Origin of the sequence: Rhodococcus sp. NPDC059234, assembly GCF_042754225.1 — a bacterium.
Classification (GTDB): domain Bacteria; phylum Actinomycetota; class Actinomycetes; order Mycobacteriales; family Mycobacteriaceae; genus Rhodococcus_G.
The window spans coordinates 1-57083 of the sequence record NZ_JBHZAH010000011.1 but is presented as its reverse complement, the minus strand read 5'-3'; the positions used below and the strand labels follow the sequence as shown (position 1 = coordinate 57083).

Here is a 57083-nt window from a genome sequence, read left to right as displayed (position 1 = left end):
TCCGGGCGGCGCGGTCGAGGATGCGTTTCATGCGCTCGTCGGGAGCGAACGGCCGGCCCTTGACGATGCCGAGCGCCGCGAGGTCACCGTAGGCGACGTGGAACTCGGGTAGCGCCGGCTCTGCGTCGATGACTTCGTGCAGAGCCTGCCAGAATCCGATGTTGTCCTCCCACCGCAGGGGCGAGGTGTCCTGGCGACCCGGGGTGAGGTCGAGCCAGGTCGGCGCGGTCCATTCCCGCTCTGGGTCGAGCGGTCGCACCTTGACGGTTGTCAGTCGTTCCGTTGCGGCCTTCACGTCACCGCCGACCGGAAGGGATCGGATTCCCCCGAGCACCCGGTAGGTCGTCGATCTGCCGACGTAGTACCCATCCGGGATGTCGCCGTCGTATCCGGGCGGCAGGAGCAGGTGGCGACCGCCCGCACCGGCATCGGGGCCCGGAATTCCCATGTCCAGCACCCAACGTTGGTTGAGATCCATCGCGATGCAGATCAGTGGTCCCGGAGGGACCTCGATCACCAGCGGGCCCTCACGCAGGTCGAGCAGGAGGGGCGCGTAGGGCGTGTCCGAGTTCAGTGTGAATCCGACATGCTTCGGGCCCGTCTCCAGCGTGCCGAACACGCTGTTCTCGACGACCCCGACGGCGTTGTTGCCCTTGAAGATCGCCGCTCCCGACACCGTCGGGAAGAAGAGTCGGTAGGTCGAGACCGCTCGGTTCAGATCGATTTCGTCGTACACCCGAGTGATCGTCTCGGGCGTCGGAAAGCCTCCCCGGAACACGTACTCCGAATCGTTGTCAGTCGTCGATGCTTCAGGCTGCCGGTCCATAACGGCACGATAGGTCGGCGGCCGAACGGAACACCTCACCCGCAATGGATGAACGCCCGTCCGGCACGCGCACGTAGCCATGTACATGCGCACAACTGGTCGGATCGGCGAAACGCCGGTCAGGCGGGATAGTTCCGCCTCTCTCCTCTTCGCGAGCTCACACGTGTGCATGGCCTGCAGATCGAACCGACCCCCAAAAAAGGAAGCCTGAACGCGATCTCCCAACTAGTACAAGGCGCGCTACAACGAATTCACCGGAGACCTGCGCTGGGTCCAGGTCGACATCGGTGACGACGACCAGGTTCACCTGAAGCGCGATCCCAACACGAGGCGGCCCCCGGAAACTCGACTTCCCGGGGCCGCTTCGTGTTTCTAGACCGCTCGACTGTCGGCGCAGGCTGGCAACCGTTCCCCGGCGACTGAGTTCCGGGATGTGGCCTAGGTCATTCTCCCGGGGCCGGCGCCCCAGGGGCAGGACGTGGTAGCTAAGTACCGCCATACGCCGCTGCGGCGGCACGCGCCGATGCTCGACGAGGGCGTCGACGTGGCGACTTGGCGTACCGAGGTTTCGGCTCCCCGGTGAGGCGGTAGCCGCCGGGTCCGGCTCGATCCCGAGAAGTACAAGGGCCGCAACGTCGTCGAGCGGTCGTTCTGCACTCTCGAGCGGTGGCGTACACCGGCCACTCGCTGCGACAAATTGGCCCTCACGCACCGACCTGGGGTGCTCCTGTCAGCGGTGTGCACCTGGGGCAAACACCTCGCGGGCCAGGAGACATGCCCTAGGCCGAGGGTGATCTCACGCATGCGGACCATCCTGATCCATCCACTACCTCGTCACTGGGTCAATGCGTCCAAGACCAGGCCCGCCACGGCCGCCTGGGTCGCGGCCTGGGGATGGACCCCGTCCTCGAGCAACGATTCGGGCCCTGTGACGGCCGGGCTCGTGTCGATCACCAGGTCCCGGTCCCCCGCGATCCGGCGGATCGCACCGCCCGTGCGTCGGACGTCGTCGTTGGACCAGTGGAGTCCCGCGCCGCCGAAGAACGGGAAGGCGGCGACGGCCGCCTCGTCCACCGGCGTTGGGGTCAGCCAGATCCATTGCGCCGCATCATCGGACGCTCGCTCGCGGAGAAGCCTCAGGTTCCGCTCGGCCTCGGCCTCGCTGACCAGCCGCGGTCCGTCGACACCGCACCGCTGGATGTCGTTGCCGCCCAACAGGATGAACACCCGATCGGCCGGCTGCCTGCGGATCCCGGCCAGTCCGGCCAGCGTCCCCGTGGTGGACGCCCCCGACACCGCGAGGTTGATCAGCTCCAACCCGAGGTCGGGCCGGTGCCGAGCGATCAGCGTGCGTAGCACCTCGAACCAGGACAATCGGTCGGCAGTGGTGCTCTCGCCGATCGCCACGATGCGTTCCCCCGCGGCGAACGGCAGGCGACGCAATCGATCCGCCACCCCCGCGTCCGCGAAAAGCCGGTCGGCGGCCTCGTCCCGCTGGCGATCCAGATCGGCCAGCGCGGCCTCGTATCCCGCCAGGTCGGTGCCGAACACCGCCGCCTCGGTGGCCCGGTCCGGCCGCGCCCATGGCAGCGCCCGGTCCGGCCGCTGGAACCGCACCAGCTTGGGCAACATCGGATTGCTCATCGTGAACTCCCTTGATTCGCTGTGGTTTCGCCACGCCGGTCCCGCCGGCGCGGCAGCAAGAAGGCCGCCGACACGATCCAGGCGAAGGCCGGGAAGCGGGCGATCGGCAGCAGGATCGACAGGCCGGGCAACGCCACCGACAGCGTCGCGACCATCGCCACCGCCGCGATCACCAGGCCCGCCCAGGCGTGCCAGCGGGGCAGCAACCGCGCCAGCAGCCCGGGCACGGCGATGCCGGCCACGAGCAGACCGAGCGGCACGACGAACCCGGCCCCGCCGGTGACGAAGGCCAGGTCGTGCAGCAGCCGGATCAAGTCGTCGTGCGCCAGGATCTCCGGCCGGGTCAACGCCCAGCTGAAGCCGGCCGACATCGCCAGCGATACCGCGGCGAGGATGCCGCCCGCGAAACCGATCCGCGGCCCGGGCGCCTGCACGCCGAGCCTGCCCAGCCGAACCGACACGACCGCGGCGAAGACGACCAACGGCAGCGAGGCGGCGAACTGCAGCAGGCTCGCGACCAGCACCTGGTCCGAGCGACCCCGGAAGTAGCCGACGATCTCCTCCCCCGAGGCGAACGGCGAGGGGTAGACGTCCCCGCCGCTCAGGACGATCGGCAGCACCAGCGAGGCCATGAACAGCGCGATGGCGGCGATCGCCACCGGCGGTAACGGCGGCCCCTCCTGCGGACGCCTCCCCGGCGCTCGACCGGGGGCGCCGTCGAGCGTCTGCACGCCGCCCGACGGTCCGCGCGTCGGCCGGCCGACGGCACTCCTCGTTTCGGTCACGTCCTCGTTCACAGCGTCATCCCTCCGGTGATATCGATGGTGTTCCCGGTGATCCATCCCGCCCGGTCCGAGACGAGAAACGCAACGGTCTCGGCGATGTCGGCGGGTTGACCGATGCGGCGCAGCGGCACGCGTTCGGCGACGGCGGCCAGCTGCGCGGCGGGCATTCGGTGCCGCAGCGTGTCGGTCTCCACGATGGACGGCGCCACGCAGTTGACCCGAATACCGTTGCCTGCGTACTCCTTTGCCAGATGCTCGGTCAGCATCACCACGCCCGCCTTGGCCGCCGCGTAGGCGGCGTTGGCCTGCGAGGCCCGGCGCCCGGCACTCGAGGCGACGGTGACGATCCGCCCGTCGCCGCGCTCGACCATCCCCGGTAGGACGGCACGCAGGGTGAGGAACGTCGAGGTCAGGTCGAGGTCGATGACTTCCCGCCAGCGCTGCGCGCTCATCGCCGCGGACGGCTGCGGGGCGCCCGCGCCGCCGGCCAGCGGGACCGTGATGTCGATCGGCCCGAGGTCCGCGGCCACCCGTTCGGTCAGCTCCGACAGGTGGTCGGGGTCGCGCACGTCGCCCAGGTGAGCGGTGGCCGTACCGCCCGACCCGCGGATCTGCTGGACCAGTGCGGTCAGCCGATCCTCGGTGCGTCCGTGCACGGCCACCGCCGCTCCGCGGTCGGCGAGGGCGCGGCTGACCGCTGCCCCGATCGATCCGGACGCGCCGGTCACCAACGCCACCCGACCGGTGAGGTCGGCTCTGTCGAGCTTATTGATTCCAGTCATGCAATCATTCATAGCACAGAATCATTTCGAGTCAATGGTATGGTTCGGCCATGGCCACCGACCCCGCGGCGCAGCCGTTCCGACCGCCCGCGCAGCGGGTGAGCTTCCTGTTGTCCCAGCTCGGCATGTACGCCACCGCCCGGTTCGCGGAGCGACTGTCCGCGCTGGAGCTGCAGCCCAGCGACGTCGGCCTGCTGCGGCTGATCGCGACCGATCCAGGAATGAGCCAACAGGCACTGGCGTCCAAGCTCGGAGTGGTGCCGAGCCGGGTGGTGGCGCTGGTGGACGGACTGCAGGCCAAGGGGCTGGTGGAGCGTCAACGCAGCGCCCGGGATCGTCGCAACTACGAACTGCATCTGTCGGTGGGCGGCCGCGCGGTGATGGCACAGATGCGCGAGATCGGGGAGGCGCACGAGGCCGACCTGGTCGAAGCCCTGTCGGCAGACGAGCGGCGCACCCTGGGCGAGTTACTGGCGAAGGTGGCCACCAGTCACGGCATCGAGCCGGACGTACACCCCGGCTATCGCGGCCAGCCCTGACGGACGCACATCGGCCCGAGACGCCTGTGCCGCGCGACGTCGAGCGTCGCGCGGCACAGGGTCCGCGCCTCGGTCAGGCCGAGACCTCGACCGTTCCCCGCCAGGTCGCGGGGTCGTCCAGGACCCGCACGGCGTAGTCGGCCAGGGCGGCCCGGCTGATCGACCGAGGCTTGTCCAGGTGCCCGTTCACGGCCGCCCGGACCTCGCCCGCCGGAGCGGCATCGGTCAGCATCGGCGGCCGGATGATGGTCCATCGCACGTCCTGCGCCGTGACGAACTCCTCCATCCGGGCCATGTCGGCGTATCCGTGCCGGTATCGCGGCTGGATCACCAGCCGAGTCACCACGCGCTGGGCCCACGAGGTGCCTGGCGCAATCTCCAGGCCTGCCGAGGACAGGCAGACGAGCCGCCGCTCCGGCCCGCCGGCGAGCGCCGCCAACAGGTTCGCCGTTCCCTGCGAGTAGACGGTGGTCGAATGCTTGCGATCCGTGCTGCCCAGGCAGGACAGGACGGCCCGGCAGTCGCCGACCTCCGAGCGCCACTGCCCGCCCTGCAGCACGTCACCCCCGATCACCCGCAGCCCCGGTCGGGCCGCCACCGCCTCCGGTCGGCGGGCGACCGCAACCACCCCATGGCCGGCGTCGAGTGCCCGCTCCAACGCCAACCGCCCCGTGCCGCCGGTCACCCCGGCCATCAACAGGTCCATAGCAACTCCGATCGCAGCAGTAAATGATTCATATAACTGAATCATATTCACGCAGGCCGCGCACCCCCACGCCGAGCGAGACCACCCACCGCAGAGAAGGCGCGGGTCTCACGCCACCGACAACTCGGGGTGCACACCGCCCGCGGCGACGGTGCGGTCGGCGACGGGGAATGCCTTGAAGCCCTTGGCAATCAGGTAGACGGCAAAGCTGACCTCCCACGCGAACACCGGCAGCGCGGAGATCGCATGGACGGCAGGGCCATAGAGCCCGAACAGCACGGCAATGGCCGAGGCGGTGACGAGCGGGCCACCGACGAGCCCGAGCACTGCGATGGGCCGGGGCGCGAGCTCCGACCGGTACGCCAGGTAGGCCAGCAGCAGGCTGTTCACGCCGAGCACCACGCTCGGGCCGAGCAGGAACGTCCAGTCATGGATGGCCGGCGCCTCGCCAGAGTCGGCGAGTTTGCCGGCGAGACGGCAGAATTCGCTACGCTGCGGATCCGGCCGCTCCACTGCCTGCCCGGTCAGCCGCCGACCCAGCGCAGCCAGGAACCGGCGCCGCTCGGCCGGTAGCACCGACATATCCACGGACAGGCGGCCGTATTTGCCGCCGGCGTACTCAGAGTCGGGCTGAGACTTCCGCGGCGGTGGCGTGAATTCGGGCTCCCCATTCGGGGATCCGCATGTCGTCGAAACGGCTCTCGGGGATGGAGATGCCCAGCCCTGCGATCGGACGCCCGCCGGAGTCGAGCACGGCGGCACCGACCGAGCGGACGCCCGGTCGGTTCTGACCCCGGCTCACGGAGTAGCCGAGCTCTCGAACCGTCGGCAGATAGCTGCGAATGACCTCCGGGTCGGTGATCGACGCGGGCGTAGTGGCCGGGATCTCGTGGCTCAGCACCTCCTCGATCTCGGCTTCGGAGCGATGCGCCAGCATGGCCAGGCCGCCAGCGCTCAAGGTGATGAAGCTCGAGACTCCCACGGGGATGAAGGTCCGCACCGGCTGCTGGGAGTCGACATGGGCGATGTACGTCGTCTCGAAGGTCGTCTTGGGGACTTGCAACACGACGGTCTCGTCGATCTCGTCGCGGAGCTTCGTCATGAACTCGACCGCGACCTCGGCGATTGCACCCTCACGGGAACCGTTCTGGCTCAGCAGGAGAGCTTTCGGCGTGACGACCCATCGGGTGAGGTCACGCTCGCCGACCGAGCGGATCCACCCTGCCTCTGCCAGGGCGAGCAGGTGCCGCTGGGTCGTCGACTTCGGCAGGCCGACGCGGCGGGACAGGTCGCTGACCCCGATGGGACCGAAGTTGGCGACATGCTCGAAAATCTGCAGAGCACGAGCGATCCCCTGCAAGCGACTCTCCTCGATAGCGGTGGGCGACGGCGAGCCGACCGGCCCGATGGATGATGCTAACGCTCAGTCTCCCCCTGGGCCCGCCGGGTCGCGATGGCGTCCAGGAGGCGCCGGGTGGCAGCCTCATGCTCGATGGTGTCGTGCAGGAGAGCCTGCAGGGGCGCCACGAGTTCCAGATGCTCGGCGAGCGTGGCGACGGGCTGCCTGAGCAGTTTCTTCGTGTAGCGCACTGCGGGTGGAGAGTTGTCTGCGATGTGGTCGGCCAGCGTTAACGCCGCGTCCCGGAGCTCGGCCAGCGGATGCGCCTCTAGCGCTATGCCCAGCTGGACTGCCTCCGCCGCGGTGACCGTTCTCCCGGTGAAGGCCAGTTCAGCTGCTCTCTGCTGCCCCACTGCCCGGGGGAGCAGCCATGCGCCACCGTCACCGGGTGCGAGTCCGACGGTGACGAAGGTGGAGCCGACTCGTGCCGCGTCGGCGATGATCCGGATGTCGCAGGCGAGGGCGAGGTCGAGGCCTGCGCCCATCGCGTGGCCGTTGACGGCCGCGATGGTCGGAACGCCTGCACCGAACACGGCTGCGATCAGCCGGTGCATTCCACGGCGGTAGCCCTCCGCCGTCGAGACGCCGCCTCCCGCGAGGGAGCCACTCCTGTCCCGCATCTGCTTGAGATTGCCGCCTGCGCTGAATGCCGGCCCGCTCCCGGTCAGAACGATCACGCGGGCGTGAACGGTGTCGGCAAGTGATTCGAATGCGTCCGTCAGCAGCGAGAGCAGCGGTTCGTCCGAGATGACATTGCGCACCTCGGGGCGGTTCATCGTGAGCACTACCACGCCGTTGTCGCGGTGCTCGACCAGCAGCGCGTCCTGAGGGTGGTTCATGACAAGAGCTCCTCGCCGTTGACGGTCATGATGCGGTTGAGTCTCCGGGCGCCGAGGAGCGGCTCTGTGGCGGCGACCCAGTCGGCGATGCCGGGGTCGGCGTCGGGAAACGATCGATGCCCCAGGTCGCTGCCGAAGACCAACAGTTCCTCGGGATAACCCGCCGCAATCACCGAGGTCGCGGTGTGTCCGGTGACGCTGGCCTCGACCTGATCGGCGAGGACCCCCACCTCGATGTAGGCGCCCAGTTCCGCCAGAACCGCGAAGTGCTCCCGCCTCCAACCAAGATGGCCGAGGAGGGGGTGGTTGACGAGGAACCGCTGCACGCCCCGGCGACGGGCCTCGGTGAAGACCTCAACAGCCTCATCGATTGCGATGTGTCCAGACGCGAGGACGCGGTCGTCACGGGCGACGAGATCGAGGACGTCGTACCACTCCTCGAGGAGCACACCATCACGACAGACCGGCACTGGGTTGAAGGTGAGGTGCTGGAGGACGCTGGTCTCCGGCCGGCCGGAGCCGCGGAGGTGCGCCTCAGCCGAGATGGTGGGCATCCAGATCACCCGGGCCCCAAGCTGGCTTGCGACCGCGACGGCATCCGGGTTTGCGCCGCCTACCGGTGAGTTGAGCACGATGGAGCCGATTGCGCCGCCTCCCACGAGGATGGCGCGTTCGGCGGTCGATCCCTCGTGCGCTTTGAGCACGAAACGCTCAACTCCAGCGCCCTCGACCACCTGCCTGATCTCGTGGTCGTCGTGGTGGCGCGGCATCAAGCTCGGGCCGGAATGCACATGGAAGTCGATGAAACCGCTCACAGCGCAGTCCGTTCGAGTTCCGCCAGATCCGGGAGCTGGCGCCTCCGGACCTTTCCCACACCCTCGTCTCGCGGAAGCTGCTCGACCCGGATCAGGTAGGCCGGCCGCATGAAGGCGGGGAGGGAACCGCTCACAGCCCGCAGCACGTCCAGGTCGACCTGCGCGCCCTCGGTGTACAGGACGACCTGGTCGTCCTGCAGGTCACCCGGGTGTTTCCACAGCGCGAAGTCGGCCAGGCCCGGAACGTCGGAGAGCTCCCTCTCGACCATGTCGATGGGCACGAACTCACCCTTTACGCGGATGGACTCAGCACGCCGCTCACGGAAGACAAGACCGCCGCTCGGGTCGAGTGAGCCAAGATCTCCCGTGGAGAACCAGCCGTCCACGTCCACAACGGACGTGAGTTGGTCGCCGACCTGATAGCCGTCGAAGAGGACATGCGGGCGCCTGCCACGCACCTGGATCTCGCCGTCTTCGGCAAGGCGCCACTCCACGTCGCGCCTGGCGTCGCCGGCATACCTCACCAGGGGCGACCCATCGTCCGGCACCTCGCCGCGACGCCAGACCCGAGAATGTGTGAGCCCGGCGGCCTCCGTGGATCCGTAACCCGACAGGCCGACGGGTACCTGGAAGCGCTCCATGAACTCCGCATCAGCACCGAAGGACACGCGCAGACGGTGGCCCTGTGCGTCCTCGCGGGTGGTCCTCTTCTTCAGGATCTCGACGGGAGGGATGTGAAGGATCGCCGCAGTGACGCCCTCGTCTCTGACTTGGGTCCAGAAGGCACTCGCGGAGAACCGCGGAGCGCCCAGGGCGTTCGCTCCGGCTACGAGGCCGCCCACGATCCCGTATCCGAGCGGGTTGATGTGGAACATGGGCAGCGGAGCGAAGACCGTGTCGTCAGGCCCGATCGTCATCATGTCAGCGATGAAGCGGCCGAGACTGAGGTGGTACTCGTGGCTCAGCGCACAGAATTTCGGCAGCCCCGTGGTGCCCGATGTGTGGATGAAGCCCGCAAGGTCGGAGGAAGCACGTCCCATCCCGGGCATGGTGCCGACAGGGTCGGGGACGGTCAGGACAGCCTCCCCGGCGACTACGGTTCCGTGAGCGAGCTGTGAGGCATCGATGTAGCGGTCGGTGCCGAACCAGGGCCGGAGCACGGGATTGACGTCGGCCACCACGACGCCGTCCACCCCGAGGTTCGTCAGCATCTGCTCCAGCATGTCGTCGGCGTACGTCGGATTGACTAGTGCCGCTTCGACGCCCGCCAACTGGAGGCCGACCCATGCCGTCAGGTACGCCAGTGAGTTGCGGCCGATCAACGCGACCCGTGTGCCACGACCGAGGCCATGTGCCGAGAGGATCTCGACGAATCCCGCAGCTCGGTCGGCGACCTCCTCGAACGGTCGATGATCCCCTGCGACGCCGAAGCGCTGCCGCGGAGAGCGCGCGCGCCGATACTCGATCAGTTGGGCCAGGTTCTCGATCACAGTCCGACCTCCTCCGGCGAGCGCAGCACACATCGCGCCACGTAGTTGCGCAGCACCTCGAGAGATCCACCGCCGATCCGCAGCACCTTGACGTCATGCAGGAGCTGACCGAACTCCTCGTCGAAGTAGAGGCCGTGTCCCCCGGTCAGTGCGAAGACGTCGTTGGTGGTGCGTTCGGCCGCCTCGATGGCGAGCTTCTTGGCCAGAGAGGTCTCGAAGGCCGGATCATGGCCCGCGTCGGCCTGCGCGGCTGCCCGGTCGCGCACCAGCGAGGCGGCGTACAGATCGGAGAAGCGGTCGGCCAGGATCCACTGGATGCCCTGGAAGTCCGTGACGCGATGGGCGCCGACCTGCCGTCCCTTGGCGTACGTCACGGCGAGACTCAGAGCACGGCGGGCAGTGCCGATGGCCTCCGAGGCGTTGCCCAGGCGGCTGATGTTGAAGGTGCTGAAGAAGGTGCTCATGCCGTCGCCGACCTCGCCCAGCACGGCGCCCGCCGGCACACGGACGTCGTCGAACACCATGTCGGCCGTCGGCAACATGCGTCCACCGATCGGGGCCGTCTCGTGCGAGCTGAATCCCGGCAGGCTCGTGTCCACCAGGAAGGCCGTCAGCCCCTCCTCGGCGATCGCGTACATCAAGGTCACGTCCGACTGATGCCCGAGGTTCACGTGGGTTTTGCGTCCCTGAAGGATCCAGTCCGTGCCGTCACGGCGCGCACTGGCCCGCATTTCTTTGAGTGAAGACCCTACGCCGGGCTCGGAGATGGACTCCGAGAAGACGATCTCACCGCGTGAGATCGGGCCGAGGTACCGATCTCTCTGAGCTGCCGTGCCCCAGTCGAGAAGCCACCGCTGCCCCTGAGTGGCGATCTGCGGGCTGACGAGCCCCGAGAAGGCGACCTCCTCTGCAATGGCACAGTATTCCGCGACTCCGCCGCCTAACCCGCCGTCCGAGGCGGGTGCGAAGGGCGCGAGCCAGCCTCTCGCACCCATCTCCCGATAGATTTCCAAGGGGAAGCAGCCACTTCGCGTGGCATCACGCAAGTCCTCGCGAACCGTGGATGCGTAGTCCCGCATGTTCGTCGTGAGGCGAGCCATCTGGTCGTTGTCCGAAAAGGTCAGCCCATCAATCACAAGGGTTCCATCTTTCTCCGTTGCGTGCCGTGTAGCGGCACGTCGTTCCAATAATTGCACCCAGGGTCGCCGCCGTCAACGTCGCTCGGGGTGGCGTGTATCTAAGAGAGGCGGGCGCAGCGCAGCCAAACGCTCAGCTCTCTCCACGGGATTGCAGGCGAGGTCGAATGCCGATGCGGGTTGGCAACGGCTGAGTGCATCAACCGCCCGAGCCCGCAGACCGAACCGGCATCGCCCCCAACCAGGTGCTACGCGAACTTCGTTGCCCTATGCGCCATTACGACCGGAACCCCCTGCCACAGACACGAACAGATCCGCAACCAACAGGTCCGCCGATTGCCCGCCCCAACCCGAAAGGCTCCGTGGGGCGGCAACCCTGCTTCGGTAGCGTCTTACTTCTTCGGGGCGGCAGGCTGATTGAGCACCTGCATGAACTGCGGGGCATTCGCCAACGCCGAACCGAGGCCACCGATCGCGGTACCCGCCAGGCTCGAGGTGGCACCGAGCAGCAACGCACCACCGATACACCCGGCGAGCGGACCCGCACCGAACAGCATCGCGGCCGGCGCCGACACCACGCCCGCCACCGTCGCACCGAGGATGCACCCACCGACCAGGCCGGCGGCAGCACCGAGGAAACCGCCGACCGAGGCGGTCAGACCGATCGCCGGCTGCACCCCACTGACCGCGGCGGGCAGGTCGATGTCGCGCGGCGTCAGCTTCGGCGCCGGGGTGGCAACGGCGGGATCGGTGTTGGCCGTCAGGGTCGCGGTGTTCCCGGCGACCTGCGCGGCGACCGGGTAGGCGCGCCCGTCGAAGGCCAGGCTCAGCGGCACGGCCTCGACGGCGACGCCCTGGCCGTCGCGGACGACCAGGTGGTTGCCCTCGACGTTCAGCGAACCGGCGGCGGTCTGGACGACGACCTCGTTGCCGCTGCGGGTGACGGTCCAGCCGACGGCGTGCTGCTCGGCCTGGCTGGTCTGCGGTGCATCGGTGGCCGCGGGTGCGGCGTACGCGGTGCCTGCGGCGATGCCGGTGGCGGCGATCGCCAGGACGGCGGTGGCGGTGAACTTACGGATCTTCATGATTCGTTGTGCTCCATACTTTCAGGTTGGGTGGCGAACCCCCTGCGTCGGCGAACGCCGGACAAGGGGGTCATGGGATGTGGGCAGATCGTCCGGCGTTCCGACAGCCCGGCCGGGACGCGTCCTCTGCTGGTCCGATTGTTGTTGGAGTCCTTCAATCGGCTTTGATCAGCGACCAGTGTTCGTTGACGACTTCCCGGCAAGCACGAGCGCATCGACGGTCCGCACGTCGCCGAGCCCAGCGGTTCGGGCTCGCGCACAGCTGCTTTCGCTGCGGCCCGCGGAGGCCCACAGCACGCAGTGTCCGTTCCGCATCAGGGCCGCGCCGATCGCGGAGCCCATCTCCCCGGGGTGAAGCAGTCCGACGCTGCGCGGAGACGAGGTCGGCGCGCCCACGGTCATCGGAGGCCTGAGTGTTGTGGCAGCGTGGACACCGCTTGGGTGGTCGGCGTGCTGTCGTGATCGAGCCCGGCGCCGTGCTCACCATCGGGCCGCAGCCTGATCGAAAGGACAGCTCCCACGGCCACCAGGGCTGCGACAGCAAGGTAGACCGAGACCCACACTGCGTTATGAGTGCTGTTCAGGATCGCCACCATGATGAAGGGCGCGAGTCCGCCACCAAGAATGGCGCCGAGCTGGTACCCGAGCGAGGCTCCGGTATACCGCACAGCCGGCGGGAACATCTCCGAGAAGAGTGCCGGGAGAGGTCCCAGGGTCATGCCGATGGATGCCAGCAAGACCAGCAATGCCACCATGATCGCCCACGTGTGTTTGGTGGCGAGCAAGGGAAAGAAGGCGAAGCCCCACCCACCGAGCGCCACGCTGCCGAGAACATAGATCGGTTTGCGGCCGACGTGATCGGACAGCCACGCACTCAGCACCATCGCGATCGCGAACCCGGCCATCGAGACCAGCAACGAGTTCAAGAGCGTCGTCCGCGCAATGCCGAGTTCCCGCGTCCCGTAGTCGATCATCCCGGTGACCGCAATGTAGAAGGCCGCCTGGCCCGCGAGACAGGTCAGGCCCGCGAGCAGCACCGTCCCAGGCTGGCGCCGGATCACCTGTAGCCCCGAGGGCTTTGCGGGGTCACGGTCACCAGAGCGCTCTTCGGTCTCGGCAGCGCGGAATTCGGCGCTGTCTTCGACATTGCGGTGGATGTACAGCGCGATCGGCAGCGTGAGCACGCTGAGCAGGAACGGGATCCGCCAGCCCCACGAGGAAAACGCATCGGCACTCAGCTCGCGGGTGAGCAGCAGATAGATCACCGTCCCCGCGACGAGGCCAGCAGGAACCCCTAGCTGCGGAAAACTGCCATAGAGGCCACGGCGGCCGGGCGGCGCGGACTCCGTCGCCAGCAGCATGGCGCCCCCCCATTGGCCACCGACCGCGATTCCTTGGATCACGCGCAACACCAGCAGTGCGATCGGCGCCCAGATGCCGATCGCGTGGTAAGTCGGTAGGAGTCCGATCGCGACGGTGGCGACAGCCATCATCAGAACCGCCACCACCAGCGCGCGTTTGCGGCCGATCCGGTCGCCGAAGTGGCCGAATATAGCTCCACCGAACGGCCGCGCAACGAAGCCGACCGCGAAGGTGCCAAAGGACGCGAGGACGCCGGCGACCGGGCTCGCCGTCGGGAAGAAGACAGTACCGAAGATCAGCGCCGCAGCCGTGCCGTAGATCAGGAAGTCGTACCACTCGATCGCCGAGGCCAAGAGCGCCGCCGTCGCGACTCGAAGAGGGTGGCGCTCCCGCGCGCCATGCGTGGATACCTGCGTCATGGGTCTCCCGTTCCAGAAGAAGAGATGCGTGATGCGCCCCGTGGGCACGCGTGCCGCTGTGCGGCACATCGTTCCGATTATTGATGGGTGATGCGTGTCACGTCAAGTGGCCTACTTGCATCCCTCAGGCCTCGGCGAGGCACAACGATGACGGCGCGGATCGCTGAGCGTCTCGATCGACTCGCTGCCCGACGACCGCGCCAGATCTTGACGGCCTGCAGGGCCGGGGGCCGCAGGACGTTCCCGATCTAGGCCTTCACTGCTGCTGCCGAGGCCTCCACCGGACCCTGCACAGCCACCACAGCCGGCCATCCCGACCTCGGGATCGGTCTCGACCAGGCAGTCAGGCTCGCCCCGACGCTCCTTAGGTGAAACTCTGGGCCAAGCCGGTCGAACGTCCGGACCGTGCGACCTTTAGGGCGTGCGCCACCCGCTTGACCACCGTCACCGGACCCGGCCGGATCACCTCCGCGAGACCAGGCACTCCGCGCCAGCCGAAACACCAGGGTCGGCGAGCTTGCTCCATCGACCGCGCCAACAGAAACTCGTCGAGTTCCTTGCGCTCCAAGGTCGTCAGTCCCCGCCACCCGAGGTATGCGGAAGGCGCTCGGCGACTTCGGCGACGAACTCGACGAACGAGTCCTCAACCTCGGCGGCAGGCTCTACTTCGCCAAGGACTTACGCACCACACCCGAGCGCATCGTCCAGATGTACCCGCGGCTCGACGAAATGCGAGCAACAAGGTGCCTCCGACCAGCCCCGCCGGCCCCGCCTGGCATCCGACTAGCCGGATTCGCGATCGGATCCGGGAGGGCATCAGGTCGCCCTGATGCTCACCCATCCCCACTCCGGTGCGGAGTCTCCGCCAGGTCAGGGTGGTTTACTGCGGCGCCCCGCTGATTGAATCGAGGGTGGACGACGAGCCCGGATCTGGGGTGCGCCCATCACACCCGACTCGCCGTGTCTCAGTTCAGTTGCGCGGCGCGTTCGGCCATCATCACGCAGCCCAGGTAAGTGTTGCCCGCCGGCAGCACCGGCATCGCGGACGCATCCACGACCCGCAGGCCCTGCACCCCTCGCACGCGGCAGCGGGCGTCGAGGACGGCGTTCGGTTCGCCGTCCGGGCCCATCGCACACGTGCCGCCCAGGTGCGCGTAGCTGATCACGCCGCCGTCGACCAGGCCGGCCGCGACGCCGTCGGCGGCCAGATCGGCCATCGGCTGGACGCGCGTGGCGCCGAGTTCGGCGAACGGACCGGTCGACTCCAGCGCGGCGATGCGACCGAGGATCCAGTCGAGGCGCTCGAGGTCGTGCGCGGACAGCGCCGGCATCACCACGTCCGGTTCGGCGTCCGGATCGGCAGAGGCGATCCGGACCGTCCCCCGGCCGGTGACGTCGAGCAGGTAGGGGACGACCGAGAAGTACGCGCCGTCGGCGGTCGGCTCGGCGATCGGCAGGTTCAGCACGTGGAAGTCGATCGTGTCCGACTGCGGGGTACGGCCCACCCACACCGGCTGGACCGGGCCGCCGCGCAGCGGACCGCCGCCCGCGTGGTGGTAGAGAAGCGGAAAGCCGAGGTGGTCCTGCAGGTTCGCCCCGACCCCGGGAAGGTCAGCGACGACGGGGATGCCGAGGCCGTCGAGCAGATCGCTCGGGCCGATGCCCGACCGCTGCAGCAGTGCGGGTGACCCGGTGGCGCCGCAGCTGACGACGACCTCGCCGCCGGACAGTGCCCGGCCGTCGGCGGTGACGACACCTGTCGCGCGCCCGTCCTCGACGACGACCCGGTCCACGGTGACACCGGTCTCGACGGTCAGGTTCGGCCGCGAACGGACTTCCGCGGTCAGGTAGGCGCGGCTCACGGTCAGCCGCTCGCCGCCGCCCTCGGACACCGTCAGCGGGAAGATCCCGACCCCGGGGAGCTGCCGTGGGTCGTTGACGTCGTCGACCCACGGCACGTCGATCTCCCGCAGCCCGGCGAGGAAGGCTCGGTGGGATTCGGTCTGTTGGTCGGGGGTGGAGCGGCGCACGACGAGCGGGCCCTCGGAGCCGTGCAACTCCGATGCGCCGCAGTCGAGGTCGTTCTCCATGGCCCGGAACGTCGCGAGGATGTCCGGCCAGCTCCACCCGTCGAGCCCCCGCGCGGCCCACCCGTCGTAGTCGGCCGGCTGGCCGCGCATCGTGGCGAGGTAGTTCACCGCGGAGGTGCCGCCCAGGACGCGCCCGCGCATCATCTGGACGGTGCAGTCTCCCGCACCCCGCATCGAGAACGCCTGCGCGAACGGGGTTCCGGCCCACACGTCCCCCGCCGAGGCGGGCCGCAGGACGGTGTCGTCGTACGCCGCGTCGTCCGGGCCCTGCTCGAGCAGCAGGACCCGCCGCCCCGCGTCCTCCGACAGTCGCGCGGCCAGTACCGCACCGCTGGTACCGCCGCCCACGACGATCACGTCCGCGTCCATCGCCACCCCTGTCCCGACCTGCTCGCTTGGTGCTTCACACTTCCCGAATTCGATTACATTACGAGCCCGACTGTAATGTCGATCACAGGGGGCACCTTCCGGCCGCGGGGTCCGCGTGACCGGGATGGTGACCGCGCTTGCCGCCGACTGACGTCGAGTTGGGGCGAATGCTCTCAACTGCCGCCCGCATCTCCGCCAAGAACTCGACCACAGTTCCCATCCCCCAGGCTGCACGTGTCGATGGCGGCCAACACATTCGCGGTCACCGGCCCGAAAGCCGCATGCGGTAAGCACCCACGCCTCCCCCTCCCCCCACAGCGTCACCGAGTGCAGGACGACTCGGGCAGCGCTAGCCGGTCATGGCGCCGACGGCCCCCGTGAAATAGGGCACCAGCCAGATCATCCACACGACCAGGCTGAACTGGTGGAACTTCGCCTTCTCAGAAGGGCGATCGCGGAGCAGGACAACGACAGCCCACACCAGGTGAACAGCCATGAGCACGATCGCCAAGGCTCCGGTGACGATCATGATCTCGTCGAAGGTGGATGTTCCGGTACCTGATGATTCGTCGGAGATTTGGCTCATCAGGAAGGTGCCGGTGGCGTCACAGACCAGGCCGAGCGTGAAAGCGCCCGCATGCCACCACTTCAGGGTCCTCTGGATGCGTTCCGACCACACACCGATGGAATAGAAGACCAAGGCAAACGTGATGACGATGATCGCGGTGGCCAGCATGTCCCGAGACTAGCGGTGGCTCGGCCTTGGCAGCGCCATCACACTCACGGTCGCGGCAATCAAACTCGCTCACCCCCGTAAACCGTCGCCGGAGGTGGCGTCAGTCGTCGCCCTCGGCGGCTAGGCGCCCCCTGACGCTGGGGCTCACTCACAGCCATCCTCGAGCTGCGCCCGTGCACCCTCGACGATCGCGGCGGGATCTTCACCGGTCGCCTGAGCGACCCGGTTGGCCAGATGCCAGATCATCCCCAACATCTCTTCCACCATCCCGTAGACATCGCCGGGATTGTCGATCGTCTCGACGAACTCCTCGAGCTCGAGCAGCCGTCCGTCACGACTCACCATGTGCCCGAACGGACCAGCCATCGAAGCCCCCATCTCGAAGTTGTCGTCATTTCCCGCGGCACAGGCTATCGCGGTGGGATGGCCGATCATCACTCGCTCGATGCGGTGGCGGCTTCGACAGCGACGGCCCCTCACACACCACCTCGGCGGAGCGGTGGCTCACCGATGCCGGGTGGCGAACGAATCCGAAGCTGCTCTGGCTCGACCACGCCTGAACGGGCGCTACCTTGCACTTCGGACTTCGGGAGTGCTGGGCCGACTCGACGAGCGGGCGCGGATCGCTTGCCGGTTGGCACTGCAGATGTAAGTCCCCACCGATAGGATTTTCCGCATGTCGATCGGGGTGGGAGCAGTTCATCGGGTTCGTAGGTTGCTGTCGAGCGCATGTGCGGCGGCCGCCGTCGCCGGACTGATCGCGACCGCGCCGGCCGCGCACGCGGAGACCGCTGGGTCCTCGCACGCGGAGACCGATGTCGCTTCGTGCGCGCAGGGCTGGCAAGCCGATATTCTCGCGTCGGGTCTGGGCGGTCTGGAGAACCTCGAACCCGACGGGGTCGGCGGCTTCTACCTGTCCGGCATTGTCAAAGGCGTCCTGTACCACGTCGATTCCAGCGGCGAGGTCACCACGCTGCTGTCGGGTCTGGACAATCCGGCTGGGTTGCGGCTGCTCGGTGACGACCTGTACTTCCTGACCGGCGACGGCACCTCGTTCACCGGCACCGGTACCCTGCGGCGCTACGACGTGACCACCGGCGCGGTGACCACGCTGCTGACCGGGCTGGTTCAACCCAACGGGTTGCTGCTGCTTCCCGACGGGGACCTGCTCATCTCCCACCTGTCGATTCCCATCCCGGTGGGCATGAGCCGGTACCGGCCGTCCACCGGTGAATTCACCCCGCACTGGTCGAATACGCCCTACCCCAACGGTATTGCGCTGACAGCGGACCGGACAGCCATCTACACCGAGAACGACTTCACCTCGCAGGTACTGAGGATTCCGCTGGATGCGCCGACGGCCGCCACTGTGGTCGCCGGCGTTCACGACGGCCTCTTCCCAGGCCTCGACGACATCGTGGCGAGCCAGGCCGGGCAGCTCTACCTCGCGGGCGACACCTCCGGCAGCGTCTACAGCATGGATCCGGCGACGGGCACCACCTGCACCATCGCTACCGGCTGGCAGACCCCGAGCCCGATGCCGCCCAACGGCCCGACCTCGGTCCGGATCGCCCCTGACGGACAGGGCTGGGCGCTGTATGTCACCAGCATCGACGGCAACCTACGCCGCCTGCGTCCCCCGCCCGGCGTCGACCTCACACCCGTACTCGCCGACACCGACGTCCGCACCCCCGACTGAGCCCGAATCGCGGGGCCGCGCAGCAGACACACGGTCACAGACGCACCGGCCGGCCGAGTTGGCCCTGTCAGTTCACAGTCCCCACAGGCGCCGGCAGCACCACCGCACAAACCACCCTCCCACCCCGCCCCGGATCCAGCGCCTCCCGCACCACCTCGATCGCCACGGGGTCGTACGGCAGCTGCAGGTGATCGGCGTAGTCGGTCGCGCACCGATCTTGCAGGACCTCGTTTCGCACATTCGGACCGTCCGACAGCAGTCCGGTGAGGTACGGCGTCGCGACCTCGTCGTATCGGGACACGATGTCGGTGAAACGCACATCCGGTACCCGCGCCGGGTCGGGATTCAACTCGGCGAGGAACGGCGACGCGGCAGCCAGCTGGCGGCACTGGGCACACACCCGCGAAAGCCCGTCCGCCGCACCCGCAATCGTCAACAGGCCGGCCATGCCGTCGAGATCGGATCCGTGGAACGGAGTTCCGAGGCTCACGAGGTTGCGAACCGACTGCGACCCACCGAGTTCGGTGAGGTACCAGAAGGCGACAGCCCCGCCGACCGAGTGCGCGACGATGTCGACCTTGGCGGCACCGGTCGCGGCCCGCACTCGTGTGACGAACGCGTCGACCTCGCGGGCACTGTCCTGCACGCTGGCGAATCCGCCGTAGCCGCCGAACGTGGTCTTGCCGATGGTGGTGCTGAAGACGCAGTACCCGTCGTTGGCCAGCAGCGGCGACAGCGTCTGCCAGGCCAGCGTGTCGGTGGAGGCGAAGCCGTTCAGCAGAACAACAGGATTCGGATGTTCACGACTCGGCCTGCACGACATGTCGTTCGCGCCCGGCGGCGCCTGCCCCGGGTGGGCGAGCTGTGCTGCCACACCGTCGGGATAGCCATGCGGAACGGGATACATCGGCTCAGCCTGCGCTGCCCCACCTCCCGCAGCGAGGGCGAGGGCCAACAGAGCACTGACTACCGTCGTCCTACGCATCGTCGTACGCCTCCAGATATCGAGTCAACGCCACCACACCTTCGGCCAGAACGGCCCGTCACCGTCCGGCGACCGAGGATACGCCAATCCGATTGGGCGATCTCCGAATTCGATCGCCGTCAGGGTCACGACCTCGTCAACTCCGGCGCGGAGCAGCACCCACTCGATCAAGGTCTCGTGAACCATCGACGCGAGTCGTGCGCGATGTACGTCCAGATCGGGGGTGCGGCAGTAATGGCCGAGGAATCGGCGGACTACCAGCTCAGGACGTACGGAAACCCACTCCATCTATCGGGGAGCGCTCTCGGTAGCTGTGCAGGGCAGGCCCGGCACGTCGACGAGCCCACCATCGGCGGCGGCCTTGCCACCGAGGCCCTCCAGCTGAGCCACGAGAACCGCGCTCGCGAAAGCGGTCATTGTGGACTGAGAAATCACTACCGGGACAACGGGATTCTCGATGTCACGATGCGATCGAATCAGCCACCACCTGGACTGGCGAAATATATGGTTTCCACGACGTCGTTCGGCGTCGAAACAGCACCAGCGGAGAGGATCATCTTGAAGCGTTCGATCATCGTTGGGTTGGCCAGCGCAACCATCGCCCTCGGCACCGCGACGTCGGCATCGGCCGCGCCCGTCGCCCTCGGAAATCCGGCCGATGCCGCCGATTCCGGCAGCAGCAATTTCTTCCAGGCGGCCCCTGGCCACAACTCCGGATCCACCGACCTCGCGAACAGCGTGGCCCTGGCCCCGTTCGACCTGCTGTGCAGGCTGCTCTCCGGCGAGCCGCTAGAAGCCTGTATTCCAGACAATTTGTGACCCCATGGATGGGTTGTGAAGCCGAGGACCTAGGGCGCGTTCTCGCCGTGGCTGCACAGAACCTGCTCCGCGCTGAGTCACCACGATGGTGTCGGTGAACACGCCTCCGCCCCTGCCCCGCCGCCCTGGGGCAGGGGCGTGACGGAGGGATCGACCGGACCGGTTCAACGCACTCGACATTGTTTGACCCATCCGATCTGAGCCGATTCCCCTACGCGAAGTCCCGTCGGGACTGCCGCATTCAGCGCGACAAGACGAGCGGCCCGCACCCGGGAACTCATCCAGATTTGTGTGGTCAGGAGCCCTCGTCAAGGGTGATCACTGACTGGTCGACCTATCCAATCCGAATGCAGCCCACGAAGAATCGATCCACGCTGCTCCCAGAACCGGACACCACCACACCACCGCCGACACGAAACGGCGACCATCATTGCCATGGGACCGGCCACGGAGGTCGTCCGGTAGTGATGTGCTTGTGAAGCCGAGCGCCGTCGTCGCGTGCACAGGCGCGATCGTCGCACTTTGTGGAGTCGGCGGGTTGGCGATGCCGCTCGAGCTCGACGCCGAAGACATCGGCGGACATCACAGAGTGCACCACGAAGCTGGAATTCCGACGAGCAATCGCATACCCGGCATTGGCACTTGGAGCGCTCACTGTCGTTGGCGCGCTGGTACTTCGCCGGCAACCAGCTGACGACTGCGACAACTAACCAACCGCCTCCCCGTCAATGTCAGGCTGTCCGGATGCGTGCACGCGCCGCCCCTCACCCCTCTCCAGCAGGCCACCTCGACGCAGCCGACTCGAACCCGCCCAGCCGCCACTGGAACTGCTCCAAAGCTGTGTGATTTGGAGCCCTACTGGATCGGCTCGGACGCGGGCGGACAACGTTCCGAGCGGTTTCCTAGGATCATGTGCGTGCCCGAGCAAGTTTCCTCCAGAACTCGCGCGCGAGACATCGATCGCGCCCAGACGTGCGGGCTGCTCGACGCCGGATACGGCGAGGGACAGCTCGACCCGGCCGAGTACGAGGCGCGCACCACCGCGGCGATGAAGGCCAAGACGGTCGGTGAACTCGACGAGCTGGTCTCGGACCTGCAGATTCCCGAGCATCTCGTCGAGGCCGCACGCGCTTCCGCCCCGGCACCACGAAATCGGATTCCCGGACGCGTGGTGGCTGCCGCTGTCGTCGCAGTCGTGGCGATCGGTGGAACTGCGGTCCTCGCGACTCGCGGCGACGTCGCGGCGCCCGAGACCGCCGGCGTCGTCGCGGCCCAGCAGGCGGCGGCGCCCGCGCCGGTCCCGGCGGGCGAGCCGCAGCCGATCGTGATCGAGCCGCTCGATCCCCTCACCACCGACGGAGTCCGCGATTTCGTGCGGCAGCTCGGGGTGAGGTTCAAGGGCGATCTGCGGGTGGACCAGGTGACCTACTACCGGACCTACGTGTTCATGACCCGGATGCTGGAGGACCAGCCGCACCGCGAACAGGATTGGAGCTTCCGGGGCGGCTTCTCGCCGGTGCGAGCGCCGGAGTCACGCTCCCTCGACACCGCCACGGTCGACCTCGCCGCCCTCGACGTGGACCGGCTCGGCGACGTGATCGCGACGGGCGCGAATCGTGTCGGGATACCAACGGGATGGGTGGAGCACATCTTCGTGCGCGCGGATTCGTCGACCGGCGAGGGTCTGGTCAGCGTCTTGTTCGAGGACCCCGAGAAGCGAAGGGGATCCGTGGACACGCGACTGGACGGCTCGATCGTCGACATCTCGCGCGCCGAGGGTCTGTGACCATGCCGAACGAGAGGCGACCCCGGACCTCGGCACTGCGGCTGCGCGCCCGCGACGTCGACCGCACCGCGGTGCGTGACGCCCTCGACTCGGCGTATGCCGACGGTCAGCTGAGCGATGTCGAGCACCGGACGCGGGCCGAGGCCGCCCGGTCGGCGCGGAAGCTCGCCGACCTCGATCGACTCCTGCGGGACCTGCAGGTACCTCCGGATCTGCGGGACGCCGTGCCCACACCGCCACCCTCGCGGGACACCCGCTGGGCCGTCGCGCTCTCGGCCGCCGTCGTTCTGGTGTGCGCAATCGTGGTGGTCACGACGAGCCGGGATCACGCCGATCCGGCCGCGCCTGCGACGGGCACCGAGGTGATCACCGCGGCAGGGCTCGTGCAGATGCTCGACGACATCGACCGGCAACTGGGCGATTCGCAGGTCGACAGCCTGACGATCTACCCCGAATACGCATCGATCTCGCGCCCGGTGCCCGGTTCGCCCGGTAGCGAGCGGTCGTATCGGTACGAGGACGGACAGCTCACGGACAACGGAACGTCGACAGGCCGCACCGAGGGTGTGCCCGTCGACCTGGCGGAGTTGCGTCCGAACGTCTCCCAACTGATCGGGCTGTTCTACGGCGCCGATCGCACTCTCGGTGTGAGCGATCCGACGAGCGTCTACATGACCGCGTCACGCGACGACGACAACGGGCCGGTCGTGAGCATCTACCTGAGGAACGAGACCACGGGCGCGCACGGCTTCCTGACGGTCGGCTTCGACGGCGCCGTCCGCAGCGTCTACCGAAGCGACCAGTAGTTTCTCGACCTGCCACCTTCCGAAACCGTGTGTCGCAATCGATTTTGGGTGCAACCAGTCGGGAATCACATCATGCGGGGATGCCCCCCGGTTTGGTGGTCATCTTGACCTGTGGGGACTGCTCGTCACGGGTAGAAGGGTGTTTCCCATGGGAAGGCTGCGGTGCGTGCCTTGGGGTCAAAGGTGAACTCCCTGTGCCCGACATCGCCATGCGGGTCGTCGCCACCCGGAAGCATCCTCGTTCCGGAACCGATGGAGATCCGGAGCAGCTCGCAGGACGCACTGGATCGAGGGCATGAAGGATCTGGTCCGCGGCGGCCGGGTCCGACGGCAATTGCAGATGGTCGGACGTGTGGCCGGGGCAGAGGTCCTGCAGCACGCTGTTGTGGACGTTGGGTGCGTCGGCGAGCAGCCCTGTGGTGAAGGGGCGACTTCGTCGTCGCAGGGTGACGAGACTGTCGACCCGGTCGGCACCACCGAGATTGGTGAGGTAGTAGAACGCGGTCGCGCCACTCGCTCGTTCGCGAGCAGCGGCGACGCCGTCTGCCACCTCAAGGTGTCGGTCGAAGCGAAGCCATGAAGGAGCACAACCGGATTCAGATGTGCGGGGGTAGGCCGGCAGGTCCAGTCGTCGGCACCGGGAGGCGCCTGACCGGGGTCGGTGAGCTGCGGGGTCGGGCCGGCCAGGTACCCGAAGGGGACCGGGTACCGCGTCTGGGCGTTCGCGGTGACACCCGACATCGTCGCAAAGCCGTCGCCGCGGCGACGACTGAGGCGGCGAGCAGTCGTTTCGGTATCCCCATTTCGCGGTACTCCCCGGGCGGCGGTATCGAGGTCGACGGCGCCGGCGACGATCAACACCGAGAGTTGCGTGCGCATCGACAACCACAATCGTTCGACCGCGACGTCACCACCCGGCACCTCGCGATCCTGGAGTCGGCAACCGACGCTAAAGGCCAGGCCCTGGAGGTGCGGTCCGGCGTTTTATCGACATTCCATCCAGATGGACGCCTTCTATTCACCACCGATTTCAATGCAGCAGATCATTAAGTTCCTCTTATCGATACTCACCGAAAAGCACCTGGACGTACCGGATCGGGGGGTGCCATTGTTGCCTGCATCACGTACGCAGTGATATCGAACCGCGAGCATTGGAGTTCTGAACCATGAGAGCTGCCCGTTATCACGGGGTCGGCGATATCCGATTCGAGGACATCGCCGAGCCCACCGTCGGACCCGGCCAGGTCAAGGTAAGGGTGCATTTCAACGGCCTGTGCGGCAGTGATCTGCACGAGTACTTCCACGCGCCGATGATGGCGCCGACAGCGCCGCACCCGCTCACTGGCGTGAGCGTCCCGGTCGTGCTCGGTCACGAGTTCTCGGGAGAGATCGTGGAGATCGGTCCAGCCGTCGATCAGCTCTCGGTCGGCGACACCGTGGCCGTGGAACCCACCGTCAATTGTCGGCAATGTGTGGCGTGCCGGGCCGGCTCGTACAACCTCTGCAGCACCATCGCCGCGGTCGGGTACAGCTGGGCAGGTGGCGGCGGACTCGGCCAGTATGCGGTCGTCGACGCCGATCACGCTTATCGGCTTCCTCCGGGGATGTCCACCCGAGAGGGCGCGTTGATCGAACCGCTGGCAGTGGCGCTGCACGCGGTGCATCGCGGGGAGGTCCCCCCGGGAAGCACGGTCGCGGTGCATGGCGCTGGCCCCATCGGTATCGGTGTGTTTCTCACCCTCCGCGCTCACGGCATCGACGACATCGCCGTCATCGAGCCGTCGGCGGCTCGGCGGGCGGCCATCGAGGCGGTCGGCGCGACGAATGTCATCGACCCGTCGAACGCCGATGTCGTTGCGGAGCTTCGCGCCCGAACCAATGGGGACGGGGTCTCCCGATCATTCGACACGGCGGGGGTGCCGGCAACGTTCTTGAACGCGGTCCGCTCGACCGCAAGCCACGGGCGGGTCGTAGTCGTCGCGGTACATCAGCGACCAGTTGATTTCAATCCCACCGAAATTCTGTTCAGCGAGTGCGAGATTGTCGGCTCCATCGCGTACTGCGACGACTATCCCGAGGCAATCGATCTCATGGCACGGGGCGCTTATCCGATCGAGAGTTGGGTGAAAACAATCGCATTCGGCGACCTCATCTCCGACGGATTGGAACCGCTCCGCGACCAGAAGGCAATCAAGGTCCTGGTCGACATGAACGCCGTCGACTGACCGAGATCACACCATTTCCCCGCAGCAGAACATCCACACACGAAGAAAAGAGCTAGCAGTGGCCACCGCATTGAATATCGGACCGACATTCTGGATGAGCAACCCCGGTGTCACGCCCAAGGGTGTGCGAAAGGAATTCGTCGACCCCGAGGACATCCCGTGGACCGACTGGCTGATGCCCGGCACACGTTTCAAGCTCTTGTACTGCAATCTCGTGTCCGGCTCCTTCACCCTCATCCTGCAGGTAGATCCGGGCACCGTCGCGACCCCGCACTGGCACATGGGCAACGTGCAGGCGTACCTGCTCGAGGGCGGTTTCTACTACGAAGAGGACGACCCCGGGATGGCCGGCATGTACACCTGCGAGGTGGCCGGTGCGGTGCACACCCCGATCGCGCCCGAGGGTTGCGTCATGATCGCCATGATCGACGGCCCGATCGCCGGCTACATGCCCGAGGGTGAGCTCGCGGTCGTCGCGGACGCTCGGTTGCACTACTACATGGCGCGCGACAACGACGCCGTGGAGAAACTCCAACTCGTCGACTACGCCACCGATCCCTCGCAGAACATGCACATCGCGACCGACGGGTAGCCACCGAAACCCGCCGGCCCGCCACTCTCGACGTCGCGACCGACGGTGTGTTGAGGTGAGCTATGTACGTCGCACCACAAACCCTCCGGTGTTTTCTCGCCGTCGCGGACGAGCTGCACTTCGGTCGCGCCGCCGCGGTCCTGCACATGACCGGGCCGGCGCTGAGCCAGCAGGTTTCGAGGTTGGAGAAAGACCTGCGTTTCCCGCTCTTCGAACGCACTTCTCGACATGTCGAGCTCACCGAGGCCGGTCGCGCCCTGATCCCGCAGGCACGCGCGGTCGTCGCCGCGAGCGAGACGATTCTCCGGTGGCGTCAGGCGGTTCGGGCGGGCGGCCGCAGCCTCGACATCGGGTTCATGGCGACAGGAGCCGGTCTACTCACGACCGCGGTGCTGGACCGGCTCCGTCGCGCCGCTCCGGATCTGGACGTCCGGTTGCACCACCTCGAGTGGAGCGAGCAATTGGCCCCGCTGCTGGCCGGCGACCTCGACGCGGTCTTCGTCCGGGAGCCCTTCCCCGCCGACGGAATCCGGCGCATCCCCCTTCTGTCCGAGCAGCGGGTGGCGGTGCTCTCCCACGACCATCCGCTGGCCGACCGGGAGTCGATCCGATTCGCCGAGATCGCCGCCGAGACCTTCCTGTGCAGCAGTGGCGGGCCGCCGGAGTGGACCGACTTCTGGATGGTGAACCCACGGCCCGACGGCACCCGGGCCGAGCCCGGCATGGCCGTGTCGACCGTGGAGGAACTCCTCGAGGCCGTCGCCTCCGGTGCGGGCGTCACCACCACACCGGAGTCGCTTCCCACCTACTACCGCCACCCGCGGGTCCGCTTCGTCCCCATCGACGACATCAGCCCGAGCGTGGTGACCCTGTGCACCTTGGACGCCAACCGAAGGCCCGAGCTGGGCATGCTCGAGGAAGCCATCCGAGACGCCCGGGACATGTCGCGGGCGTGAAGCCGGAACGGGTGAAGCCGATCGGCTCCCCCCTCGCCGCCATCGACCTGCGCGGCGTGACCGGCGGATTCACCCTCGACGGCCTACGGACCACCGCAGACTCCCTCTCGACGCCACACCCGCGTTCGGATCAGGCAAGCTGGATGAGCTCCAGATACTCCTGCGACCAATGGTCCTCGGTTCCGTCGGGCAGCAGGATCACCCGCTCCGGGTTCAGCGCTTCGGCCGCGCTGGGGTCGTGGGTGACCAGGACGACGGCACCGGTGTAGCTCCGCAACGCCTCGAGCACCTGCTCGCGTGAGATCGGGTCCAGGTTGTTGGTCGGCTCGTCGAGCAACAACACATTCGCCGCGGAGGACACCAGGCCGGCCAGCGCCAACCGGGTCTTCTCGCCCCCGGAGAGGGTCCCGGCGGACTGCTCGAGCTGCGGTCCGGTGAACATGAACGCGCCGAGCAGGCCCCGCAGATCCTGCTCACCGGCGTCGGGTGCGGCGTGCCGGATGTTCTCCCAGACTGTCGCGTCGTCGTCGAGGGCGTCGTGTTCCTGCGCAAAGTAGCCGACCTTCAGACCGTGACCGGAGACCACCTCACCGAGATCCGGCTTCTCTACGCCCGCAAGCAGTTTCAGCAGCGTCGTCTTGCCGGCGCCGTTGTCACCCAAGATGACGACCCGGCTGCCACGGTCGATGGCGAGGTCGATGCCGGTGAAGATCTCCAGCGACCCGTACACCTTCGTCAGGCCCTCGGCCATCAGCGGCGTCCTGCCGCACGCGGCGGGTTCCGGGAACCGGATGTGCGCGACCTTGTCAGCGATCCGGACGTCGTCGAGCTCGGCGATCAGCTTGTCGGCGCGCTTGGCCATGTTCTGCGCCGCGGTCGCCTTGGTTGCCTTGGCGCCGAGCCTGGCGGCCTGGGCGCGCAGCGCGCCCGCCTTCTTCTCCGCGTTGGCGCGCTCGCGACGGCGGCGCTGTTCGTCGGCGACCCTGGCGTCGAGGTACTTCTTCCAGCCCATGTTGTAGACGTCGGCCTCGCCGCGCACCGCGTCGAGGAACCACACCTTGTTCACCACGTCGGCGAGGAGGTCCACGTCGTGGCTGATCACGACCAGGCCGCCGTCGTGGTTCTGCAAGAAGCCGCGCAGCCAGGAGACCGAGTCCGCGTCGAGGTGGTTGGTCGGCTCGTCGAGCAGCAGGGTGGTGTCCGACTTGCCGCCGACCCCGCCGGAGGCCGCGAACAGGATGCGGGCCAGTTCGACGCGGCGCCGCTGACCGCCGGAGAGGGTGCGCAGCGGTTGCGCGAGGATCCTTTCCGCCAGGCCGAGACTGCGGCAGATGCGGGCGGCCTCGGACTCTGCCTCGTACCCGCCGAGGGCGGCGAACCGGTCCTCGAGCTGGCCGTACCTGCCGATGGCCGTGTCCCGCTCGGCGTCGTCGACTGCCTCTGCCATGATGGCCTGCTGCTTCTCCATGCCGCGCAGGATCTCGTCGAGGCCGAGGGCCGACAGCACTCGATCCCTGGCCGCGACGTCGAGGTTGCCCTCCTTGGGATCCTGTGCGAGATAACCGAGTTCGCCGCTGCGGATCACGGTGCCGGCGTACGGTTCGCCCTCGCCGGCGAGGATGCGCAGGGTGGTGGTCTTCCCGGCGCCGTTTCGGCCGACGAGGCCGATCCGGTCACCGACTTGGACGCGGAGCACAGATCCGGGAGCAGACAGGAGAGTCCGGGTACCGGCGCGAACTTCGAGGTCGGTCGTGGTGATCAAGTGAGTTTCCTAGATGTGGGCAGTCGAGGCCGAATCCGATGCGCGCGATGGTCGTTGACGAGTGCTGCGGTGGGCTCGTTCGACTCCGCTTGTCGGGTCCGCCATGGCGGGACGAGGCGCCCGCTCGGCGTGGCCGATCGGCCGGCTCGCGACTATGCGTGGGACGTGCCGGCCGGGTGGCCGCACGGTGGTCGAGGGCCCCTGTCGCGAGTGCGGCAAACACAGGTGCGTTCGCTGCGAGAGGCCGTGCGCCTAGGGACGGACCGAAATACCCGGAATCCGGGTGGTGTCGAGCCGACGAGAGCGGCTAGCGGAGGCTGCGCGTCCGTGATGGCGTCAGAGACTGACTCTCTGCACCCAGATCAAGCCAACACGAAGCCGCTCACGGCTCTTCTTGGCTGGTGCGATACGCATGGCGGGACACTATGCCGCCGGGCGGGAGCGAATGTCAACTCGACTCGAACACCACGTGCGGGGGCGACGATCGCGGCGCGATCCGCGCCACGGGTTGCTTGCAGGCTCACCCGAAGCAGCACGCGGCGCAGAAGCCGGTCGCGTAGCGCTCAATCCACGCCCGCTCGCTTTCGCTCGCCCGGGACCTGCGCGGGCCGCGTCCGGTCACCCGCGGCCGTGGATCGCCCCTAGATCGGCGAGCCTGCGCTCGGCGTCGCGAACGATCCGTTCGACGAGCTCGGCCACGGTAGGAAGGTCGTCGATCATGCCGACGACCTGTCCGGAGGCCAAGACGCCCGCCTCCGTGCTGCCCTCGACGAGACCGGCCCGCAACAGCATCGGGCTGTTGGCCGACATCATCAGTTGCGCGAGCGTACGGTCGCCGCTGCGCACCATGGTGATGCCCTCGGAGACCAGTGCCCTCCAACTGAGCCCGGTCAGTTTGCGGAACCGGATCGTGTTGACGGCCGCGTGTCCGAGCGTGCGCAGACCGTGGGTGCGCTCGAGCGACTGGACCAGTTCGGTGCGCAGCACCCGGTGCGGGACGCCGTCTACCTTCGTGGTGACCACGGTGTCGGTGAGGCCGCGGGCAAGGTACGCGCGCTTCACCGCGTCGGGGACGGTGCTGTCGCTGGTGAGCAGGAACCGTGTGCCCATTGCAATCCCGGTGGCGCCGTAGGCGAGTGCTGCCGCAAGCCCGCTGCCGTCGAAGAACCCGCCCGAGGCGACCACCGGGATGTCGACCGCCCGGACGACCGACGGCAGCAGCAGGGTAGTCGCGACGCCGCCGGTGTGGCCGCCGCCCTCACCGCCCTGCACGATCACCGCGTCGGCGCCCCAGCTCGCGACCTTCTCGGCGTGACGCGCGGCGCCGACGGTCGGGATCACCACGATGCCGGCGTCCTTGAACTGGGCGATCATTTCTTCTCGCGGCGCGAGGGCGAAGGAGGCGACGCGCACGCCTTCGCGGATCAGCAGCTTGACCCGGTCTTGCGCATCCTCGGCGTCGGCCCGCAGGTTCACTCCGAACGGAGCGTCGGTACGCTCCTTGACTTCTCGGATCGCCGATTCCAATTCCGGGTAGGTCATCGTCGCCGACGCGATGATGCCCAGCCCTCCCGCGCGCGCGGTCGCGGTGACCAGCCGAGCGCCTGACACCCACCCCATTCCCGTCTGCACGACGGGGTGCTCAATCCCGACCAGCTCGGTGAACCTCGTCTGCATCTGCCCATCCCTCCCTCAAGCAAGCACTTGCTTGGTATTCGTATCACATTGCGTACGCCGCTCGCCGATCGACAGACCCAGCAACATTTCATCGCCAGCACACCGCCCCTCCGAGTACGCCAGTTCCTTGCGATCTCGGACATCGGCGTGCGTTGTCGTGAGCTTTCTTCCATGGCGCTGCTTCGCCGCGGACAGCGAGGACGGTCGGACCGCCGACGCGGCCACGGTCCCGCGCTGCGGCGAGACCGACGACGGTCTGATCAGGGATCGAGGTGCGCTCGAAAACCACAGGGGCGCAATGTGGGTCGCATCGTCACGCCCGCGATGAATGTCACCGACCATTGCTGCAGCGCACGCAGCCTTGCAGAATGAAGGCGTGCAGCAGCGCTTTGGTCGGTTGACGACGACCGACGGCGACAGCCTGGCGTACGCCTCGATCGGCGCCGGCCGGCCGCTGGTGTACGTCAGCGGCTGGCTCAGTCACCTGCAGCTGAGCTGGGAGCTACCGGAGGAGCGGGCGTTCTACGAGAGTCTGGCGCAGGGCTGCCGGCTGGTGCGTTACGACCGCGCCGGATGCGGGCTGTCAGCACCATCGAAACGGTCGCCGTCGATGGCGTCCGAGCTCGATCAGCTTTCCGCGGTCGCCGCGACCCTCGGCCCGGAGCCCTTCGACCTGATCGGCACCTCGATGGGCGCGCTGGTCGCGGTGACGTGGGCGGCAGCGCACCCGGACACCGTCCGGCGGCTGGTGCTCTACGGCGGCTGGGTCTCCGGCGCAGATATTTCCCCGCCCAGCGCACGGGAACACGTCCTCGCACTGGTCGAGTCGCATTGGGGGCTCGGCTCGGACGTGCTCACCGAGATCTTCGCCCCCGACGCCCGTGCCACGACGCGCGAGGCGTTCGGTCGCTACCAGCGGGCCTCCTCGACCGCGGCGACGGCCCGGGCGCTTCTGGCGATGAGCTACGCGCTCGATGTCAGCGATCACCTCGCTGGGGTGCGCGCCCCGACGTTGGTGGTGCACCGAGCCCACGACCGGGCCGCTCCCGTCGAGCAGGCCGAAGCACTCGCCGGCGGCATCTCCGGTGCGCAGCTCACGGTGCTGCCCGGACGCTCGCACCTGCCGTACGCGGGCGACGCCGACGCGCTTGTGGCGACCGTTCGCCGCTTCCTCGGACTGCGCGCCTCGCGGCGCGGTGCCCGAACGTTGACGGCCCGGCAGGGCGAGGTCGCGGCGTTGATCAGCGACGGGTACACGAACCGTGAGCTCGCCGCGCGGCTGGGCATCGACGAACGGTCCGCCGAGGGCCATGTCGAACGGATCCGCCTGCGCCTCGGCTTCCGCTCGCGAGCCCAGATTGCTGCGTGGTACGCCGCCCGGCGCGACCGGCCAGAATCGGCGGAGTGAGGTAGTTCCACGCCTGACAGTGCCGACGGTGTCGCGCATCGTTGTGAGAGATCGACAACGACGAGACACCGTTGGAGCAGACATGACCGACAGGACTAGCACCACCCCGTCAGCGACCGGCTTCGAGCCGCACGGCGGCCGGGGCCGGTTCAACGCCGCGTTCTTCAAGGTGATGGGCCCGTACCTGGAGTGGAACCTCCGCCGACGCAAACGGCGCGTGTTCGCCGGGCTTCCACGCGAGGTCGTCGAGATCGGGCCCGGTGTCGGCGCCAACCTCCGCTACCTCCCGGCTGGCGGCGCCCTCGTCGCCATAGAGCCGAACAGGTACATGCACCCCCGGCTGCACGCCGCTGCGCGCCGCCACAGCGTGCAGCTCGATTTGCGCGAACGCACGGCCGAACAGACGGGCCTCCCCGACCACAGCGTCGACAGCGTGATCTCCTCGCTCGTGCTCTGCTCGGTACAGGATCCCGCGGCCGTGCTCACCGAGATCCGGCGAATCCTGCGTCCCGGTGGCACCTTCCGCTTCGTCGAACACGTGGCGGCCCCGCGCGGCACACCGACCCGTGCCGCGCAACGGATCCTTCGTCGCCCGTGGGCCTGGACTTTCGAGGGCTGCTCGTGCGAACGAGACCTCGAGCACTCCGTGCGCGCCGCCGGGTTCGACAGCGTCACCACAGACCGCTACCGGGTCCACACCCCGTTCCTCCCGTTCAACACCCACATCGCCGGCACCGCGAAGGCGTGAAGCGAGGCACCGCAGTGGATTAGGAGCGTGAGTCGGTGTCTGGTTCCGCGAGGGCGATGGCGAGCTGCGACAGTGCGCCGTGGTGGGCGTCTGGACCTCGGCCCCATCCATCGGCCGCCAGACCGGGAGCGCGAAACTTGGCGTCGCTTCGGGACCGAGCCTCCGAGCGCCGTTGCTGCAGGCAGGCCACGTATCCGGCGGTCACCGATTCCTGGGGTAGTCGAGCGAGGCCAGCAGTTGACTGTGCAGGAGAGCGTTCGAGTACAGCCCGCCGCCCTGATCACTCGCACGTCCACCCGTCGGGTCGGTGAAGCAGCCGCCGGCCTCCTCGACCAGAAGGATCCACGGTGCGTGGTCCCACGTGTAGTAGCGCTCGGCCAAGAAGGCATCGATCTCGCCACGAACCAGCTCGACCAGCGGCAGGGGGCTGGCCGAGGCGCGACTCGCACTCGACGGGAGCCGGCCCCTGGACTCGTCGTCCAGGGCGTCGACCACGGCATCGGCGACCACCGAAGTCGTGCTGACGGTGAGTCGTCGTGCCCCGCCCTCCCCGTTCGGCCACGACGACTCGAAGGAACCGCCACCGCGGGTAGCCCACCAACGGCGCCCCAGCGCGGGGGACGTGACCACCGCGAGTTCGACGACCCCGCGAACCTCCAGGGCAATGTGGATGCGCCAGTTCGGGTCACCCCGACTGAAGAAGCCGGTGCCATCGATCGGGTCGAGGATCCAGACCCGTTCGGACTCACCGAGCCGACCGAGCTCCTCGCCGAGAAACGCGTCGTCGGGATGCGCCGCCGACAACGACTCTCGAAGCAGTCGCTCGACTGCACGGTCGGCCTCTGTGACCGGTGAGCCGTCGGCCTTCAGCGTCGCCGAAACTCCGGCCTCGAAATGAGCAAGCGCGAGCGCCGCCGCGAGGTCCGCGGTGTCGAACGCGAGCCGGAGGTCATCCTCGTTGTTCATCAAGGCTGAACGCTAACAGTCGCGCCAGTCACTCCCCATCCATCCACTCCGTCCAGACCGATCGAAGCGCCGGCGGGCGACGGGCGCTGGAAGCGGCGCGACTCTCCGGTTAGGCGTATGAGGCCACCACGTTGGTGACGCCGGCGTGGAGCTTCGAAGCCGGTGGCAGGTCACCGGCGGCACTGTGGGGCCGGTGATAGTTGTAGTGCACGTTCCACACTCCGAGCGCTTCTGAGCGTTGGTACTCGGACTGCCATTCCCGGGCATAGCGGAACTCCTCGGCCAGGATCCTGTTGTAGCGCTCGACTTTCCCGTTGTGCCGTGGTGTGTATGGGGTGATCCGCTGGTGCCGTGCACCGTGCAGGACCTTGGCGAAGTCGTGCGCCCGGTAGCAGGACCCATTGTCGGTGACAATCCGCTGGATGTGGGTGATGCCGTGGGCGGCGAAGAATGCTCGAGCGCGGTGCATGAATCCGACTGCCGTGGAAGCTTTCTCGTCCAGCAAGGACTCAGTGTAGGCGAGGCGTGTGTAGCCGTCGATTGCCGAGTGGAGGTAGACGTAGCCACCCTTCTTACCGGCGGTTTTGCCGCGTTCGACTGCTTTGGCCTGTGTTGAGCCCTTGCCGTGAACTCGCCAACCTCCGCCATCGGGGATTCGCCCGACCTTCTTGACGTCGACATGCACCATGTGTCCCGGGTGGCGGGCAACGATCTTGCGCGCATCCCGGTTGGACTCGCCGTTCGGGTCGATGAACCTACGCTGGTTCAGGCCGAGGTGGGCCAGGTGCCGGCTGACGGTGCGTCGGCTGATCGTTATGCCCTGACGATGTGGAGCAGAGGATCGATCCAGATGCCCGAGGTCGCCGAACTGGCCATAGCGGCCGACCCACTTTCTCGCGCAGGCACGCGAGATACCCATTTCGGCGGCCACGTGCGCAATCGGTCCGGTCCAGCACCGCTCGACGAGACGTCGGCGCCCCTCCGGGGTGAGGGGCTCGTTCTTGTGTGTCACGCGGTCACGCCAGGCGCCGAAGCGCGGACCGCGGTGTCCCGATTCTCGACGGCCGTGGTCACCTCGTCTATCACCGCACGAATGAGTTGCCCATAGGAGTCAGGGGGCAGCGCCGACGAGCGCTCCCGAGCTACGTCGAGGTGTTCACGTGCGGCTTCGAAGGAGCCCAGCCGCCGATAATTGTCGGCGAGGTTGAGGTGAAGCGAGGGATAGAAGCCAGCGATATGCAGGCCGGCGTGGTGTTCTTGGACGCGCTGCTCGCTGATGGAGTCGGCGGCATCGAGTGCGCGCACATCCCACGCCAGCGCCTGGGCGGGATCGGCATAGAGGTCGGCGAGGGAGTGTGCGAGTGTGCAGCGATGCAGGGGATCGCCGCCGACGCCGATCGTCTTCCACAGGTCCAGCAGTTGGCCGCGGGCACTGACGACGTTTCCACTGCGCCCCTCGGTGATGGCCTTGCCAATCGCGTCCATCATCGAGTCCGTGCCAATGGATTCTGTCATTTTCTCTGCTCCTTCGGTTGTGGTGAGATCGCCGTAGTCGGCCGAGGGTTAGCGAAAGTCCGCCGCCCCCCAGCATCATTCGGCTTCGACCTACCTGAAGGTCAAGGGCGGTGCTGCCATCAACGTCATGACCCGCAACAGCTAGGCGGTCCAGTTCGGAGATCGGCCCAGTAGTCGCAGCGTTCGGTCGAGAGCCGACCCGCCGGCGGCCGGGAGCACGGGAGCAAAGGCAGATCCGGATACCAGCCGGGCCGGACCGGACGGGACCCGCTCCGCGATATGCAGTGCCGCCGCCGTCACTTCGCTGCCCGGATCGAACGCGAGCCCCAGGGCGCGAGCCACGTCCCATCCGTGCACCACATAGTCGACAAGGTGAAATCCGATCGCGACAGCGCCGGGGAACGTTGCGCTGCTATGGATCTCAGGCAGCAAGAAGTCACGCTCGGAGACGCCGCTCTCCGCGAACGCCGCGAGCACCGCATCGGCGGAATCAAGGTAGTCCGCGATCGGGTCCGGCCTCTCGCCGCCGGTCCGCCACACCGCGGGATCGCCGCCCAGCCCGCGGGCCGCCGCAGCAAACCCGTTGTGCTGCACTGTCATGTGGTCCAGGAGTGCCCGCAGGTCCCATTCGGCGCACGGGGTCGGACGGGCCAGGTCGGACTCGGTCGCTCCCTTCACCACCGCGACACCGGCCTGCACGGCCGCCCTGTCGAGCTCGACAATAGTAAGCATGCACCTATCATATGTATCCGCATACGATATGTCGACGGGTATTTTCTGACCATGCCTGATCACGAGTTCGATCGCCCAGATCTGGCCGAGCTGGTGGTGCCGCTCGGCAGAGCGCTGACAAACGGGGAGCTACCCGTGCTGCGCGAGTACGGACTGAGCATGTGGGGCTATGTGGTGTTGAGGAACCTCCAGTCAGAACCGACTCGATCCCAGGCCGCCCTCGCGAAGGAGGTCGGCGCAGACAAAACCCGCATCATCGCGGTACTCGACGAACTGCAGGATGCCGGCCTGATCGAGCGCACCCCCGATCCTGCCGACCGGCGTGTACGCCTCCTCGCGCTCACCGATCGCGGGCGCCAGGTTCGCGATGATGCTCGGCGTGGCATCCGCGCGCGCGAGGAGCGACTACTGGCGCGCCTGCCGGCGCCCGACCGGGCAGCACTACTGCGGTCACTGCGGGCGCTGTCCGAACTGAGTCGCGAGGAGTTCGAGGTCGCTCCGGAGTGATCCCGAGTCGGCAGCGCCCGGGCGGTCGTGATCCAAACCAACCGGATCGCCGACCTCGAGAAGGGCGCGATCGACCTGCCGAACACCGTGTGACCGCCATTGACGAAGTCAACGTCCATGAGCTCCGAATCAGCAGCTGCTCGTGAAGTGATCGACAACTTGACGCGCGCAACGACGGACCGAGGAACAGCACACGCAAAAGCAATGCGGGAGTGTTGCGTTCGTCGGCGTCGATCACGGTCACGACCGCGTCGACCCCGAAGAGCGCAACAGTGAATCCCGGTGGGCCGGACCTGTCGGGCGGCGCGACTCAGCGAACGAGCGCCGCCCGCAGCACTCGCATCAAGAGTGAATTGCCGGCGCGGAGCGCCGCACCACCCTGGATGTTCTTGACGCCGTCCGCGGTCGCGAGGATGAGGGCGGCGAGCTCGGGCGGGGTCGCCTCGACCGCGGCGAGGTCGATCTCGCCCGCGGCGGCGGCCGAGTCGAGGACATCCCCGAGCCGCTCGACGAGCCAAGCCTGAGTTTCACGGCTGATCTCGCCGGTCAGGGCGATGCCCGCGCCGAACAGTTCCGCGCCGTGCGCGCTGGCGCTGATCTTCTCCATGAGGCCACAGAAGTAGGCGGTCATAAAGGAACACCCATGACAGAGAGCCACGGTTCCACCGGTTCACCCGCGGACACGAGATCGACGGTGGAACTCCTCCGCACCACCGAACGCTCACGCCTGCGTGCGCTCGTCGCCGCCGACATCGACACCGCCCGGGCGATGCACGGTCACGACTTCCAACTCATCACGCCCGTCGGTGCCGCACTGACCCGAGACGAGTACCTGGGTGCGGTCGCCGGCGGACAGATCGACTACCTGCTGTGGGAACCCGACGAGATCGAGGTTCGACTGCTCGCAGACGCGGCGATCATTCGCTATCGGGCGACGCTCGAGGTCGTCTTCGGCTCGTATCACGTTCCCCGGACACGCTTTTGGCACACCGACAGCTACGAGCTCCGAGACCGCCGCTGGCAGGCAATCTGGTCGCAGGCCACGGAGATCCGGGCGGTGCCGTAGGAGAGGTGACGCCGGGCGAACGGCTCGCCCAGCTCGGTCCATCCATCATCGGCAGCGACGGCGCTACACGCTGACGCGGCAGAGGATCTCGCTGTGGAGCAGGGCGAACCAGCCGTCGTCCTCGGCGGACCAGCTCCGCCAGCCCGCCGAGAGGCGCGCCAGGTCGTCCGGGGTGGCGAGTCCCAGTTCGACGGCTCGGTCGGCGAAGTTCGAGTGTAGGACCCGATCGGCCCACGACCCGCCCCACCATTGCCTGTCGTCATCGGACGAGAAGCACCACGCGCTTGCCGTGGTGACCACATCGCCGAGGCCGGCCGCGTGCGCCCAGGCACGAAGGCGCCGACCGGCGTCGGGTTCCCCGCCGTTCGCGCGGGCGACGACTTTGTAGAGCGACAGCCACTCGTCGAGTTCACGATTCTCGGGGTACCAGGCGAAGGTGCCGTAGTCGGCGTCACGGGCCGCGATGATCCCGCCCGGCCGGCAGACACGGGCCATTTCGCGCAGCGCCTGCACCGGGTCGCCGACGTGTTGCAGGACCTGATGGGCGTGGACGACGTCGAAGGCGCCGTCGGGGAAATCGAGCGAGTGGACGTCGGAGACGACCGCCTCCACGTTCGTGATCCCGCGCCGGGCGAATTCCCTCCGAGCGAGATCGAGGGCGCCGTCGGTCATTTCCACGGCGGTGACCCGGGCGACGAGTCCAGCGAGATCGGCGGTGATTGTCCCGGGACCACAGCCGACGTCGAGAAGGGTCATGTCCGGCCGAAGGTGGGGCATCAGGTACGCGGCGGAGTTCGCGGCCGTGCGCCAGCGATGATTGCGCAGCACGGACTCGTCGTGACCGTGCGTGTAGACGGCTTCCTCGTTGCCCATGGGCCAAGCGTACGCACGCAGTTCATAATATGGGATCATGATCCCATATTGCGAGATCTGAGACTGTTGCCTCCGCCGCCGCGGACCACCGCCACGTCCGCGCGGACTGCGCTTCCCGTCAGAACAGGGTGTCGCGGACGCCCAACGGTCGATAGCCGGTACAGCCGAGCACCCCGCCGCCGCTCATGCCATCAGGCGAGACCCAGCCGGGCCCAGGAATCGCATCACCGGAAGTAGGGCGCGTAGGCGCCGAAAGGAACCTGGCCGGTGGGGCTGGACCTGACGGCGTCGGCAACCACCGACGGGATGGGAGCCCAGTGGGCGGGCATTGCGGCCGCCAGCGATGGCTTCAATATGTAGAGCAGGGCGAAGTTCACTATCCAGAGCGGCGGCGCCATCGACATGCCCACCTCCGAACTCACACCCCCCTTGGTATTCGTCACCAGTTGAGCGGCGCCCGACATCTGTTGCGAGGCAAAGCCGTAGACTGCCTGCACCGTGTACGCCGACCGGTACAGCGCGATCAGGGATTGTGTCGCACCGTTGTTCCGCATCCAGGTGCCCACAAACCCGCCGGGAGCGATCAACGAGTTCACCTGCCGCGTCGGCGCGTCCGCGTTGGCCGGACTCTCCAGCAATCCGCTGGTGTTCACGTAGAGCCCGTAGCTGGCCAGAACCGACGGCGTGAGGTGGCCGTCGACGTTGGAATAGAGGGGACGGCCGTTCGTGTTGGTGAGGATCCGGGCGCAGGCATCGATCACCTCGGCAGCGTCGCGGTTGCCGCCGACTCCGCCGCCGCTGACGAGGTCGCGATACTGCTGCTCCGCAGAGCGTCAGCCCTGCTGAGTCCTATCTGGCCGGCAATCTCGTCCGCCACCTGCTGACCGAGCGGCTCGTTGAGCTCACCCGGACCGGTCATCAGCGTCGGCGCCAGGCTCTCGTAGCCGGGCGCCCCGGCGAAGGGGATCGCGAATCCGGTGTCGACGGTGTCCGCCGCCGGTGCGCCGCCGGCCGTCTGGGTAGCTGCCAGGGAGAGAAGGCACGCCCCCAGCAACGCCAGTACCGAGATGGTTCCGCGGTGGCGGGTTGCCCCGCGTCGATGCCCCGGACCCGTTAACCCTATGCCGCGCATACGTCAACCTCCCAGAACACCATCGGGCGAGGCAACACAAGCTTGCGCACCAGTCAAACGCCGCGCCCGACGCTGTGTCAAGACCCGTGTCGACTCGCGCCGGTCGTATTCGTCGACTCGTTCGAGCCTGCGCGCGTTGGCCGCTCCGACGCGGCTGCCGCCCAATCCGGGGATCGGGGCAGCGGTGACGGCCCCGACCCCCGAACTCATATGTCGGAGTGTGGTTTACGCCGACAGGGAGGCGACACCGGCGACGGCGCCGACCACCGTCACGACGGCGGAAACGAGGCCGGCGACGGCGGCGATCTGACCGAGCTCGGTTGTGGACGAACCCATGAATTGCTCCTTCGAATTGGAATCGGCTTAGCGGGGAAGGTGTTCCGCCCCGCGAGTGTGGTGCGCGGCCCGACGAGGTTCACCGACGTGGACAGCCCGGAGGACAATCGTGCACCGGCAGGGGCTGTTGCACCTGCCGGTTGGAAGCATCCCGCGCGGCGAGAGGCGAACCCCGGAGCCTGACGAGACACATACGCAACCACCCGGGCTGCTGACGAATTCTTGATACGCGCGGTGGCGGTACCACCCCCTGCGCTCGCCCCAGGACACCTTGACTGATTTTTCGGCCAGGATTCGATCAGCCGTATCGACAACCCGCTGCTGTGCGAGGAGGACGGCTCCGTCTACCAGATGCGTCGCTGGTACCAGCAGTTCTACGTCGGCGTCGACGGCATCACCGACGAGATGGTCAAGCGGATCGAGTTCGAGATCGACACCACCCGATCCGGCAAGTACGGGGACGACGAGATGGCCGCGAACCGCGCTGCGAGAGCCGCCGATACGTGTCGGTTCCCAGGCGGAACCGCCGGCGGCCTGCTCGCGTCAAATCGGTGGGCCCCTTGTGAGGTCCGCAGACCAAGCGGCCGTACCTGGCGGCGGCCGCCCGACACGGAGGCTCGAGGTGAGGTGACGTGGGAGAACAGCTACGGGTCGACACCGACGCATTGCGCTCGCTCGCAGCGTCGTTGCGGGGCGAGGCCGATCGGATCGCGGGCCTCGACCCGGCCGGTCCGATCGACGCTGCGCTGCGTGCGATGCCCGGATCGTCGGTCGGTTCGGCAGCAGCTCGCGCGGGAGCTGAGCTGACCGAGGCGTATCGCGACACCGCCGAACGGCTCCGCGACATGGCCGCCGCCGCGGAGTCGAACCACCGCGCATACGACGCCGCCGAGCAGTCCTTCCGGCAGCAACTCGACACCAGGGCAGCAGAGATCTAGGTCGTCACCCAGCCAGTGGCGACGGGTGCCCCGAAGAGACTGCCCCACAGTACATCCGGCGCGAAGGTTGAATCGTACTCGTGGGCGTCGCTGGACCCTGTAATCGCGCCGCGAACTGGGCCGCCACCTGTTGCGCCATCCCACGGCACCCCTGTGCCTTGCCAATTCGCATGCAGCCCAGCATGGCCCGCCGGTGGCGAAAGCCCGGCCGTCCCGTCTCATCCGGCCTGTCCGTCGCGTCACGTTTCCGCAGGGAAGCGACTTGCGCGCAGCCGTGAGCCGTGAGCCGAGAGCCGAGAGCCGAGAGCCGAGAAGTGTGCGCTGGCTCGATGCGCATCGCTCGTGCTGCCGACATGCCCGTCACAGTGCCTCGCGACATCGTGGCATTCGAATAGCATCGAACTCCACCCAGAGACCCGAAGGAATCCCATGCGCCTGCGCGATACCCCAACCGTCGAGGTCACCGAACGTCTGGCATGCAGCCCGGAGCACGCCTGGGCTTTGATCACCGACATCGAACTCCCCACCCGCGCCGACGGCGAATTGCAGCGGGCGGAGTGGCTGGACGGGGCGACCGGGGTCGCCGTCGGCGCCCGTTTCCGCGGGTACAACGCCGACCCACAGATCGGAGAGTGGTACACCGAACCGGAGATCATCGAGGTCGAGGACGGTCGACGCTGGGTGTGGCGCGTGGGTCCGCCGCAAGCGCCACTGAGTATCTGGGGCTTCGAAGTCGACCCCGATGGTGACGGTGCCGTCGTCCGGCAGTGGGCGAAGGTCGGCACGGGGCGATCACCGCTCGCCGACTTCATCGATCAGCACCCGGACAAAGAAGGCAAGATTCTCGCCCGCCGGATGGCCGTGTGGCGAGCGGGCATGGAAGCCAACCTGGCCGTACTCAAGCAACTCGCCGGTTGAACGCCTGCGACACCGGGGCTGCCGCGATCAGCCACTCCCCGAGGCCCGTCAGCTAGCTCGGGCGCGCCCCTCCGACCCTCGTGCTCAGGCGACCGGGGACGCGCCGAGTCTCAGCGCCCGGAGGCTCTCCAGCCTGGCCAGGATCGGTGCCCGCCAGGCCCCGAGATCTTCGGGCCCGTTCTCGGCCCACAACTCGTGGAGTTCCGAGGTGTCGCTGTCAGCGATCGTGCGTTCGAGGGTCGCGAGGATCCACCCGCGCTGTTCCGCGGTCAACGACGCGGTGTAGGCGGCGGCGTCGATGCCGTCGAGTTGCGGGGGCACTGGGCGGAGACCGTGGGCCACCGCGACGACCTCGGCGAGCGCGATGGCGGCCTGCGCGTCGTCCACCTCGAGGTACTCCTCGTCGACGTGCCCGCTGTAGTCGTCGATGTCGAATTCACCCGCCCGAAGCGCCGCGAGCAGATCGCCTGCTCCGTCGTTCTCGAACGGTCCTGCACCCCAGGTCCCCACGCCTCGCTCCTTCCGACCCTCGGGCCGGTCGGCCCGTCGTGCCGACCCTACGGTCGGCCACCGACTACCAGCCGGTCGACCCGCCGGAGGTGGCCCCACCAACAGCTATCCTGTCCTCCAACAATCTTCGACCTGTACTGGCACCTTCGCGTCCCAGGCGGGCCACATCAACGGGGGCAGTCGTGGGCTACGCATCCTTCACCAACTGGCGGCGGCTGGAAGGCGACGCGGACCTCGTCTGGCACGCGTTCACCCACCCGGCGGAATCGGGAGTGTACGAGGCGCACAGGACGGAGACCGTGCTCTCCCCCGACTTCACGATGGCGGCCGGGCACGGCTGGAGCAGCAAGCACGGCGAGGAATGCGACTTCGACGTCGTCCGGTGGACCATCACCCGGCACGTGCCGAACGAGGTGTTCGAGTTCTCCGGCAAGCAGCGGGGCATCCGGCAGCACGTCGTGCTCACCATGGAACCCGCGGACGGCGGGCACATCGTGACCGAGACCATTCGCTTCCGCCCCGCGCTCGCAGGCAGTCCGGGCGCGCAACTGCTGTCCTGGCTGCTCCTGGCCATCGGTCTGCTGGCCAAGGTCGGCGACGACCGGGGCGAGAATCTCGATCTGCTCGAGCAGCACATCGCGGCCAGGTAGCGGGCGCCTGGTCCAGGGACGCGCGCCGGCACCGTCCAAGCCCGGGCCCTTTCGCGGCCTGAGCATCAATCCACCTTCTGAACTGGGGCGATGGCATGCCGCCCCACCCCGCCGGCACCGGCGATCGGCTGCCGCAGAAACGGGACATGCCGGGCGGAGTGTGTGGGAGGATCGCCGCACCGAATCGGAGGGAGAACCGTGAGTCGCACGATCATCCGAAGGGCCGGCATCGCCACCATCGTGCTGACGGCGGCCACCACGCTGAGTGGCTGCCTGGCCCCCGGCACGCCTCCTGGGTGGTCGAGCTACACCATCGAGCAGGGCGCGCACAGTGCGTCGGTAGACCGCCCCAGCGGCGCAACCGGCCCCCTCGCGGGCTGGATCAGCCCCGGCGGCGCGTCGCGGACCTACGATTTCGTGCTGACACCGACGGCGGAGTACGTGCTCACCTCCCCCACCCAGCCCGAGGACCAGTTCGACTGGAACAAGCTGCCCGGCTTCTCGGACTGCGGCGACTTCGATCTCGCGCGCAACGGCGCCATGTTCGGCTGGCGGTGGCGCACCGACACATCGCCCCGCGTCCTCGAACTCGTGCCGTACGCCAATGCCGACGGCGTGCATCAGTACCCGGACAGTGCGCTCGTCACGCTGTCCCACGACGACCTCGCGGCCAACCAGCCCCTGAGGTACTCGATCCAGATCGACGGTCCCCTCTACCGTTTCACCGTCGACGGCACCATCCGCGACCGGGTCATCCACGAGACGGCCACGCTTCCCCGGTTCTGCCCCGCCAACCCCACCGGCACCGGAAAGTGGTACTCCGGATTCTACTTCGGCGGCACGTCCACCTCCCCCTCGAAGATGTACGCCTACGTGCGCGAACCCAGTGACAATCCGGCGCCCGGCGGGGCCGAGGGGAACGGCTCGGTCGGCTCGTCCGGCTCGGCCATCGGAGGGATCGCCGACGGCCTCGAGCTTCGACGTCAGTAGTCGGGGACGGATCCGCAAACCATTCGATTCATTTCGACGTCCCGAACTTGCAACGTGTTCTAGGTTTGGGCCTACGGCCCAACCTCGCGGCCCTGCCAGGAAGGAATGACGATGCAGTTCAACCTCGCGGACGTCTTCGAGACCGTTGCCTCCGCCGTGCCCGATCGTGTCGCGTTGACCTACGAAGACCAGAACCTCACCTATGCGCAGGTCGACGCCGCCGCCAACAGGACAGCGCACCTGCTCGCGCAGGCCGGCATCTCCCGAAACGATCACGTGGCCCTGTTCCTGAAGAACAGCGTCGAGCACGTCACGAGCATCCTGGGGTTGATCAAGATCCGTGCGGTGCCGATCAACGTCAACTACCGGTACACGCCGGCCGAACTCGAGTACATCTTCACCAACTCCGACTCCGTCGCCGTTGTCGTCGAGCTCCCCGAACACCAGCGGGTTCTTGCCTCGCTCCTGGAGAGCTGCCCGACCCTTCGGACGGTGTTCGTCGTCGGGGACACCGTCGACGAACTCCGCGAGGCCGCCGAGGCTCGCGAGGTTTCCGTGATCGCGTTCGCCGATGCCGATCAGCTGTCGCCCGCCACCGACTTCGACTCCCGCTCGGGCGATGACCTGTACCTCCTCTACACCGGAGGCACCACGGGGTATCCGAAGGGCGTCATGTGGCGCCACGACGACTTCTTCCGCAAGCCGCTCTCCGGCGGAAACCCGTACGGCGCCGACGCCCGGCAGGATCTCGCCGAGGTCGCCGCCGCCGCGAAGGAGTTTCCCGAACTCGCGTTCCTCATCGCCGCGCCCCTCATGCACGGGGCGGCGATGTACTCGCTGTTCACCTTCTTCACCCTCGGCGCCCGCGTCGTCCTCAGGCGCGACTTCGACCCGCAGAAGGTGGTCGAATCTATCGAGAAGGATCGCGTGCAGGTGATCCTGATCGTCGGCGACGGGATGGGACTGCCACTGGTCGACGAGATGGAGCGCCGGCGCGGCGAGGTCGACCTCAGCTCACTCTTCTCGATCACCTCGGGTGGCGCGCTCTGGTCGACGAGCGTGCGCGATCGCATGCTGGCGGTGAAGCCGGACCTGCTGCTGCGCGACAACTTCGGCGCCTCGGAATCGGGCAACGACGGCGCCTTCACGATCGACGCGGCCGGCAATCTGCGAATGCCGCCTTCTCCCAACATGATCCTGGTAGACGAAAGCCTGAACGAGATTCCACCGGGATCGGACGACGTCGGCTACATCGCCCGTATCGGCAACGTCCCCCTCGGCTACTACAAGGACGAGGAGAAGACGGCCCGAACCTTCCCGACCCGGTCCGACGGAACCCGCATCTCGGTTCTGGGCGATATGGGCAGGGTCGAATCGGATGGCACCATCGTCTTCCTCGGCCGTGGTTCGCAGTGCATCAACACCGGCGGCGAGAAGGTCTTCGCCGAGGAGGTCGAGGCCGCGCTGCACGCGCACCCCACGATCGTCGACGCCCTCGTCGTGCCCGCGCCCGACGCACGAATGGGACAGCAGGTCGCGGCTGTCATCGCGACCTATCCCGGATCACCCGAACTCACCCTGAGCGAAGTTCAGGAACACTGCCGTAAGACGTTGGCCGGCTACAAGGTTCCGCGTTCGATCATTCTCGTCGACGAGGTCAAGCGAACCCCGGCAGGCAAAGCCGACTATCGCTGGGCCACGGATCTGGCGTCCCCGTAACCGACTCACCGGCAAAGCCCTTGAAGGCCGCCCCCTCCATCACGGGAAGGGGCGGCCTTCACGTTCGAACGACCAGCGCTGGAGCATCGGTGGACGCCCGCCGTCCCACCACCCACAGGGCGCCGGGGCGGCGAGTCAGACCCGGCAGCCGTAACCGAGCCGCGGAGAGGACGGCCGCCCGTCGACCAGGCGGCGCACCGATTCGGGTGGCGGAGTGCTCTCCCCCACCCACGGGGCGGCCACCGGCTCAGACGCCGAGGTCCGCAGCGGGACCACCCCCGCCCACCTGCCGGAGTCCGCGGACGGCTCCGGGGGCGGCGCGTCGCGCACCTTCACCGTCCAGCATCCCGGCTCGATGCGAAGCGCCATCGCAAGGGTCGCCGCGAGTTCCTTCTTCGTGTGGGTGCGCACCTCCGAGCTGCGACCGGGGATCAGCGAGTCGGACATCAGATCGAGGGCATGCACGGCGTCGCCCCCGTCGAGCTGGGCCAGCCGGCCACGCACCACGGCCGATCGGTAGTTGGCGGTGGAGTCGAAAAGGGTGTCCGCCACCACGATCCCGTCGAGCATCGTGACGGCCAGCGCCACCGGCGCACCGGCCGCGACGTGCCGCAGGGCACCCGCACCGGTCGACCCGTGCAGGACGATGCGGTCGCCGTCACGGGCGTAGAGCATGGGCACTACCCACGGTAATCCGTCCACCACCGTCGCGAGGGTGCCCACCGCCGCGGCGTCGAGCACCGAATCGAGGTCGGCTCGGTGACTGCCGGCGAGCTCGGGGTATCTCCTGATCTTCTCCATGCACCGAATCGTCCACATATTCCGGCATGCCCGGTAGATCCAGAACTGCATCAAACTGCCAGACCACTATTCTGTCCGTCGTGTCCCGTCACACCCACAACCCGAACCTTGCCTTGCGGTTGCCCCTCAGCGAGTCGCCGTTGCGGCACCGCATCGCGGAGGCGATCGTCGAGCAGATCCGATCGGGCCACCTCCACCCCGGCGACGCGCTCCCCTCGACGCGCACCCTGGCCACGGAACTCGCCGTGGCCAGGAGTTCCGTGGTCGACGCGTACGACGAACTCGCCGCGGCCGGGTACGTCGTCGCACGGTCCGGGTCCGGCACCCGGGTCGCGGCGGGCGCGGACTCCGCGGCCGCCGTGGGCGCCGCCTCCCACGTTCCGGCGGCGACTGCGGCCACCGCGACTGCCCGGGGACTCCGGCGACCGCCACCGACGTGGGATCTCACTCCCGGCCAACCGGATACGACCCTGATCTCCACCACCGACTGGCGCCGCGCCTGGCGGGCCGCCGCCGCCGCTCCCGTTCCGACAACTTCGGCGGGCCCCGGCGGGCACACCGAGCTTCGTCTCGCCCTCAGCGGCCACCTGCGCCGCACGCGCGGAATCGTCTCGAGCCCAGACGAATTGATCATCGTGCCGGGGGTGGCATCCGCCCTGCGTGCGCTCACCACGGCGGCCGGCCTCGCGGGCCGCGATGTTGCGTTCGAGGAACCGGGCTACGCCGAGGCGCGGCGGGCCCTCCGCCAGTCCGGCGCCCGGATGCGTTCCGTCGTTGTCGACACAGACGGCCTAGACCCGTCGTCTCTGTGGGACACCGATGCAGCCGTGTACTGCACTCCGGCACACCAGTATCCGCTCGGCGCACGCCTTCCCGTTCCCCGGCGCGCCCAGCTCGTCGCGGAGGCCGCCGAGTCCGGACGACTCCTCATCGAGGACGACTACGACGGCGAGTTCCGGTACGACGTGTCCGCTCTGCCCGCGATGCGCAGCATCGACGGCGGTCGCGACTGCGTGGCCTACATCGGCACGGCTTCGAAGGTCCTCACGCCCTCACTGCGACTGGCCTGGATGCTTCCGCCGTCCGCGCTGCGGGACCCGGTCGCCGAGGCGGTCACGCTCAGCGGCGAAACCGCCTGCGCGGTAACCGGACTCGCGTTCGCCCGGTTCATCGAGTCCGGCGCCCTCGCCCGGCACCTCGCCAGGGCGTCGCGCACCTACTCCGCTCGCCGGTCGGCCCTCGTCGGTGCACTCCGGCGGCACTACGACGGAGTCGATTTGTCCGGCGTCGAGGCGGGGCTGCATCTGGTGCTTCGCCTGCCCGACGGAAGCGACGATGCTGCCATCGCCACGGACCTCGGCCGTCGCGGGGTCACCCTGCCGTCGCTGTCCTCGTTCCTCGCCGACTCCCGGGGCCCACGCGGGCTGGTGTGCGGATACGCGCGCCTTCCGGAAACTCAGGCGGACGGGGTCACGGCGCTCATCGCCGACGTGACGCGGAGACACCTCGCATGAATCCGCTGTCGACGACTCGCGGCGGCCTCGACACCCGGCGGCGCCGGCTCACTTCGGGCGTACGGTCACCTCGACCGTGGCGGATCCCGGATCGGCGCTGATACCGACGACATCGAAGGTGCCCTTCGGTGTCACCGTGTACGTCGCGCCGGCGAGGTCGACTTCGTAGCCTCCGGGATACGCCGCCTTGGGCACGATCACCAGCGTGGGCTGGTCCCCGCCGGGACGGTAGCTCAGCCTCGTACCGACACCGCTCGTGCTGAGCGCGATCGGCACCCCCGCAATCCGCTGCGGATAAGCACTGACGGTCGACGCCATTGCGGCGCCGGGGAGCCCGTCGTCACCGAGGTTGCACCACCCGGACAGGCCCGTGCACCACACGAAGGCCATGGAACCGGCGGCATGGGCATCGATGCCCGCGGTGACCTCGTCGACGTAGCGACCGGCGTTGGGAGACTTCGGGTCACGCGTCCCCCACTCCCAGATCAACAGCGGCAGCCCGTGCTGCTTCGGATAGCGCACCACGGCGTCCCAGTACCTCTGGACAAATCCGCTGGCCGGCTCGTAGTCGCCACCCGACTCCATGGACAGGTCGTAGATGTGGGGCGCGTAGGCGATCTTCCGCTGCGGGTCGCGGATCTCGCCGAGGCGCGTGGGCTGGGCGAGGCTGCCGACACCGGCCCAGAAGGGCTCGACCAGCACCCAGTGCGTGGTGTCGACGGCGCGAATCCTGTCGGTGAGGTCCTGGTAGAGGGGTGTGAGTTCGTCGGCTTCGGCGGCGAGGGGGTCGATCACGCTGGCGCCCTGCGCGAGGGGGTCGAACAACGGTTCGTTGAACAGGTCGTAGCCGAACAGCGAGGGCTCGTCGTGAAAGCGTCCGGCGAACATCGCCCACAGGTCCAGGACCCGGCCACGCACCTCGGGATTGTCGTAGACCAGGCCCCAGGCGGCGAGGAACTCGAGGTCGCCGTGCTTGCCGAGAACGGAGGGACCGAGGTCCGCGGAACCGATTGCCGTGGAACCGAACTCGACGGAGCTCGTACCCGGTTGGCGCCCGGCACGGTCGAGCACCCACGTCGGGAAGTGATCGTTGAGGTCGGGTGTGACCATCAGATGGGCGTCCTCGGCCGCGCGGAAGACTCGCGCGAAAGCACTGAGGTAGGCCTCGTCGTACTCCCCGAAGGTCGGCTCCATGCACTCCCAATTGAACGGCACCCGCACCGCGTTGTAGCCGAGGGCCGCCATCTGCCGGAACTTCTCGGCTGCGCCGGAGAACGAGGTCGACCCGCACGAGTCGTCGGAGTACTCCCACCCCCGCAACAGCAGGGCACGGCCCTCGGGATCGGTTGGGTAGACAACGCCGTTCTCACCCGTGACCGTCGGCGGCGGCCCCGACTGCATCGGGGTGGCGGAGGCACTCGTTGCGTGTCCACCGACCACAAGAAGTGCCAACACGACGACGAAACTGAGCCACCTCACCAGAATGCGCTCCGTTCTCACGACCAACCGACCGCCGATTGTTTCGCGCACTGTACACGGATCGAGGACTGCACGGCCCACGGATCACGACGCCTTTTCGGCCGGCATTCCAACAATTGGTTGCGCATGCTTCAGGCTTTCGCCGGACAAGTTCTCAGCGACGAACCTCGCACTCGGAAATCGGCGGAGAATATGGGGCGCAACGAATTTCGCCGACAGAGCGGCAGGCGCTCACTTCCTTCCCTCCGTGGCGGCGCCAGCCGCGGAAAGGTCTACATCCGGCGGCCCCAGCGGTGCACTTCGCGGTCGCAGGCTAACGAACTGTTGCTCCCGGTCGACACACTGCTCGGACAGTCCTGTCCGCGGAGGGACGATCAGATGTCACGGGGGAATGAAATGGGCACACGGAACCGGCGAGTCCTGGCGATGACGGCGCTTGCTTGTGGAATCACGGCGGTTGCGGCTCCGACCGCCGGGGCGAATCCGCCCTCGGCACCGCCGGCACTGTCTTCGGGTTCCGCGGCGCCGGCGCTGCCGCCGCTACCTGGCGGTCTCACGGAGGGCGCGCTCACCGCCGCATTCGACGCCGGACTGCCCGTCGTGGAGGCCACCGGAACCCAGAAGCCGCCGTGGTACTCGAACCCGACGGTCTTCTACCGTGTCGTCACCGATCGCGGCGCTCTCGCGTCACCGTCCGCCAAGTTCGTGGTGTGGGGACAGCGACCCCCGGATTCGTTCGGCGCCCTCCCGACGGGGGTCGCCGGGCCGATCGCCACCTGGGATCCGCGCGGGACCGATCCGAACGTGCAGTGGTCGTTCGCCACCACGCCGACTCTGTGCGCAGCAACCTGCGCAGGTGTCGCGTACTTCAGTTTCGCTCGGTAGTAGATCAGCGAGGAGGTTCACATCGCTATTTGCCGGGTTTAGGCTCGAATGCGATCGGCCACGCGGGTAGCCGAAATCTGTGCGCGAATTCGACGATTGGCGTGTTCGACAGCCAGTGGAACGGGCGACGACGGCCGCTGGAGATGCGATCGCATCTCCAGCCGTCGAGCCCTCAGCGTCGCGAAGGAGCAACTCGTGAGTACCGACGTCCCCGAGTCACCCGACCAACCGAGCCCCGCCGCGTTCGACGCGCTGTACCGCGGCGACTTCGACACCTTCAAACGCGTTGTGCAGCGCGCCGGCGACGCGCAGCACACCGAGTTCGCGTTCGACCGGGTGCCGTGGGACATCGGCGAAGCCCAACCGGCGGTCCGCAACCTGGAGGCCGACGGTCAGTTCACCAGCGAGGTACTCGACATCGGCTGCGGCCCAGGAGAAAACGCGCTGTTCCTCACCGACCGCGGGTATCGGGTGTGCGGCCTCGACGCCGCACCGGCGGCAATCGGCATCGCCCGCGAACGCGCCCGGCAGCGCGGGCTGGAGCGGGCCGTCGAGCTCGACGTCGCCGACGCCACCGCCCTGACCGGCTACACCGACCGGTTCACCACCGTCATCGACAGCGCCCTGTACCACTGCTTCCCCGAGGACCAGCGCCACGGCTACGCCGCTGCACTGCACGGCGCCTGCCGCCCGCACGCCCGACTGCATCTGGTGTGCTTCTCCGACCAGGTCCCCGACGAGTTCCCCGGCCCCTTCCGCATCACCGAGGACAACCTTCGGGGCACCCTCGGCGATGCCGGATGGCTCGTCCGGCGGCTCGAACGCACCACGTACACCACTGCGATCACCCGAGCCGATCTGGCGCAGCAACCCACCTCGGCGCTGGCCGCCGTCGCCACCGAACTCGATTTCGACTCCCACGACCGTCTCCTCGCCCCGGCCTGGCTCGCCACGGCCGAACGTTCTTGACCGCCATGAACACGGTGGCACTCGAACTGGTGCCGCCGGAGCTGCAGGCGGGCACACGACGAGCCGTCGAGGAGATCGGGACCGCCGCCGAGCACTGCCGCAGCTCCGGCCTGGCCGACCGCGTGCGACACGTCATGATCCCCGGCCTCGTCGCCGAGGACCCCGACCGGCCCGTGCCACTGACACCACGGATGGACGTGCTGGACTTCTGGCAGGCAGTGCGACCGTCGTTCTGCGCCGTCTCGGGCCTGTGCACCCAGGTCACCGTCTTCCAGCGCGAGGATCAACTCACCGCCCGCGTACAGCGGTTGTGTGACGCCGGCATGGACGGCATCACGTTCGTCGGCAGGCCACACGGGCTGTCGGGCGCCGATGCTCCGGGCGTCTCCCCCGACGAGGCGGTGGCCCGATTCCGCCGGCAGCTCCCCCACCGCGGGGTGGTGCTGATACCCACCCGACGGGGCGAGCACGGCAGATTCGCGGGCAAATGCGACCGCGGCGCGACCTTCGCGCTCACCCAGTTGCTGTACTCCGAGCGGATCGTGGGATTTCTGCGGGAATTCGCGGCACACTGCGACCACCGTCCCGAGATCCTGCTGTCGTTCGGATTCGTCCCGGGCATGGAACGGCAGGTGCGCCTGATCGATTGGCTCATCCGTGATTCGGGGAACGAGCTGGTCCGTGAGGAGCGGGAGTTCGTCGCACACACGGCGGCCGGCTCGTCGCGGCAGCGTCGACGCGACCTTGTCGACCTGTTCCGGCGTGTCGTCGACGGCGTAGGCGATCTCGGCTTTCCGTTGAGCGTGCATCTCGAGGCGCCCTACGGCGTCTCCGGGGCCGCCTGCGAGACCTTCGCCGCGATGCTCGACCACTGGTCACCGCACGCGCCGACGAGTCCGTAGAACCGGGCGGAACCTGATCGCCTCACGTAGATTCGAGTGCTCCCGACCCAACCGGGATTCCACCTCTGCCCGTCGGGATCCGAGCACACGCACATCGACGTCGAGACTCGCCGCCCTGCTCCGTACTAGGGGTGAGGCGGCACCACCAGAGCCCGCCACGAACGAATGGAGACGGACATGAAGTACCTGCTGATCATGCAGATCGACAGCGACGTGCTCGAAGCCCTGACGAAGGAGGAGATGGCGGCGGTCCAGAAGGGCCACGGCGCCTTCATGGACGAGACCCGGGAATCCGGCGAGTTCATCGGAACCCAGGCCCTCGGCGCCCTCGGTCAGGGCGCGCTGATCCGAGTCGAGGACGGCGCCCAGCGGGTGGTCACCGACGGCCCCTACGCCGAAGCGAAGGAGTTCATGGGCGGCTACTACATGGTGGACGTCGAGTCGAAGGAGCGGGCGATCGAGCTCGCCCGGAGCCTGCCCGACGCGTCGATCCCCGGCCTGGCCGTCGAGGTGCGACCGATCATGTTCGAGGCGGGGTTCGACTTCTGAACCCGTCGACGCCCGTCGAGGACGTGCTGCGCGAGTCCGCGCCGCGCGTCCTCGGTGCGTTGCTGCGCCGCTACCCCCGGCAGTTCGACGACTGCGAGGAGGCGGTGCAGGAGGCGCTGATCGCCGCCGTCACGACCTGGGCCGACGCCGGTGTCCCGCCCGACCCGGCCGGCTGGCTCGTGACGACCGCGCACCGTCGACTCGTCGACGGGTGGCGGTCCACGACCGCGCGCCGCCGCCGCGAGGTGGCCGCCGCGGTGGCGCACCCACGAGACGCACTGCTCAGCCCGGCCGCGGACGTGGTGGCCGACGGCGACGACGACAGCGTCCTCAATCTGATGGTGTTGTGCTGTCATCCGGCGCTCACGGCACCGTCACAGGTCGCGCTCACCCTCCGCGCGGTCGGCGGGCTCCGCACGGCGCAGATCGCGCGGGCGTTCGTGGTCCCGGAATCGACGATGGCCCAACGGATCAGCCGTGCCAAGGCGACGGTCCGGAAGGCCGGCGCCACCTTCTCCTCGCCGAGCGCAGCGGAGCTGCCTGCCCGGCTGCGGGCCGTGCTCGCGGTGCTCTACCTGATCTTCACGGAGGGCCACACCGCGACCGACGGCGACCTGCTCCGGGATCCCGCGCTCACGTCCGAGGCGATCCGCCTGACCCGGGTCCTGCACCAGTTGCTCCCTCGCGAACGTGAGGTGGCCGGGGCACTCGCGTTGATGCTGCTCACCGACGCCCGGAGCCCGGCGCGCCTGGACGCCGACGGTGCGATCGTGCCGCTCGACGAGCAGGACCGCTCGGCGTGGGACCGCGCCCTCATCGCGGAGGGCGTCGAGCTCGTCACCCGTGCGCTGTCCGGGTCGCCGGGCGGGCCGTACCAGCTGCAGGCGGCGATCGCGGCGCTGCACGCGGAGGCACCGTCCACCGACCGGACCGACTGGCCGCAGATCCTCGCCCTCTACAAGATCCTCGACCGGATCGCGCCGAACCCGTCCGTGACGATCAATCGCGCGGTCGCGACCGCGATGGTGCACGGGCCGCAGTCGGGTCTCGACCTGCTCGACGAGGCACCCGTCGCCGATCATCCGCGGGCGGACATGGTGCGGGCGCATCTGTACGAGCGGATGGGGGACGTCGAGGAGGCACGCGCCCGGTACCTCGCCGCCGCGCAGCAGACGCTCAGCCGGGCGGAGCAGGACTATCTCCGGCGGCGTGCCGCGGGGCTCGCGAGCCGATAGCGGCACACACGACTCCGCGCGAAGTGTCGAGGACGCGCCGTCGGATCCGTACTCCGGGTGTGACCAGCCGAACCCGCACCCAGGAGGACCTCGTGACGACCGCACCCGCAGAGACCACGCCCACCCCGGACCGGCCGCCGCGGCCCACCCCCCGTCAGTGGGCGGCGCTCGGGGTGCTGGTCGTGCCGACGCTGATCATCGCGCTCGACCTGAACGTCCTGTTCCTCGCCCTCCCCCAGCTCGAGGTCGACCTGCACCCGTCCGCGTCGGCCGAGCTGTGGATCACCGACATCTACGGTTTCGTCCTGGCCGGGCTGCTCATCACCATGGGCTCGCTGGGAGACCGGGTCGGGCGGCGGCGCCTGCTCATGGTCGGTGCGGCCGGGTTCGCGGCGGCATCCGTGCTCGCGGCCTACGCAACCGACCCGGCGGTGCTGATCGCCGCCCGCGCCCTGATGGGGGTCTGCGCCGCGACGCTGATGCCGTCCACCCTCGGCCTCATCGCCGAGGTCTTCCCCGACGAGCAGCAACGCGCCCGCGCGATCGCCACGTGGGCAACCTGTCAGTTCGCCGGGGCCGCCTTCGGCCCGGTGCTCGGCGGGATCCTCCTCGACCACTTCTGGTGGGGGTCGGTGTTCCTCCTGAACGTCCCTGTCGTCGCGATACTCCTGGTGGCCGCTCCTGCCCTGCTCCCCGAGACCGGCCGGCGGGTCACGGGCCGGATCGCTCCCGTGGACGTCGCGACGTCCCTGCTGTCGATCCTCGCCCTGGTGTACGCGATCAAGTCGGGCTTCCTCGAGCACCGCCCCGCGGCTGCGGTGGCGGCGACTGTCGTCGGCCTTGCCGCGGGCGCACTGTTCGTTCACCGCCAGCTCCGGGCGGCCGATCCGATGCTCGACGTACGGCTGCTCGGCCGCCGCGACGTCCGTGCCGTGATCGTCGCCCTCGTCCTCGCCGGCGTGGTCCTGGCCGGCGTCGGCTTCCAGGTCACCCAGTACCTGCAGGTCGTGATCGGCCTGTCCCCGTCGACGGCGGCGCTCTACTTCGTGCCGATGGGTCTGGGTGTCGCGGCGGGCACGATGCTCAGCCCGCTGCTCAGCGCGCGGGTGGCACCGCGTATCGCGATCGCGGGCGGGCTGCTGCTCTCCGCCGCGGGATCCGCCTGTCTGTTCCTGGTCTCCACCCACGGGGTGGCGGCGGCACTGGTCGCGATCACGCTCCTCGGCTTCGGCACCGGGCCGCTGTTCGCCTGCGGCACCGCACTGATCATCGGCTCCGTCGCCGTCGAGCGGGCGGGCTCGGCGGCCTCGCTGTCCGAAACCGCCAACAGTCTCGGCGGCACCCTCGGGATCGCGCTGCTCGGCACGCTCGCCGGCGTCGTCTCTGCGCGGTCGACTGCCGCCGCGCCGGACGCGTTCGTCGCCGGAGTCCACGCGGTGGGCATCGCCGGTGCAGTGCTCCTCGGGGCCTTGGCCCTGTCCCTGCCCCGCCTGACGCGACGCTGACGTCTGGTCCTGGCCACGGCCAGGACCCGCCGCGTGTTCGCGCTGTCCGCGTGAGGGTCATCAAGATCACCTCCCGCTGCGCGGACACGACCGTGGCGACGTGGCCTTCCTCACTCGTAGCGTTCACTACAAACCTGAAGGATGAGGAGTTCGTTGATGGGCAAGCGCGAAGTACCGCCGGTCACACCCGCACACGACATCACGGTCGATCTGCTGGTGGTCGGCGCCGGCACCGGCATGGCGGCCGCTCTGACCGCGCACGAGAAGGGCCTGTCGACCCTGATCGTCGAGAAGACGAAGTACGTGGGCGGGTCGACGGCCCGCTCCGGCGGCGCGTTCTGGATCCCGGACAACCCGATCCTGCGGGAGGCGGGCGCCGGCGACAGCCCCGCGAAGGCGGAGACCTACGTGCAGGCGGTGGTCGGCGACTCCGCGCCCGCCGAACGCGGCCGGGCCTTCCTCGAGCACGGCGCCGCCACGGTGGAGATGCTCAGCCGCACCACCCCCATGAAGTTCTTCTGGGCCGAGGGCTACTCCGACTACCACCCCGAACAGCCCGGCGGATCCGCGGCGGGGCGCACCTGTGAGTGCAAGCCGTTCAACGCCTCGGTGCTGGCGGGCGAGCGGGGCCGGCTGCGGCCCGGCGTGATGGAGGCACCGGTCCCGATGCCGACCACCGGCGCCGACTACAAGTGGATGAACCTGGTGGCCAAGGTCCCGACCAAGGGCATCCCGCGCATCCTCAAGCGCGTCGCCCAGGGCATCGGCGGGCTCGCGCTCCGCCGCGAGTACATGGCCGGCGGTCAGGCGCTCGCGGCCGGCATGTTCGCCGGCGTGGTGCGCGCCGGCATCCCGGTGTGGACCGAGACGTCCCTCGTGCGTCTGGTCACCGAGGGCGACAAGGTCACCGGCGCCGTCGTGGAGCAGGGTGGCCGCGAGTTCACGGTGACCGCCACGCGCGGCGTCGTGCTGGCCGCGGGCGGCTTCGACCACGACATGGACATGCGCCACAAGTTCCAGTCGGAGAACCTCGCCGACCACGAGAGCCTCGGCGCGGAGGGCAACACCGGCGACGCGATCCGGATCGCACAGCAGGAAGTCGACGCCGGCATCACCCTGATGGACCAGTCCTGGTGGTTCCCGGCGATCGCGGCGCTGCCGGGCGGCACACCGTCGGTCATGCTCGCCGAGCGGGCGCTGCCCGGATCGTTCATCGTCGATCAGACCGGCAAACGATTCGTCAACGAGGCGAAGGACTACATGTCCTTCGGGCAGCTCGTCCTCGACCGCGAGCGGGCCGGCGAACCGATCGAGTCCATGTGGATCGTCTTCGACCAGACGTACCGCAACAGCTACATCATGGCCGGCGCACTGTTCCCGCGGCAGCCGCTGCCGCAGGCCTGGTACGACGCCGGGATCGCCCACCGCGCCTCCGATCCGGCCGAACTCGCACGCGCGATCGGCCTGCCGGAGGAGGCGTTCGCCGACACCTTCCGCCGGTTCAACGAGGCCGCGGCCGCCGGCACCGACCCCGACTTCCAGCGCGGCGCGAGTGCCTACGACCGCTACTACGGTGACCCGACCGTCTCGCCGAACCCGAACCTGCGGCCCCTCGAGAAGGGCCCGTACTTCGCGGTGAAGATGACCCTGAGCGACCTCGGGACCTGCGGCGGCGTCACGGCCGACGAGCGCGGCCGTGTGCTGCGCGAGGACGGCAGCGCGGTGACCGGGCTCTACGCCATCGGCAACACCGCGGGCAACGCCTTCGGCAAGGTCTACCCCGGCGCCGGGGCCACCATCGGCCAGGGACTCGTGTACGGGTACATCGTGGCGCTCGACGCCGCGAACCAGGCGCGCTGACCACGCGCCACCTGCACACCCCAGTAGCCGACCGCGCCGCGAACAGC

The 57083-nt window shown here is 68.3% G+C and carries 54 protein-coding genes and 2 pseudogenes (1 of these 56 running past the window's edge); 27 read left to right on the top strand and 29 right to left on the bottom strand.

What is annotated here, in order from left to right:
- The 4 genes from ACFXGJ_RS04390 to ACFXGJ_RS04375 all read right to left on the bottom strand — a co-directional run.
- A protein-coding gene (locus tag ACFXGJ_RS04390) for a DUF1254 domain-containing protein (protein WP_378616859.1) crosses the window boundary here: on the bottom strand, nt 1–736 show its 5' portion. 593 nt of this gene lie to the left of the window's left edge; the window shows 736 of its 1329 coding nt (coding positions 1–736); its start codon is at nt 734–736; its stop codon lies beyond the left edge, outside the window.
- 924 nt (nt 737–1660) lie between these two features.
- The gene (locus tag ACFXGJ_RS04385) at nt 1661–2470 is read right to left on the bottom strand and encodes an SGNH/GDSL hydrolase family protein (protein WP_378616857.1); all 810 of its coding nucleotides are present in this window, start codon (nt 2468–2470) and stop codon (nt 1661–1663) included.
- Nucleotides 2467–3267 carry a hypothetical protein gene (locus ACFXGJ_RS04380; RefSeq protein WP_378616855.1) on the bottom strand — a complete coding sequence of 267 codons (801 nt, stop codon included), beginning with the start codon at nt 3265–3267 and terminating at the stop codon, nt 2467–2469. The genes ACFXGJ_RS04385 and ACFXGJ_RS04380 overlap by 4 nt, the downstream gene beginning before the upstream one ends.
- Nucleotides 3264–4037 (bottom strand): SDR family NAD(P)-dependent oxidoreductase, encoded by a 774-nt coding sequence (locus ACFXGJ_RS04375; protein ID WP_378616853.1) that lies wholly within the window; start codon nt 4035–4037, stop codon nt 3264–3266. Before ACFXGJ_RS04375 ends, ACFXGJ_RS04380 begins: the two co-directional genes overlap by 4 nt.
- A gap of 50 nt (nt 4038–4087) precedes the next feature.
- Here ACFXGJ_RS04375 and ACFXGJ_RS04370 point away from each other — a divergent pair, with 50 nt between their 5' ends.
- A complete protein-coding gene (locus ACFXGJ_RS04370) occupies nt 4088–4576 on the top strand; it encodes a MarR family winged helix-turn-helix transcriptional regulator (RefSeq protein WP_378616851.1) in 489 nt (162 codons plus the stop codon).
- Nucleotides 4577–4649: 73 nt separating this feature from the next.
- On the opposite strand, the gene ACFXGJ_RS04365 is transcribed toward ACFXGJ_RS04370, so the two are convergent.
- The 12 genes from ACFXGJ_RS04365 to ACFXGJ_RS04310 all read right to left on the bottom strand — a co-directional run bounded on the left by ACFXGJ_RS04365 (nt 4650) and on the right by ACFXGJ_RS04310 (nt 17457).
- Nucleotides 4650–5282 carry an NAD(P)-dependent oxidoreductase gene (locus ACFXGJ_RS04365; RefSeq protein WP_378616849.1) on the bottom strand — a complete coding sequence of 211 codons (633 nt, stop codon included), beginning with the start codon at nt 5280–5282 and terminating at the stop codon, nt 4650–4652.
- Between the two features lie 108 nt (nt 5283–5390).
- Entirely contained in the window at nt 5391–5795 is a 405-nt protein-coding gene (locus ACFXGJ_RS04360) for a DUF4386 domain-containing protein (protein ID WP_378616872.1), read from the bottom strand.
- A 106-nt stretch (nt 5796–5901) separates the two neighbouring features.
- Nucleotides 5902–6642 carry an IclR family transcriptional regulator gene (locus ACFXGJ_RS04355; RefSeq protein WP_378616847.1) on the bottom strand — a complete coding sequence of 247 codons (741 nt, stop codon included), beginning with the start codon at nt 6640–6642 and terminating at the stop codon, nt 5902–5904.
- Between the two features lie 56 nt (nt 6643–6698).
- Nucleotides 6699–7520, bottom strand: a complete 822-nt coding sequence (locus ACFXGJ_RS04350; protein WP_378616845.1) for an enoyl-CoA hydratase-related protein — start codon at nt 7518–7520, stop codon at nt 6699–6701.
- Nucleotides 7517–8335: a DUF6282 family protein gene (locus ACFXGJ_RS04345; protein ID WP_378616843.1), complete on the bottom strand. Its 819-nt coding sequence runs from the start codon at nt 8333–8335 to the stop codon at nt 7517–7519. Before ACFXGJ_RS04345 ends, ACFXGJ_RS04350 begins: the two co-directional genes overlap by 4 nt.
- Entirely contained in the window at nt 8332–9825 is a 1494-nt protein-coding gene (locus ACFXGJ_RS04340; protein WP_378616841.1) for an AMP-binding protein, read from the bottom strand. Before ACFXGJ_RS04340 ends, ACFXGJ_RS04345 begins: the two co-directional genes overlap by 4 nt.
- Nucleotides 9822–10961: an acyl-CoA dehydrogenase family protein gene (locus tag ACFXGJ_RS04335; protein ID WP_378616839.1), complete on the bottom strand. Its 1140-nt coding sequence runs from the start codon at nt 10959–10961 to the stop codon at nt 9822–9824. Before ACFXGJ_RS04335 ends, ACFXGJ_RS04340 begins: the two co-directional genes overlap by 4 nt.
- A gap of 392 nt (nt 10962–11353) precedes the next feature.
- Nucleotides 11354–12046: a hypothetical protein gene (locus ACFXGJ_RS04330; RefSeq protein ID WP_378616837.1), complete on the bottom strand. Its 693-nt coding sequence runs from the start codon at nt 12044–12046 to the stop codon at nt 11354–11356.
- 398 nt (nt 12047–12444) lie between these two features.
- Complete coding sequence (locus ACFXGJ_RS04325; protein ID WP_378616835.1) at nt 12445–13827, bottom strand: MFS transporter; 1383 nt, start codon at nt 13825–13827, stop codon at nt 12445–12447.
- Between the two features lie 965 nt (nt 13828–14792).
- Nucleotides 14793–16286, bottom strand: a complete 1494-nt coding sequence (locus ACFXGJ_RS04320) for a GMC family oxidoreductase (protein ID WP_378616833.1) — start codon at nt 16284–16286, stop codon at nt 14793–14795.
- A gap of 349 nt (nt 16287–16635) precedes the next feature.
- A complete protein-coding gene (locus tag ACFXGJ_RS04315) occupies nt 16636–17022 on the bottom strand; it encodes an HsmA family protein (protein WP_378616831.1) in 387 nt (128 codons plus the stop codon).
- A 144-nt stretch (nt 17023–17166) separates the two neighbouring features.
- The gene (locus tag ACFXGJ_RS04310; protein ID WP_378616829.1) at nt 17167–17457 is read right to left on the bottom strand and encodes a hypothetical protein; all 291 of its coding nucleotides are present in this window, start codon (nt 17455–17457) and stop codon (nt 17167–17169) included.
- A gap of 241 nt (nt 17458–17698) precedes the next feature.
- Here ACFXGJ_RS04310 and ACFXGJ_RS04305 point away from each other — a divergent pair, with 241 nt between their 5' ends.
- Nucleotides 17699–18721, top strand: a complete 1023-nt coding sequence (locus ACFXGJ_RS04305) for a hypothetical protein (RefSeq protein WP_378616827.1) — start codon at nt 17699–17701, stop codon at nt 18719–18721.
- A 67-nt stretch (nt 18722–18788) separates the two neighbouring features.
- Here ACFXGJ_RS04305 and ACFXGJ_RS04300 read toward each other — a convergent pair whose 3' ends face one another.
- Nucleotides 18789–19595 (bottom strand): esterase/lipase family protein, encoded by an 807-nt coding sequence (locus ACFXGJ_RS04300; protein ID WP_378616825.1) that lies wholly within the window; start codon nt 19593–19595, stop codon nt 18789–18791.
- A 345-nt stretch (nt 19596–19940) separates the two neighbouring features.
- Between ACFXGJ_RS04300 and ACFXGJ_RS04295 the strand changes: the two genes are divergently transcribed.
- The 7 genes from ACFXGJ_RS04295 (at nt 19941) to ACFXGJ_RS04265 (ending at nt 26890) form a co-directional block, all read left to right on the top strand.
- Nucleotides 19941–20525 (top strand): hypothetical protein, encoded by a 585-nt coding sequence (locus tag ACFXGJ_RS04295; RefSeq protein ID WP_378616823.1) that lies wholly within the window; start codon nt 19941–19943, stop codon nt 20523–20525.
- A 910-nt stretch (nt 20526–21435) separates the two neighbouring features.
- Entirely contained in the window at nt 21436–22311 is an 876-nt protein-coding gene (locus tag ACFXGJ_RS04290) for a DUF1707 domain-containing protein (RefSeq protein ID WP_378616821.1), read from the top strand.
- A gap of 2 nt (nt 22312–22313) precedes the next feature.
- Nucleotides 22314–23117 (top strand): DUF1707 domain-containing protein, encoded by an 804-nt coding sequence (locus tag ACFXGJ_RS04285; RefSeq protein WP_378616819.1) that lies wholly within the window; start codon nt 22314–22316, stop codon nt 23115–23117.
- A gap of 295 nt (nt 23118–23412) precedes the next feature.
- Nucleotides 23413–23697: a hypothetical protein gene (locus tag ACFXGJ_RS04280; protein ID WP_378616817.1), complete on the top strand. Its 285-nt coding sequence runs from the start codon at nt 23413–23415 to the stop codon at nt 23695–23697.
- A 586-nt stretch (nt 23698–24283) separates the two neighbouring features.
- Nucleotides 24284–25342: a 2,3-butanediol dehydrogenase gene (locus ACFXGJ_RS04275; protein ID WP_378616815.1), complete on the top strand. Its 1059-nt coding sequence runs from the start codon at nt 24284–24286 to the stop codon at nt 25340–25342.
- Nucleotides 25343–25436: 94 nt separating this feature from the next.
- Nucleotides 25437–25934: a 2,4'-dihydroxyacetophenone dioxygenase family protein gene (locus tag ACFXGJ_RS04270; RefSeq protein ID WP_378616870.1), complete on the top strand. Its 498-nt coding sequence runs from the start codon at nt 25437–25439 to the stop codon at nt 25932–25934.
- A 62-nt stretch (nt 25935–25996) separates the two neighbouring features.
- Nucleotides 25997–26890, top strand: a complete 894-nt coding sequence (locus tag ACFXGJ_RS04265; protein WP_378616813.1) for a LysR family transcriptional regulator — start codon at nt 25997–25999, stop codon at nt 26888–26890.
- Between the two features lie 130 nt (nt 26891–27020).
- Here ACFXGJ_RS04265 and ACFXGJ_RS04260 read toward each other — a convergent pair whose 3' ends face one another.
- Nucleotides 27021–28652 (bottom strand): ABC-F family ATP-binding cassette domain-containing protein, encoded by a 1632-nt coding sequence (locus ACFXGJ_RS04260; protein WP_378616811.1) that lies wholly within the window; start codon nt 28650–28652, stop codon nt 27021–27023.
- A 618-nt stretch (nt 28653–29270) separates the two neighbouring features.
- Complete coding sequence (locus ACFXGJ_RS04255) at nt 29271–30329, bottom strand: NAD(P)H-dependent flavin oxidoreductase (protein WP_378616809.1); 1059 nt, start codon at nt 30327–30329, stop codon at nt 29271–29273.
- A gap of 376 nt (nt 30330–30705) precedes the next feature.
- Here ACFXGJ_RS04255 and ACFXGJ_RS04250 point away from each other — a divergent pair, with 376 nt between their 5' ends.
- Entirely contained in the window at nt 30706–31737 is a 1032-nt protein-coding gene (locus ACFXGJ_RS04250) for an alpha/beta fold hydrolase (RefSeq protein ID WP_378616808.1), read from the top strand.
- Between the two features lie 82 nt (nt 31738–31819).
- Complete coding sequence (locus tag ACFXGJ_RS04245; protein ID WP_378616806.1) at nt 31820–32485, top strand: class I SAM-dependent methyltransferase; 666 nt, start codon at nt 31820–31822, stop codon at nt 32483–32485.
- Nucleotides 32486–32686: 201 nt separating this feature from the next.
- Here the strand turns inward: ACFXGJ_RS04245 and ACFXGJ_RS04240 are convergent, their stop codons facing one another.
- The 4 genes from ACFXGJ_RS04240 to ACFXGJ_RS04225 form a co-directional block, all read right to left on the bottom strand.
- Entirely contained in the window at nt 32687–33451 is a 765-nt protein-coding gene (locus tag ACFXGJ_RS04240; RefSeq protein WP_378616804.1) for an inositol monophosphatase family protein, read from the bottom strand.
- 109 nt (nt 33452–33560) lie between these two features.
- Nucleotides 33561–34463 (bottom strand): integrase core domain-containing protein, encoded by a 903-nt coding sequence (locus ACFXGJ_RS04235; RefSeq protein WP_378616802.1) that lies wholly within the window; start codon nt 34461–34463, stop codon nt 33561–33563.
- On the bottom strand, nt 34460–34966 hold the full coding sequence (locus ACFXGJ_RS04230; protein WP_378616800.1) for a hypothetical protein: 507 nt from the start codon (nt 34964–34966) through the stop codon (nt 34460–34462). The genes ACFXGJ_RS04235 and ACFXGJ_RS04230 overlap by 4 nt, the downstream gene beginning before the upstream one ends.
- Before the next feature lie 141 nt (nt 34967–35107).
- Nucleotides 35108–35698, bottom strand: a complete 591-nt coding sequence (locus tag ACFXGJ_RS04225; RefSeq protein WP_378616798.1) for a TIGR03086 family metal-binding protein — start codon at nt 35696–35698, stop codon at nt 35108–35110.
- Nucleotides 35699–35749: 51 nt separating this feature from the next.
- Between ACFXGJ_RS04225 and ACFXGJ_RS04220 the strand changes: the two genes are divergently transcribed.
- Nucleotides 35750–36205, top strand: a complete 456-nt coding sequence (locus tag ACFXGJ_RS04220) for a MarR family winged helix-turn-helix transcriptional regulator (protein WP_378616796.1) — start codon at nt 35750–35752, stop codon at nt 36203–36205.
- A gap of 310 nt (nt 36206–36515) precedes the next feature.
- Here ACFXGJ_RS04220 and ACFXGJ_RS04215 read toward each other — a convergent pair whose 3' ends face one another.
- Entirely contained in the window at nt 36516–36836 is a 321-nt protein-coding gene (locus tag ACFXGJ_RS04215) for a hypothetical protein (RefSeq protein ID WP_378616794.1), read from the bottom strand.
- A 12-nt stretch (nt 36837–36848) separates the two neighbouring features.
- Here ACFXGJ_RS04215 and ACFXGJ_RS04210 point away from each other — a divergent pair, with 12 nt between their 5' ends.
- Nucleotides 36849–37271: a nuclear transport factor 2 family protein gene (locus ACFXGJ_RS04210; protein WP_378616792.1), complete on the top strand. Its 423-nt coding sequence runs from the start codon at nt 36849–36851 to the stop codon at nt 37269–37271.
- A gap of 63 nt (nt 37272–37334) precedes the next feature.
- On the opposite strand, the gene ACFXGJ_RS04205 is transcribed toward ACFXGJ_RS04210, so the two are convergent.
- Nucleotides 37335–38144: a class I SAM-dependent methyltransferase gene (locus ACFXGJ_RS04205; RefSeq protein WP_378616790.1), complete on the bottom strand. Its 810-nt coding sequence runs from the start codon at nt 38142–38144 to the stop codon at nt 37335–37337.
- A gap of 224 nt (nt 38145–38368) precedes the next feature.
- A pseudogene (locus ACFXGJ_RS04200) lies at nt 38369–39276 on the bottom strand (hypothetical protein).
- Between the two features lie 636 nt (nt 39277–39912).
- Between ACFXGJ_RS04200 and ACFXGJ_RS04195 the strand changes: the two are divergent.
- From ACFXGJ_RS04195 to ACFXGJ_RS04185, 3 genes and pseudogenes are all read left to right on the top strand, one after another.
- Nucleotides 39913–40098, top strand: a pseudogene (locus ACFXGJ_RS04195) (3-ketosteroid-9-alpha-hydroxylase); the annotation flags it as partial.
- Nucleotides 40099–40244: 146 nt separating this feature from the next.
- Entirely contained in the window at nt 40245–40550 is a 306-nt protein-coding gene (locus ACFXGJ_RS04190; protein ID WP_378616788.1) for a UDP-glucose 4-epimerase, read from the top strand.
- A 429-nt stretch (nt 40551–40979) separates the two neighbouring features.
- The gene (locus ACFXGJ_RS04185; protein ID WP_378616786.1) at nt 40980–41468 is read left to right on the top strand and encodes an SRPBCC family protein; all 489 of its coding nucleotides are present in this window, start codon (nt 40980–40982) and stop codon (nt 41466–41468) included.
- An 84-nt stretch (nt 41469–41552) separates the two neighbouring features.
- On the opposite strand, the gene ACFXGJ_RS04180 is transcribed toward ACFXGJ_RS04185, so the two are convergent.
- Nucleotides 41553–41978, bottom strand: coding sequence for a DUF4259 domain-containing protein (locus tag ACFXGJ_RS04180; protein ID WP_378616784.1), 426 nt, complete (start codon nt 41976–41978; stop codon nt 41553–41555).
- A gap of 182 nt (nt 41979–42160) precedes the next feature.
- Here ACFXGJ_RS04180 and ACFXGJ_RS04175 point away from each other — a divergent pair, with 182 nt between their 5' ends.
- From ACFXGJ_RS04175 to ACFXGJ_RS04165, 3 genes are all read left to right on the top strand, one after another.
- On the top strand, nt 42161–42628 hold the full coding sequence (locus ACFXGJ_RS04175; protein ID WP_378616782.1) for an SRPBCC domain-containing protein: 468 nt from the start codon (nt 42161–42163) through the stop codon (nt 42626–42628).
- A 198-nt stretch (nt 42629–42826) separates the two neighbouring features.
- Nucleotides 42827–43618 carry a hypothetical protein gene (locus tag ACFXGJ_RS04170; protein ID WP_378616780.1) on the top strand — a complete coding sequence of 264 codons (792 nt, stop codon included), beginning with the start codon at nt 42827–42829 and terminating at the stop codon, nt 43616–43618.
- A 111-nt stretch (nt 43619–43729) separates the two neighbouring features.
- The gene (locus ACFXGJ_RS04165) at nt 43730–45337 is read left to right on the top strand and encodes an AMP-binding protein (protein WP_378616778.1); all 1608 of its coding nucleotides are present in this window, start codon (nt 43730–43732) and stop codon (nt 45335–45337) included.
- A 135-nt stretch (nt 45338–45472) separates the two neighbouring features.
- Here the strand turns inward: ACFXGJ_RS04165 and ACFXGJ_RS04160 are convergent, their stop codons facing one another.
- Nucleotides 45473–46138, bottom strand: coding sequence for a pyridoxamine 5'-phosphate oxidase family protein (locus ACFXGJ_RS04160; RefSeq protein WP_378616776.1), 666 nt, complete (start codon nt 46136–46138; stop codon nt 45473–45475).
- An 80-nt stretch (nt 46139–46218) separates the two neighbouring features.
- On the opposite strand from ACFXGJ_RS04160, the gene ACFXGJ_RS04155 reads away from it, so the two are divergent.
- A complete protein-coding gene (locus ACFXGJ_RS04155; RefSeq protein WP_378616774.1) occupies nt 46219–47652 on the top strand; it encodes a PLP-dependent aminotransferase family protein in 1434 nt (477 codons plus the stop codon).
- A gap of 48 nt (nt 47653–47700) precedes the next feature.
- Here the strand turns inward: ACFXGJ_RS04155 and ACFXGJ_RS04150 are convergent, their stop codons facing one another.
- Nucleotides 47701–49131, bottom strand: coding sequence for a cellulase family glycosylhydrolase (locus ACFXGJ_RS04150; protein ID WP_378616772.1), 1431 nt, complete (start codon nt 49129–49131; stop codon nt 47701–47703).
- A 396-nt stretch (nt 49132–49527) separates the two neighbouring features.
- On the opposite strand from ACFXGJ_RS04150, the gene ACFXGJ_RS04145 reads away from it, so the two are divergent.
- From ACFXGJ_RS04145 to ACFXGJ_RS04115, 7 genes are all read left to right on the top strand, one after another.
- Nucleotides 49528–50016, top strand: a complete 489-nt coding sequence (locus ACFXGJ_RS04145; RefSeq protein WP_378616770.1) for a hypothetical protein — start codon at nt 49528–49530, stop codon at nt 50014–50016.
- A gap of 195 nt (nt 50017–50211) precedes the next feature.
- Nucleotides 50212–50985, top strand: a complete 774-nt coding sequence (locus ACFXGJ_RS04140; protein WP_378616768.1) for a class I SAM-dependent methyltransferase — start codon at nt 50212–50214, stop codon at nt 50983–50985.
- A 5-nt stretch (nt 50986–50990) separates the two neighbouring features.
- A complete protein-coding gene (locus ACFXGJ_RS04135) occupies nt 50991–51887 on the top strand; it encodes a mycobacterial-type methylenetetrahydrofolate reductase (protein ID WP_378616766.1) in 897 nt (298 codons plus the stop codon).
- A gap of 177 nt (nt 51888–52064) precedes the next feature.
- Nucleotides 52065–52436 carry a YciI family protein gene (locus ACFXGJ_RS04130; RefSeq protein WP_378616764.1) on the top strand — a complete coding sequence of 124 codons (372 nt, stop codon included), beginning with the start codon at nt 52065–52067 and terminating at the stop codon, nt 52434–52436.
- A gap of 23 nt (nt 52437–52459) precedes the next feature.
- Nucleotides 52460–53671: an RNA polymerase sigma factor gene (locus tag ACFXGJ_RS04125; protein ID WP_378616762.1), complete on the top strand. Its 1212-nt coding sequence runs from the start codon at nt 52460–52462 to the stop codon at nt 53669–53671.
- Between the two features lie 59 nt (nt 53672–53730).
- Nucleotides 53731–55176: an MFS transporter gene (locus ACFXGJ_RS04120; protein ID WP_378616760.1), complete on the top strand. Its 1446-nt coding sequence runs from the start codon at nt 53731–53733 to the stop codon at nt 55174–55176.
- 156 nt (nt 55177–55332) lie between these two features.
- Nucleotides 55333–57036 (top strand): 3-ketosteroid-delta-1-dehydrogenase, encoded by a 1704-nt coding sequence (locus ACFXGJ_RS04115; protein ID WP_378616758.1) that lies wholly within the window; start codon nt 55333–55335, stop codon nt 57034–57036.
- The last annotated feature ends 47 nt before the right edge of the window (nt 57037–57083 follow it).

Excerpts from the sequence above, each read along its gene's own strand:
- ACFXGJ_RS04385 (WP_378616857.1), bottom strand. The coding sequence starts at position 2,470 with ATGAGCAATCCGATGTTGCCCAAGCTGGTGCGGTTCCAGCGGCCGGAC.
- ACFXGJ_RS04375 (WP_378616853.1), bottom strand. The coding sequence starts at position 4,037 with ATGACTGGAATCAATAAGCTCGACAGAGCCGACCTCACCGGTCGGGTG.
- ACFXGJ_RS04370 (WP_378616851.1), top strand. The coding sequence starts at position 4,088 with ATGGCCACCGACCCCGCGGCGCAGCCGTTCCGACCGCCCGCGCAGCGG.
- ACFXGJ_RS04365 (WP_378616849.1), bottom strand. The coding sequence starts at position 5,282 with ATGGACCTGTTGATGGCCGGGGTGACCGGCGGCACGGGGCGGTTGGCG.
- ACFXGJ_RS04350 (WP_378616845.1), bottom strand. The coding sequence starts at position 7,520 with ATGAACCACCCTCAGGACGCGCTGCTGGTCGAGCACCGCGACAACGGC.
- ACFXGJ_RS04330 (WP_378616837.1), bottom strand. The coding sequence starts at position 12,046 with ATGAAGATCCGTAAGTTCACCGCCACCGCCGTCCTGGCGATCGCCGCC.
- ACFXGJ_RS04325 (WP_378616835.1), bottom strand. The coding sequence starts at position 13,827 with ATGACGCAGGTATCCACGCATGGCGCGCGGGAGCGCCACCCTCTTCGA.
- ACFXGJ_RS04320 (WP_378616833.1), bottom strand. The coding sequence starts at position 16,286 with ATGGACGCGGACGTGATCGTCGTGGGCGGCGGTACCAGCGGTGCGGTA.
- ACFXGJ_RS04315 (WP_378616831.1), bottom strand. The coding sequence starts at position 17,022 with ATGCTGGCCACCGCGATCATCGTCATCACGTTTGCCTTGGTCTTCTAT.
- ACFXGJ_RS04310 (WP_378616829.1), bottom strand. The coding sequence starts at position 17,457 with ATGATCGGCCATCCCACCGCGATAGCCTGTGCCGCGGGAAATGACGAC.
- ACFXGJ_RS04305 (WP_378616827.1), top strand. The coding sequence starts at position 17,699 with ATGTCGATCGGGGTGGGAGCAGTTCATCGGGTTCGTAGGTTGCTGTCG.
- ACFXGJ_RS04295 (WP_378616823.1), top strand. The coding sequence starts at position 19,941 with ATGGCCGAGGAATCGGCGGACTACCAGCTCAGGACGTACGGAAACCCA.
- ACFXGJ_RS04290 (WP_378616821.1), top strand. The coding sequence starts at position 21,436 with ATGTGCGTGCCCGAGCAAGTTTCCTCCAGAACTCGCGCGCGAGACATC.
- ACFXGJ_RS04285 (WP_378616819.1), top strand. The coding sequence starts at position 22,314 with ATGCCGAACGAGAGGCGACCCCGGACCTCGGCACTGCGGCTGCGCGCC.
- ACFXGJ_RS04280 (WP_378616817.1), top strand. The coding sequence starts at position 23,413 with ATGAAGGATCTGGTCCGCGGCGGCCGGGTCCGACGGCAATTGCAGATG.
- ACFXGJ_RS04275 (WP_378616815.1), top strand. The coding sequence starts at position 24,284 with ATGAGAGCTGCCCGTTATCACGGGGTCGGCGATATCCGATTCGAGGAC.
- ACFXGJ_RS04270 (WP_378616870.1), top strand. The coding sequence starts at position 25,437 with ATGAGCAACCCCGGTGTCACGCCCAAGGGTGTGCGAAAGGAATTCGTC.
- ACFXGJ_RS04265 (WP_378616813.1), top strand. The coding sequence starts at position 25,997 with ATGTACGTCGCACCACAAACCCTCCGGTGTTTTCTCGCCGTCGCGGAC.
- ACFXGJ_RS04255 (WP_378616809.1), bottom strand. The coding sequence starts at position 30,329 with ATGCAGACGAGGTTCACCGAGCTGGTCGGGATTGAGCACCCCGTCGTG.
- ACFXGJ_RS04245 (WP_378616806.1), top strand. The coding sequence starts at position 31,820 with ATGACCGACAGGACTAGCACCACCCCGTCAGCGACCGGCTTCGAGCCG.
- ACFXGJ_RS04240 (WP_378616804.1), bottom strand. The coding sequence starts at position 33,451 with ATGAACAACGAGGATGACCTCCGGCTCGCGTTCGACACCGCGGACCTC.
- ACFXGJ_RS04230 (WP_378616800.1), bottom strand. The coding sequence starts at position 34,966 with ATGACAGAATCCATTGGCACGGACTCGATGATGGACGCGATTGGCAAG.
- ACFXGJ_RS04225 (WP_378616798.1), bottom strand. The coding sequence starts at position 35,698 with ATGCTTACTATTGTCGAGCTCGACAGGGCGGCCGTGCAGGCCGGTGTC.
- ACFXGJ_RS04220 (WP_378616796.1), top strand. The coding sequence starts at position 35,750 with ATGCCTGATCACGAGTTCGATCGCCCAGATCTGGCCGAGCTGGTGGTG.
- ACFXGJ_RS04215 (WP_378616794.1), bottom strand. The coding sequence starts at position 36,836 with ATGACCGCCTACTTCTGTGGCCTCATGGAGAAGATCAGCGCCAGCGCG.
- ACFXGJ_RS04210 (WP_378616792.1), top strand. The coding sequence starts at position 36,849 with ATGACAGAGAGCCACGGTTCCACCGGTTCACCCGCGGACACGAGATCG.
- ACFXGJ_RS04205 (WP_378616790.1), bottom strand. The coding sequence starts at position 38,144 with ATGGGCAACGAGGAAGCCGTCTACACGCACGGTCACGACGAGTCCGTG.
- ACFXGJ_RS04185 (WP_378616786.1), top strand. The coding sequence starts at position 40,980 with ATGCGCCTGCGCGATACCCCAACCGTCGAGGTCACCGAACGTCTGGCA.
- ACFXGJ_RS04165 (WP_378616778.1), top strand. The coding sequence starts at position 43,730 with ATGCAGTTCAACCTCGCGGACGTCTTCGAGACCGTTGCCTCCGCCGTG.
- ACFXGJ_RS04160 (WP_378616776.1), bottom strand. The coding sequence starts at position 46,138 with ATGGAGAAGATCAGGAGATACCCCGAGCTCGCCGGCAGTCACCGAGCC.
- ACFXGJ_RS04145 (WP_378616770.1), top strand. The coding sequence starts at position 49,528 with ATGGGCACACGGAACCGGCGAGTCCTGGCGATGACGGCGCTTGCTTGT.
- ACFXGJ_RS04135 (WP_378616766.1), top strand. The coding sequence starts at position 50,991 with ATGAACACGGTGGCACTCGAACTGGTGCCGCCGGAGCTGCAGGCGGGC.
- ACFXGJ_RS04130 (WP_378616764.1), top strand. The coding sequence starts at position 52,065 with ATGAAGTACCTGCTGATCATGCAGATCGACAGCGACGTGCTCGAAGCC.
- ACFXGJ_RS04115 (WP_378616758.1), top strand. The coding sequence starts at position 55,333 with ATGGGCAAGCGCGAAGTACCGCCGGTCACACCCGCACACGACATCACG.